Here is a 57,671-nt window from a genome sequence, read left to right as displayed (position 1 = left end):
TAAAGATTGCTGGAAGCAAACGTGGGAAGATTTGGTTCAAGATGTCTTGGAAATCAATCATCTTTTCACCGATTGGCAACTTGTAAGAAATTTCAAAGTTAATCACTGTTGCTACAAGAGCACCCATCATGAAGACACCAAGTACAGATGCAGCGTCAATCAAAGCTGTCAAGGTACTTTGCATGTTGTTGATAAGGTTAACCCCTTCTTTGTAAGCAAATTCCAACTGTTTCCAACGGAAGATGTCATACGCTACTGCAACTGCAATCCAAAGGAAGATCCCCCAAGGTTGGCCAGCGATAGCCATAGTTGCTGCGACTGACCCCATGATAGCAGGTACAAGTGAACCAAAGATTGTATCCCCAAGAGGAGCGAATGGTCCCATCAAACCTGTCTTGATACCGTTAACGGCGTCTTTTGAACCTACACCATCTTTTTCTTCCATGGCAAGGTCAAAACCAGCGATAATAGTATGGAAGAATGGTGAAGTATTGAAGAATTGAGTATGAACTTTCATCATTTCTTTCAATTCAGGAGTTCCATCCCCATACATTTTACGCAACTGAGGCAAGATCATGTAAAGGTAACCAGAAGCTTGCATACGTTCGTAGTTCCAACCTAATTGGAAAGTAAACAAGCTACGTTTGTTGATTTGATTAAAATCTTCTTTTGTTAGTTTGTAATTAGAATTCGTCATCTTCGATTTCCCCACTTTCTGATGGTGTAGAAGGTGCTGCTACAGCTACTTTTTGGCTATTTTTGAAGTGAAGCACTGCAAGGAAAATACCTACGATAGAGATACCAATCATAGACAATCCTTTGAAGTTGTTCACGAAACCAATTTTTTCAGCAACTTCAGCAGGAAGAGTACCTACGATACCAGCAACAGCGCCACCAAGACCTGTTACATATGAGTAAAGAACAGTCAACATAGCTGTCAAACCAAATCCCATAGCAAGGTAATGAAGGTTACGTTTAACTGGAAGGTAACGAAGCAAGATTGCAAATCCAAGACCTGGAAGCATACGTCCTGCGAGTGTCAAACCATCTGCAATCCATTGGTATTTTGTAACGAAGTCTACTACGCCTTGTACAAATTCACCACCAAAAGCAAGGGCAAAGAAGACTGGAAGGGCACGAGATAAAGCCCAAGGAATCGCACCAAGCAAGTAGTTGCGTTCAATACCTTTATAGTCAAAGCGTTCGATGGCAGCATCCACACGGTGAGCGAAGAAGGTAGTAGTCATACGACCAAGAACGTCGAAGTAAGTCAAGAGAGTTGCTACTGGTACAGCGATTGTAGTAATGGCAAGCGGTGCATCAATTCCTTGTGAAACAGAGAAGGCTGTCGCAAGAACCGCACCAGAAGTTGCGTCGATACGAGAAGCACCACCGAAGGTACCAACCCCAAGAACGAACAGTTGCAAGTTACCACCGATAAGCAAACCAGTAGTCACATCTCCCATGATTAAACCAGTAATGAAACCAGCAAATACAGGGGAACCTGCAGATGAAACGATCGTCAACTCATCACAGATTTGATAAGCTGAGTACAAAGTGAGAAGTAAAATTTGCCACCATTGTATCATAACAATGACCTCCTAAAAAATTTTTTCCTATTTTAATAAGCTCAAAAAGTCTGAAATTGGATCATTTGGAACCATCTGAGCAGTAAGTTTAACACCTTTTTCTGCCAGTTTGTGGAAATCTTCCACATCCTTGTCTACTACGTTGATAGAACGTGTGATAGGGCGAGTTTCTGGTGTTTGAGACATATTCCCAACATTAAGGGTTTCAAGTGGTACACCTGCTTCTACCAAACCAAGGAAGCGGTCTGGTTTACGAGCCACGATAAAGAGACGTTGGCTATCGTATTTGCCAGCAAGAATATTGGCTGCAGCTTTCTCAACTGGCAAAATACTCAATTTCACACCTGGTGGTGTCGCAAGTTTCAAACCACTCTTTTCAATATCGTTGTTGACAACTTCGTCGTCTACAACCATAATGCGTGAAACATTTAGTTTTCCAGCCCAAAGATTGGCTACTTGTCCGTGGATCAAACGTCCATCAATACGGCATCCTACAATTGTCATAAGTTTTCCCCCTTTATATGTTTTAGTGTAGGTTTACGAGTTAAATGAATCTCTTCTTTATATTGACCTTCTGTTTCAAAGATAATGATGCGGTTGGCACCTTCCTTGAGATAGCAATGAGGGATATAAAGTGAGAGAGTTGGGCCAACGTTCCAAAAACGTCCTAGATTCTGCCCATTGACAAAGGCAACTCCCTTACCAAACTCAGACAAGTCTAGGTAAGTATCTTTTGGCTCTTCGACTGTAAAGTCATAAGCGTAAAAGGCTGGTTGTCCTTGAGTCCATCCTTTTGAAAAATCAATTTTCTCAGGATTGTCTAGTGGGAGTGGATAGTGTTTCCAGTTTAGTAAGAAATGCAGATCCTTACAGACCCCTGTCCGAATTCCCTTACGTTGCGTATCCGCTAAGAACTTATGCCCATAGTTGACACGCCCCATATTTTCTATCAATATGTCAATCCTAGATAACGCTTTCTTTTCACCTTGATAAAAAATATCTTCCCCAATCTCTGTCTGATATTGGGTTTTAATCCACTGACCATCGACATACAGCTGGGCCCTATCTCGACCGTCAATGATACGAAGTCTTTCTTCTTCTGCATCCCAGTTTGTTTCTGTTCGATAGAGTAAGTAACCATAGCTTTGTCCCAGCTCCTCCATCTTTTTAGGATAGAGGCTTTCTACTGGACTTGACAAGCTATCCAAGGTTTCAAACAAGGAAACTTTTTCTACTATTGGTATAGCATCCAACTCCATACTCTCTTTGTAGAGTGGTTCTAACTGCGGATACTCTGGGAAATGTGTTGCCATCATCTTCTTGACTGCCAAGTATTTGGCAGTTGGATTTCCTTCTTCATCCAGAAGAGCATCGTAATCATAAGATGTAACTTGTGGCAGGTCCAAAGTCCCTCGAGCTGAGCAACCATTCATGAAGCCAAAGTTTGTACCACCGTGGAACATGTAAAGATTGATGGAGCCTTGTTCCAAAACCTCTCGAACTGCATCTGCCAATTCCTTAGGATCCCGTGTGATAATCGGTTCTTTCCAACGATTGAACCAGCCATCCCAGAACTCCATACACATGAGCGGCCATTTCTTGCCATGCTCATCAAAGAATTCCTGCATCTGTGAAAAGTTGTAAGGTGCCTTAGAACCAAAGTTCCCTGTTACAAAGAGGTCATCTTCGATTAAGGTTCCCGCTTTCAGAGTAGCTCTCCAAGGACCATCTGATGTAAAGAGAGGACAGGTTACGCCACGCTCTTCCATCAGCTGTCGAATGGCTCTCAGGTAAGCCTTATCTTCTCCATAAGAACCATACTCATTTTCAACCTGCATCATGAGGATATTGCCACCATTGTCCAACAGATGTGGAACCAGTCGTGGCAAGAGCTGATCATAATAGCGACCGACAGCCTCAATATAGGCAGGATCTGAAGAACGAATCCTCATGTCTTTGGTTAAGAGCCAGGCTGGTAAACCACCGAATTCCCACTCCGCACAGATGAAGGGTGACGGACGAACGATAGCGTAGAGACCCAAGTCTTGCGCTGTCTGTAGAAATCGCTCCAAATCCAGAGCTCCTTCAAAATGAAACTCACCCTCACGAGGCTCGTGTAAATTCCAAGCCACATAAGTCTCTACCGTATTAAAACCAAGAGCCTTCAAGTTATAGAGCGAATGATACCAATCCTCTGGAGGAATCCTAAAATAATGAATGGCGCCGGACAAAATCTTGAACGGTTTCCCATCTAAATAGAAATCGTCTCGTATCTCAAATCGTGTCATAAAACTACCTTTTGATTGCAAAGTTTGCGCTTTCACTCGTTGTTATAGTAATTATAAACCAATCTGTTTGAATTGTCAATAGAAATTGTCGGAATATTTACTGTAATTTTACTATTATACACACGTTCAATTAGTTTCAAACATTTTCAGACCCATTTCAAACGCTCTTTACATTCGGAATAGAGAACCTAAAATAATTTTGTATAAAATACATTTATAAAATATGAGCAATGCCTATGTAACTTAATTTTTTAATCTGTTATCTAATTTTTTATTCAAAAGACTACTATTTTTTTCGCTTTTATGGTAAAATTTTCTATGGAGAAGGAAAATAGAGGTAAAAATATGGCAATTCCCAAATATCAATACATAAAAGACGAATTAAAAAATAAAATCATCTCTGGGCAGTTTAGCAGTGGAGATAAATTTTACACTGAAGCAGAACTCATTTCAATGTACGATGTCAGCTCTATCACAGTTGTTCGCGCCTTAAACGACCTTGCCAAAGATGGCTATATTGTCCGCCAACAAGGAAAAGGAACCTTCGTTTCACGTGCACGCAAACACAAGCTTGTAGAGTTTTCAGATATTGAACTCTTCAATGCTAAAGATGATAAGGTAACTGTTCTTTCAATTGAACGCGGAAACAAGCTTGTTTACTTGGAAAAATTGGGTCTACGCGGCGATCAATTCTACTACAAGATTGAACGTATCCGCGAATCAAACGGTGTCGTTTATATCTACCATACATCCTACATCCCAGAACAATATATCAACGCAAATTATCCAAACCTTGAATACTATAGTTCTATCTATAATCGTTTCAAGTTAGACTACCACATTCACATGAATGATGAACACTTTGAAGAAATCAACGAAATAGTCTTTCCAACTCCAGAACATGCGGCTTCAGTCCTCGGAGTCGATGAACAATTCCCTACTGTCCTACAAACTAAAATCACCAAACTCGAATCAACTGGCCAAGTTTTAGAATACAGTGAAACTTACAAACGATCTGATTACTACAAGATTAAATTCATCTCATGTGACCGTGATCACTAAGAAGAAAGCCTGAGCCTAATCGCTCGGGCTTTTTCTATGCTTATTATACCACACCAAAAAGGTAGCGCTTACCTATTTTTGGAAGATTCTATAATTTGTGGAATATTTTATAGAAATAGAACCAAAAATTATACTAGATATATATACGTATTTTTTCCGACTAATCTGAAATCTTAAGCTTAAATTTTATATTTTTTTATACTTATTATAGTTTTTTGTCATCTCCTCTTGACTCTCGTTAATATAAGAAATAAAATAAAGGCGTTGATTTATATAATCGCTATCAATATAACAATGCAATCAGGAGGTTTTGCAATGAAACATGAAAAACAACAGCGTTTTTCTATTCGTAAATACGCTGTAGGAGCAGCTTCTGTTCTAATTGGATTTGCCTTCCAAGCACAGACTGTTGCAGCCGATGGAGTTACTCCTACTACTACAGAAAACCAACCGACCATCCATACGGTTTCTGATTCCCCTCAATCATCCGAAAATCGGACTGAGGAAACACCTAAAGCAGAGCTTCAACCAGAAGCTCCAAAAACTGTAGAAACAGAAACTCCAGCTACTGATAAGGTAGCTAGTCTTCCAAAAACAGAAGAAAAACCACAAGAGGAAGTTAGTTCAACTCCTAGTGATAAAGCAGAGGTGGTAACTCCAACTTCTGCTGAAAAAGAAACTGCTAATAAAAAGGCAGAAGAAGCTAAAGAGATTGATTCTAAAGAGTCAAATACAGACAAGACTGACAAGGATAAACCAGCTGAAAAAGATGCTAAAAAAAATGAAGCGAAAGCAGAGGCTGACAAACCGGCAACAGAGGCAGGAAAGGAACGTGCTGCAACTGTAAGTGAAAAACTAGCGAAAAAGAAAATTGTTTCTATTGATGCTGGACGTAAATATTTCTCACCAGAACAGCTCAAGGAAATCATCGATAAAGCGAAACATTATGGCTACACTGATTTACACCTATTAGTCGGAAATGATGGACTTCGTTTCATGTTGGACGATATGAGCATCACAGCTAACGGCAAGACCTATGCCAGTGACGATGTCAAACGCGCCATTGAAAAAGGTACAAATGATTATTACAACGATCCAAACGGCAATCACTTAACAGAAAGTCAAATGACAGATCTGATTAACTATGCAAAAGATAAAGGTATCGGTCTCATTCCGACAGTAAATAGTCCTGGTCACATGGATGCGATTCTCAATGCCATGAAAGAATTGGGAATCCAAAACCCTAACTTTAGCTATTTTGGGAAGGAATCAGCCCGTACTGTCGATCTTGACAACGAACAAGCTGTCGCTTTTACAAAAGCCCTTATCGACAAGTATGCTGCTTATTTCGCGAAAAAAACTGAAATCTTCAACATCGGACTTGATGAATATGCCAATGATGCGACAGATGCTAAAGGTTGGAGTGTGCTTCAAGCTGATAAATACTATCCAAACGAAGGCTACCCTGTAAAAGGCTATGAAAAATTTATTGCCTACGCCAATGACCTCGCTCGTATTGTAAAATCGCACGGTCTCAAACCAATGGCCTTTAACGACGGTATCTACTACAATAGCGACACAAGCTTTGGTAGTTTTGACAAAGACATCATCGTTTCTATGTGGACTGGTGGTTGGGGAGGCTACGATGTCGCTTCTTCTAAACTACTAGCTGAAAAAGGTCACCAAATCCTTAATACCAATGATGCTTGGTACTACGTTCTTGGACGAAACGCTGATGACCAAGGTTGGTACAATCTCGATCAGGGGCTCAATGGTATTAAAAACACACCAATCACTTCTGTACCAAAAACAGAAGGAGCTGATGTCCCAATCATCGGTGGTATGGTAGCTGCTTGGGCCGATACCCCATCTGCACGTTATTCTCCATCTCGCCTCTTCAAACTCATGCGTCATTTTGCAAATGCCAACGCTGAATACTTCGCAGCCAACTATCAACCTGCAGAAAAAGCACTAGAAACTATTCCAAAAGACTCTAACCGTTATACTGCTGAAAGTTTTGCTGCTGTCAAAGAAGCTGAAAAAGCCATCCGTTCACTCGATAGCAACCTCAGCCGTGCTCAACAGGATACGATTGATCAAGCAATCGCAAGCCTTCAAGATGCTATTAAAAACTTGGCTTTAACTCCAGAAGCACAAAAAGAAGAGGATGCTAAACGCGAACTTGAAAAACTGAATAAGAATAAAGTCATTTCCATCGATGCAGGTCGCAAATACTTTACTCTGAACCAGCTCAAACGCATCGTAGACAAGGCCAGTGAGCTCGGATATTCTGATGTTCATCTCCTTCTAGGAAATGACGGACTTCGCTTTCTACTCGATGATATGACCATTACTGCCAACGGAAAAACCTATGCTAGTGATGACGTTAAAAAAGCTATTATCGAAGGAACTAAAGCTTACTACGACGATCCAAACGGTACTGCACTAACACAGGCAGAAGTGACAGAGCTAATTGAATACGCTAAATCTAAGGACATCGGTCTCATCCCAGCTATTAACAGTCCAGGTCACATGGATGCTATGCTGGTTGCCATGGAAAAATTAGGTATTAAAAATCCTCAAGCAAACTTTGATAAAGTTTCAAAAACAACCATGGACCTTGAAAATCAAGAAGCCCTTAACTTTACCAAAGCCCTTATCGGTAAGTATATGGATTACTTTGCTGATAAATCAAAGATATTCAACTATGGTACAGATGAATATGCCAATGATGCGACCAACGCCCAAGGTTGGTACTACCTCAAATGGTATGGACTCTATAACAAGTTTGCAGACTATTCTAACAGTCTAGCTGCTATGGCTAAGGAAAGAGGGCTACAACCAATGGCCTTCAACGATGGCTTCTATTACGAAGACAAGGATGATGCTGAATTCGATAAAGATGTCTTGATTTCTTACTGGTCTAAAGGCTGGTGGGGCTACAACCTTGCGTCACCTCAGTATCTGGCAAACAAAGGTTATAAGTTCTTGAATACCAACGGTGACTGGTACTATGTTTTAGGAAATCACAAACAAGATGAAGCTTATCCTCTTTCAAAGGCAATTGAAAATTCTGGAAAAACACCATTCAATCAACTAGCTTCTACCAAATATCCTGAAGTAGATCTTCCAACAGTCGGAAGTATGCTTTCAATCTGGGCAGATAGACCAAGCGCTGAATACAAGGAAGAGGAAATCTTTGAACTCATGACTGCCTTTGCAGACCACAACAAAGACTACTTCCGTGCTAATTATAATGCTCTCCGCGAAGAATTAGCTAAAATTCCTACAAACTTAGAAGGATATAGTAAAGAAAGTCTTGAGGCCCTTGACGCAGCTAAAACAGCTCTAAATTACAACCTCAACCGTAATAAACAAGCTGAGCTTGACACACTTGTAGCCAACCTAAAAGCCGCTCTTCAAGGCCTCAAACCAGCTGCAACTCATTCAGGAAGCCTAGATGAAAATGAAGTGGCTGCCAATGTTGAAACCAGACCAGAACTCATCACAAGAACTGAAGAAATTCCATTTGAAGTTATCAAGAAAGAAAATCCTAACCTCCCAGCTGGTCAGGAAAATATTATCACAGCAGGAGTCAAAGGTGAACGAACTCATTACATCTCTGTACTCACTGAAAATGGAAAAACAACAGAAACAGTCCTTGATAGCCAGGTAACCAAAGAAGTTATAAACCAAGTGGTTGAAGTTGGCGCTCCTGTAACTCACAAGGGTGATGAAAGTGGTCTTGCACCAACTACTGAGGTAAAACCTAGACTGGATATCCAAAAAGAAGAAATTCCATTTACCACAGTGACTCGTGAAAATCCACTCTTACTCAAAGGAAAAACACAAGTCATTACTAAGGGTGTCAATGGACATCGTAGCAACTTCTACTCTGTGAGCACTTCTGCCGATGGTAAGGAAGTGAAAACACTCGTAAATAGTGTCGTAGCACAGGAAGCCGTTACTCAAATAGTCGAAGTCGGAACTATGGTAACACATGTAGGCGATGAAAACGGACAAGCCGCTATTGCTGAAGAAAAACCAAAACTAGAAATCCTAAGCCAATCAGCTCCATCAACTGCTCCTGCTGAGGAAAGCAAAGCTCTTCCTCAAGATCCAGCTCCTGTGGTAACAGAGAAAAAACTTCCTGAAACAGGAACTCACGATTCTGCAGGACTAGTAGTCGCAGGACTCATGTCCACACTAGCAGCCTATGGACTCACTAAAAGAAAAGAAGACTAAGTCTTTTCGATAAAAAATAAACAGCGAGATTGAAGCTCGCTGTTTATTTTTTAATTAATCACCTAGTCCAAGACGTTCAAAGATATCATCCACTCGTTTGGTGTAATAAACTGGGTTGAAGATTTCATCGATTTCTTCTTGAGTGAGACGTGATGTTACTTCTGAATCTGCCTCAAGAAGTGGTTTAAAGTCTACTTGGTTGTCCCAAGAGTAGGCTGTTTTTGGTTGCACCAAGTCATAGGCTTGCTCACGGGTCATGCCTTTTTCAATCAATGTCAACATAGCCCGTTGGCTAAAGATAAGACCAAAAGTCGAGTTCATGTTTCGGATCATATTTTCTGGGAAGACTGTCAAGTTCTTGACGATATTTCCAAAACGGTTGAGCATGTAGTCAATCAAAATGGTCGTATCTGGTGTGATGATACGCTCAGCTGATGAGTGAGAAATATCGCGTTCGTGCCAGAGAGCGACGTTTTCATAAGCCGTAATCATGTGACCACGAATGACACGCGCCAGACCAGTCATATTTTCAGAACCGATTGGGTTGCGTTTGTGAGGCATTGCTGAAGACCCTTTTTGCCCTTTAGCAAAGAACTCTTCTACTTCGCGTTGCTCAGATTTTTGTAGACCACGAATCTCAGTCGCCATACGTTCGATTGAAGTCGCAATGCTGGCAAGAACTGCAAAGTACTCAGCGTGAAGGTCACGAGGAAGGACTTGTGTAGAGATTTCTTGGGCACGGATGCCAAGTTTATCGCAGACATACTCCTCTACAAATGGTGGGATATTGGCAAAGTTCCCAACCGCACCAGAAATCTTACCAGCTTCTACACCAGCAGCTGCATGCTCGAAACGCTCGATATTGCGTTTCATTTCGCTGTACCAAGTTGCCAATTTAAGACCAAAGGTTGTCGGCTCAGCGTGCACACCATGAGTACGCCCCATCATGATGGTGAACTTGTGCTCCTTGGCCTTGTCAGCGATGATATTAGTGAAGTTTTCAAGGTCACGACGGATGATGTCGTTGGCCTGCTTGTAGAGGTAACCATAAGCAGTATCCACCACGTCGGTAGAAGTTAACCCATAGTGAACCCACTTGCGCTCTTCACCAAGAGTCTCAGAAACCGCACGCGTGAAAGCCACCACATCGTGGCGCGTCTCCTGCTCAATTTCCAAAATACGGTCGATGTCAAAGTCCGCCTTCTTGCGAATCAAAGCCACATCTTCCTTAGGGATTTCCCCCAACTCAGCCCATGCCTCGTCAGAGAGGATTTCCACCTCAAGCCAAGCACGGTATTTATTTTCTTCACTCCAAATATTCGCCATCTCAGGGCGAGAGTAACGGTTGATCATGTGTTAATTTTTCCTTTCTTCTTAAGCTGTTGGGAATAAGCTATCTAGGTAAACCAAGATTTCTACTCAAACTCCTCTTTTTCAATAAACACAGACGGGTAATGATCTAGTGTATTCAAATCCGTATCCAGCGGTACATCATAGATAGCTAAATAATTTTCGGGGTATTGTGCAGCTAGTTCTTCATATTTAGCTTGTACCTTATCTTGGTCAGCACTGGCATACAACACTTCAACAACTGCTCCAGTCTTATCCTTTTCAATAAATGTATTAACGATAATTTGTATCATAGACTTGTCCTAAAAATCAATCCCTTCCCCAAGCTCATCCACACTATCCGGTACATCACTAAACAAGGTCACATGTCCCATCTTGCGGTTGTGCTTCGCTTCTATTTTACCATACATGTGGAGGTGGGCGCTTGAATTTTCTGTCACATATTGCTCAGCAGCCTCGACATGCTGACCGAGGACATTAAGCATAACGGCTGGCGCATGGAGTTTGATGACTGGTAATAGTGCTCCGAGAACACCGAGAATATGGGTGTCAAACTGAGAGAAATCACAGGCTTCAATAGAATAGTGCCCAGAGTTATGTGGTCGTGGGGCGATTTCATTGACAATAACGTCATCATCAGTCGCAAACATTTCCACACAGAGAGTTCCAGACAAGTTGAGTTGTTCTGCGATTCGCACTGCCATAGCTTTAGCCTTGTCTACTAGACTTTCAGAAATGCGGGCTGGTACGATGGTCTTAGACAGGATATTGTTGCGGTGGATATTTTCCTGAACTGGGAAAAACGTCACCTCCTTGCCATTTCCTGACACGATGACAGAAATCTCAAGGTCAAAGTTGATAAATTCTTCCAAGACGCAGTCTGCTGAGTCTGCTAGCGCATAGGCTGCTTCCAAGTCTGCTTCTGAACGAATAACCTTTTGTCCATGACCATCGTAGCCACCAGTCGCAGTCTTGAGGACATAGTTTTTCGACAAGTCGATATCTGCCAAGTCTAGGCTAGAAGTCACGACCTTGTAGGGTGCCACAGTGACTTGAGCCTTGTTTGACAAAAAGTCCTTTTCAAAAATACGATTTTGCGAAATGCGGAGCAGATCTGTTCCTTGAGGGAGTTGTCCATCCTTGATAACGGCATCCAAACCGTCAGCGTCGACATTTTCAAACTCGTAAGTGAGGACATCGCAACGGTCTGCCAACTGACGGAGGGCGTCCACATCGTTATAAGGTGCCACAATGATTTCCGCCACGCGAGAGGCCGGGCAATCCGCCGCAGGATCCAGCGCGATAACCTTGTGGCCCATGTAGATAGCAGAAATGGCCATCATCTGACCCAGTTGACCGCCACCGATAATTCCGATTGTTTTAGATGAGCTCATTTGACGACTCCTCTGCGATTTTTCCTTGTTCTTCAGCAAAGTTGGCAAGTGCATCCGCAATGGACTTATCTTCTACAGAGAGGAGACGGAGGGCAAAGAGAGCTGCGTTAGTCGCTCCAGCTTCACCGATAGCCATGGTCGCAACAGGCACCCCACCCGGCATCTGAACGATAGAATAGAGTGAATCCACTCCACTAAGAGCACGAGACTTGACAGGTACACCAATGACTGGAAGGATTGTTTTAGCAGCGACCATACCTGGCAAATGGGCTGCGCCACCAGCACCTGCGATGATGATCTTGATGCCACGGCTACGGGCTTCTTCTGCATGTTTGAACATGAGGTCTGGTGTACGGTGGGCGGAAACAACTTTCTTTTCGTAGGCTACACCGAAGCGGTCTAGGACTTCTGCTGTTTTTTGCATGGTTGCCCAGTCGGATTTTGAGCCCATGATGATGGAAATAATTGGTTTAGTCATAATTTTTCCTTTTTTCTTCTTTTTTGATAATAGTCTTAGGTGGTGGGGACGGAAGCAAACCTTCGGTTTCATTCCTAAACTTTGAGCCTAAGGTCTCAAAGCTTCCCCCGACCAGATCAGAACCCGTTCTGGTCTTTTCACCACGGCGACCATTATCGCATTTGGCGACTACGTCGCTTTTTCTTATATCTTTACTTAATTGCCTTGCTTCCGATATCGGTTCGGTAGAAGAGGCCTTCTGTTTTTTGTTGGGCGAGTTGGCTGTAGATGGTGTTTTGGGCATCCTTTACAGTGTCTGCTGTGGTAACGAGCATATAGACACGTCCGCCGTTTGATAGCAGTGCTCTGCTATTTTCTGCAAACTTAGCCCCTGCATAATAGGTGATAATGTCGCCATCGGTTTTGGCTGGCAACTTGACACCTTTTTCATAGTCTAGCGGGTAGCCGTTTGATGCGACAACCACACCCAGAGTCACACCCTTATCCGTCCAGGTGATGTTTGGCTCCTTGCTATCCAGAATATCTGTAATATTTTGTGCAAAGTCAGATGTCAAACGAGGCAAGATAATCTGTGTTTCAGGATCTCCAAAGCGAGCATTGAACTCGATGACTTTAGGACCTTCTGCTGTCAGGATAAGCCCTGCATAGAGGATGCCAAGATACGGACGGCCTTCTTTGATCATCCCTTCAAGGATTGGCTTGACAATAGTCTCAACCGCTGTATCAACTACACTCTGTGGTAAGTGTGGAACTGGCGCATAGGCCCCCATCCCACCAGTGTTAGGTCCCTTGTCGCCATCGTATGCACGTTTGTGGTCCTGAGCTGTTGGCATGATGTAGAACTTGTCTCTATTGACAAAGGCAAAAAGTGAAAATTCCTCTCCGTCGAGGAATTCCTCAATAACCACACGCGCACCTGAGTCACCAAATTTATTGTCCAAAAGCATCTCGTGAGCTGCTTCGACTGCTTGCTCAACCGTCTCCGCAACGACAACACCCTTCCCAAGCGCCAAGCCATCCGCCTTGACTACGATGGGCGCACCCTGCTTTTCTATATAGGCCTTGGCTTCCTCGAAATCTGAGAATGTGCCATAGGTTGCTGTCGGAACGCCGTATTTGACCATGATTTCCTTAGCAAAATCCTTAGACCACTCAAGTTCAGCCGTAGCCTTAGTCGGACCAAAAGCTTTGAGTCCTGCCGCATTGAAATCATCCACGATACCAGCCGCAAGGGCGTCATCTGGACCGATAAAGGTCCAAGCAATATCGTTGGCTTTTACAAACTCAATCAATTCAGAATGTTCGGAAATAGAGATATTTACTAATTCCAGACCATCCAGAGTCATCCCATCATTCCCAGGAGCCACAAATACTTTTTCAACGTCTTTTGACTCAAGCAACTTCTTAGCAATCGCATGTTCACGACCACCCGAACCGACAACTAACAGCTTCATCCCTCAACCTCTTTTGCGAATTATTTAATAATATTATACCACAAACGTTCGTTTTAATCTTATTTCAATCCGCATTTTTACGCAAAAAAGGAAAGAAACTGTTTTCTTCCCTTTAACGTTCTTAATGTCTAAAATGTCTCACACCTGTAAAGACCATTGTCAAGCCATATTTGTCAGCAGCTTCGATAGACTCTTGGTCACGGACGGATCCACCCGGCTGGATGATAACCCTGATCCCTGCTTTGGCGATTTCTTCCACATTATCCGCAAATGGGAAGAAGGCATCCGAAGCAAGAACAGCGCCGTCAAGACGGTCTTTAGCTTGATCAATAGCGATGCGAACAGAAGCCACACGGTTAGTTTGACCCGGACCGACACCAAGTGTCATGTGGTCATTGGTTACGATGATACCGTTTGATTTGACGTACTTGATAGCTTTCCAAGCAAACTCAAGAGCAGTCGCTTCTGTCTCAGTTGGCTGGCGTTTGGTCACCACTTGCCAGTCAGCTGGGCTTTCTTTGACCACGTCTTGGTTTTGTACCAGAAGTCCACCGACAACACCTGTGTATTCTGCTTCCACTTCGCTAGCCTCTTGAGCATCAAATGGCAAGGCAAGGATACGCAAGTTTTTCTTTTTATTAGTCAAAATAGCTAGCGCTTCATCCGTATAACTTGGTGCGATGATGATTTCAAGGAAAACACCATGCATCTTCTCAGCTGTCGCAACATCCAACTCACGGTTGAGAACGACGATTCCACCGAAAATTGAGACTGGGTCAGACTCATAAGCATAGTCCCAAGCAGTCTCGATGTCGTCAGCTTGACCAATTCCACATGGATTCATATGTTTGAGAGCCACAACGGTTGGACGATCTTTGAAATCACGAATGATACGAATGGCAGCATCCGCATCACGGATATTGTTAAAGGATAATTCCTTACCGTTGAGCTGTTTGGCTGATGCAATTGAGTAGTCTGTTGGCAAAGCTTTTTGGTAGAAATCCGCGTCTTGTTGAGGGTTCTCACCGTAACGCATAGCTTGTTTGAGAACATAGGTCAAAGTCAACTTTTCAGGCTTACTTTCACCCACTTGAGTTGTAAAATACTCTGCAATCAAGGCATCATAAGCTGCTGTGTGACGGAAAACCTTGGCTGCCAAACGTTGACGCGTTTCGTAAGTCGTTTCACCATTGGCTGACAACTCGTCCAAAACCACTGCATAGTCAGAAGGGTCTACCACAACCGTTACGCTAGCGTGGTTTTTAGCCGCTGAACGAAGCATAGAAGGCCCGCCGATATCGATGTTTTCAACTGCATCAGCGTACGTCACGTCTGGTTTGAGAATGGTTTCCTTGAATGGATAGAGATTGACCACCACAAGGTCAATGAGCTCAATCTTGTTGTCCTTAGCCGCTTCCAAGTGGCTATCCAAGTCACGACGAGCGAGAAGCCCTCCGTGGATATTTGGGTGGAGGGTCTTCACACGACCATCCATCATTTCTGGAAAACCAGTCACATCATCGATGGCAATGGTCTTCACCCCAGCATTATCAAGGGCAACCTTGGTCCCACCTGTTGAGATGATGTCCCAACCGAGTTTTTTAAGTTCTTGGGCAAATTCAACAATACCCACTTTGTCTGAGACGCTGATTAAGGCTTTTTTCGTCATTCTATTCCTCTTTCTTTAAGTCCAAGCGCATAGCGACTTCGTTATTTTCTTCTATAAATCCTGTTTCCTGAAAACCCAAACTAGTCAACAGGTGCTTCATTTTTTCATTTCCAACCACATAATCTGCAACAATATGACTGCAGACTCTATCCATCTGAGCCTCTTTGATTAGAACTTCCAAGGCTTTTCTACCATAACCTCTTCCTTGGTACTGCTGACCAATCATTATCCGCCAGATAAAGTATTCCGCTTCATCCTTGTCTATTTCCAGCAGGAGAAAGCCAACCACTTGCTTATCCCAATAGATTGCCCTCGGAAACACATCTTCATTTTCCCGGTAGAGCCATGCGTCAGCTAAAGAGCGTACATTTGGAGCCACAAAACGTGCTCGTTCATCAGCTTCAGATATTTTCAAATCCAGCACTGCCTGAAAACTGCTCTCATCTACTAATTTCAGCTCAATCATTTTTTCTCCTTTTGAATAAATAGGGTTTTGAGGTGATTAAAGACTAATCTAACTCATATAAAAGGTAGTTATCAAAATTTATGATTCCTTTGAGGTAATCTCGGTCTGCTTTAGACAACTCAAATTCTGGAAAAGTCGCAATTAAACTGGACAAATAAAAATAATTCGGGTGCCTACGATAAGAAAAACCTGCTTGACCGAATTTCCCTTGACAAAAATCATAGGCAAGTTTCAATTCTTGACTTGTGACACCGTCTAAAATTTTATCTAACTCTGAAAGCTGACTTTTATCAGTATTTTCTATCATAGCTTTCACTGTATTTACTAAAACAAAAAGAAAATCATTAGTATTATCCAGTAGGATTGGTCTGTTAGATAACTTATTCTTTAACTCCATATAGTATTGGTCCATAATCATTTCTTCCTCTCCACTCCCAAACTATCCAACAATTCTGGATACAGTTTGTACTCTGTTTCGTGTATGCGAGTCTCGAAAGTATCTAGGGTATCCCCTTCAAGCCGTGGCACACGCACTTGTTTGATAATCTTCCCTGTATCTACACCTGAGTCCACCCAGTGAATGGTCACGCCACTCTCAGCAACACCAGCATTCCAAGCGTCCTCAATCCCATGAGCTCCTGGAAATTCTGGCAGGTAGGCTGGATGAATGTTGATGATTCGGCCTTCATAGGCTGCCAATAAGGTTGGCCCAACAATTTTCATGTAGCCTGCTAGACAAACCAAGTCAATCTGGTGCTCTTCCAAGAGTTCGACAAGGGCCGCTTCGTAGTCTGCCTTGTTCTCAAACTCCTTGAGTTCAAAAGCGTAGGATAGGACACCAAGCTTGTCTGCACGTTCGAGCACATAGGCGTCACGATGGTCTGAAAAGACAAACTCTACTGGAAATTGTTCCGCTATCACCTGAAAATTTGAGCCATTACCAGAGGCAAAAACTGCTATTTTTTTCATTTGATGATGACACTTTCGTTTTCTTTCTTGACGATACGACCAATTTCATAGACTGGTTCATTCAACAATTCCTTGATACGAGTTACATTTTCAGGGCTAACTGCCAGTATGAGCCCTACCCCCATATTGAAGATTTCAAACATTTCTTCATGTTTGATTTCACCGTATTTTTCAAGGGCTTTGAAAATTGGAAGCACTGGAACCTTGTCTTCCTCAATCTCAGCTGCTAAATCAGCTGCAAACATACGAGGGACATTCTCAATAAAGCCACCACCTGTGATATGGGCAATGCCGTTGACCAACTCTTCCTTGATGAGTGGCAAAACAGACTTGACATAGATACGAGTCGGCTCAAGCAAAACTTCCTTGAGTTGCTTGCCTTCCAATTCTGGCAAGATTTCCTCACCTGTGTAATCCGCAAAGACACGACGAACAAGAGAGTAACCATTGGAGTGAATCCCACTTGAAGCAAGTCCGAGAAGAATATCTCCTTCTGCCACCTTTGAACCGTCAATGATTTGAGATTTTTCAGCCACACCGACCGCAAAACCAGCCAAGTCATAGTCATCTTCGCCGTACATGCCAGGCATTTCAGCCGTTTCTCCACCAATGAGGGCAGCGCCTGCCTGCACACAGCCCTCTGCCACACCAGCAACAACTTGTTCTAGCTTAGCTGGTTCATTCTTCCCTGTTGCTACATAGTCAAGGAAATAGAGGGGTTCCGCACCCGCAGCGATGATATCATTGACACACATGGCCACACAGTCCTGACCGATAGTATCGTGCTTGTCGTATTTGATAGCCAACATGAGTTTGGTTCCGACACCATCAGTTCCTGAAATCAAGACAGGTTCTTTGACACCTGTTTTTGAAAGGTCAAACATACCACCAAAGCCTCCCAGAGCTCCCATGACACCTGCACGCTCCGTACGAGCCACGTGCTTTTTAATCCGTTCAACAACTTCATAACCCGCTTCAACATCCACACCAGATTGAGCGTACGCATTTTTATTTGCCATTTTATTTTTCCTTTTCTTTTTTTGGGAAAGACTGCGACGTATTTTTAGATAAACAATTATTTTATCTAAAAATACTAGTCAGGTCTCTAGCTTTGGTCCCATAGGAGAAAGCGTCTACTGACAAATGCTTTAACTTTTAGTCAGTAGTGAGACGTGAAGCATAAGCATTCTTATTTGTCATTTTTATATTCCTTTTCTTTAATGGAGAATCTGTCATCTATTTGTAAAAACTGGTCTTTTCTTCCAAACTTCGACGATAGTCTTCTTCATAGTCGTAGAGAGGCGTTGGGTAATCACCGTCAAAGTAAGCGACACAGAGACCGCCATTTGGCGCATCCGTTTCAATACCAATTGAATCAATCAACCCTTCAACAGAAAGATAAGTCAGACTGTCCGCACCAATGATTTGGCGAGTTTCTTCAACAGTATGATTGGCCGCAATTAGCTCCTGACGGGTCTGGATATCAATCCCGTAGAAGCATGGATAAGCAAGCGCTGGACTTCCAATAGCAACGTGAACTTCAGTCGCTCCCGCTTCTTTCAATAGCTGAACGATACGACGAGAGGTCGTCCCACGTACAATAGAGTCATCAATCATAACCACACGCTTGCCTTTTACAACGCCTGAAACAGCAGAGAGTTTCATCCGCACCCCTTGCTCCCGCAATTCTTGAGTCGGTTGGATAAAGGTACGTTGGGTGTATTGGTTCTTGATAAGTCCCATTTCATTTGGCAAGCCTGATTCTTCCGCAAATCCCATAGCCGCGCTGAGGGAAGAATTGGGTACACCGACCACGATATCCGCCTCATGCTTGAATTCACGCGCCAATTGGGCACCCATACGTTTACGTGCCGTATGAACATTGACACCATGAATGTTAGAATCAGGGCGGGCAAAATAGATATACTCCATAGAACAGATTGCTAACTGAGTATCATCTGTATAGCTATCATACTGGATGCCCTTGTCATCAATGATCACAATCTCACCTGGCCTCAAATCACGAATCCATTCAGCACCAATAACCTCAAAAGCACAGGTTTCAGAGGAAACAACCACCGCTCCGTTAGCCATTTTCCCGATAGAAAGCGGACGGAAACCATTGGGGTCAAGAGCCGCAATCAACTTGTCCTCAAACAGCAAGATATAGGCAAAACCACCTTTAACTAGGCTGAGTGCCTCCTTGATTTTGCCCATCAAGTTCGGATTATGGCTGCGACGAATGAGATGAGCCAAGATTTCCGAGTCCGAAGTCGCGCTGAAAATCGCGCCTCTTTGTTCCAATTCTTTCTTGAGAGAGGCCGCATTGGTCAAGTTTCCATTATGAGCCAATCCAAACTGCATATCGTGAAAACGGAAGAGGAAAGGCTGAATATTATCTACAGAAGCTTCGCCAGCAGTCGCATAACGCACATGACCAATCGCACTAGTTCCTGTCAATTTATCCAAATTAACTGGATTTCTGAAGACTTCTGATAAAAGCCCCATGTCACGATGGCGCTTCAATTGTCCCTGATCATTGGAGAGGATTCCTGCCCCCTCCTGACCACGGTGCTGAAGACTGTGGAGACCAAAATAGGTCAATTTAGCAGCATCTGGATGTCCCCAGATACCGAAAACACCACATTCTTCATTAAGAGATTTTACTTCGTATGTCATTTTTATACCTAATTTTCATTTGTGTATCATTCCTTCAGTAGAGCGGAATGATACGGTAGGAGCTCCTTCACTCGCAAAACAAAACATTTGCAATCATCATGACCTAGATCTACATGACTTTTACATTATTGATACTATCTATTAGAAAATCTGCAAGTCTTATTTTCCAGTAAAGTATTTAACCGCTGACGCGAACAGGTGCTGGTCTTTATTTCCTGGGATATTTTGGAAAAGACCTTCCTCATAACGTTCTGAGTGGCCCATCTTACCGATGATTTGGCCGTTCTTGCTGGTAATTCCTTCGATGGCATGGACAGAACCATTCGGATTGTACTTAGAGTCCATACTTGGTTTGCCGTCAAAGTCAACATATTGGCTAAAGATTTGACCATTGTCACGGAGCTCTGCAAATTCCTCAGCTGTCACGACAAACTTCCCTTCACCGTGCGAAACAGGAATGGCATGAATCTCACCAACTTCCACTCCAGCAAGCCATGGTGAGTTAGTATTGGCAATGCGAGTTTCCACCATCTTGGCCACGTGTTGGTTGGCATCATTGTAGAAGAGGGTTGGGCTAGTACTGCTGGCCTCTTCGAAGTTCCCGTATGGAAGAAGACCTGATTTGACCAAGGCCTGGAATCCATTACAGATACCGATAATCAAGCCACCACGGGCAATAAAGCTGTCAATAGCCACACGGACTTTTTCATTGAGCAGGATGTTGACAATAAACTTAGCGGATCCATCTGGCTCGTCCGCAGCTGAGAATCCACCTGCAAAGAAGAGAATGTTTGCCTTGCCGATGTTGTCAACCATAGTTTCAACTGACTTGACAATAGCCTCTTCATTCAAGGTCACAAATGGCAGCAAGTTTACCTCTGCACCTTCTTTCTCAAAGGCCTTGGCTGAGTCATATTCTGAGTTGGTTCCTGGGAAGACTGGGATGTAAACCACAGGTTTTTCAACCTTTTCTTTGGCTTTAATCACAACATCTGATACCACAGCTGGTACTTCAGCTAGTTCTTTAGCTTGGGCAAACTCTGTTGGGTAAACTTCTTCCAATTTGCCTTGGAAAGCACTGTCAAGCTTGTGTCCATCTAGCTTCACACCGTTGACAGTCAGTGTAAAGGCTGCTTTCGTTTGTCCAATCTTCTCTACTCCAGCAATTTCTTCAGGAGAAGTAAAGACAAATCCACCTAATTGTGCTGTCAAAGCCGTTTCTAGTTCAGGCAAGGTTACCTCTGCACCGATATGACTTCCAAAAGTAGCAAGTGCCAAACTTTCAAGCACACCGCCGTATTTAACAGCTGAAGCTGCTGTTACTTTGTGAGCCTTTTGAAGGGCTTCAAACTGAGCAAAGTTAGACTTAATCAAGTCAAAATCAATTTCTGCAGAGAGGGCTTGGCCTGGGATGTAGTAGATGTTTTCACCAGCATTCTTGAACTCTGGCGAAAGCACCTTACGGCTATCTGCCGTCGTCACTCCAAAGGCTACCAAGGTTGGTGGCACTGTCAATTCTTCAAAAGTACCAGACATAGAGTCCTTACCACCGATAGATGGCAAACCAAGCTGAATTTGTGCCTCGATAGATCCTAGGAGAGCTGCTACTGGCTGACCAAAACGCTCTGCTTGTTTATCCATGCGCTCGAAGTACTCTTGGTAAGAGAAACGAGCCTGAGACCAGTTGGCACCAGCAGCCACCAAACGAGCAGTTGCTTCGATCACCGCATAGGCAGCACCGTGATATGGAGACCATTCAGCTACATATGGGTTGAAACCTTGAGCCATGACTGACGCAGTATGAGTTACTCCATGTTGAACTGGCAATTTTTGTACAGAAGCCTCAGTTGGTGTGAGTTGGTAGCGACCACCAAGTGGGTGATTGACCGTTGAACGACCGACAGAACAGTCAAAGATAGTCTGTAATCCTTTTTGACTCGCATGGTTGAGATCAGACAAGACTTCAAGAGTATCCGCTTCAAGGGTTTCAGCAGATGTTTGACGTTCTTCTGGGAGTTTGACATCCTTGTCCACAACCTTAGCATCGACGACCACGCGCACACCATTGGTGTCAAGGAAACGACGTTCCAAGTCCACGATTGTCTCACCATTCCAGTGCATGACTAGATTTGGTTTTTCCGTCACTGTCGCAACCACAACAGCGTCAATATTCTCTTTGTTACATTCTCCAACAAAGGCATCTACGTCCTCAGGACGAACCACGACTGCCATCCGTTCTTGAGATTCAGAGATGGCAATTTCTGTACCATTCAAGCCTTGGTATTTAAGAGGCACCTTGTTAAGGTCGATTTCAAGACCGTCTGCCAATTCACCGATAGCCACACAGACTCCACCAGCACCAAAGTCATTAGATTTCTTGATAAGACGAGTGACATTGCCATTACGGAAAAGGCGTTGAATCTTGCGTTCTTCGATAGCATTCCCTTTTTGAACCTCAGCACCAGCAGTCTCTACAGACTCAACTGTTTGAACTTTAGAAGAACCTGTCGCACCACCGACACCATCACGTCCAGTCTTACCTCCCAGAAGGATAATGACATCACCCGCTTCCGGTTTTTCACGGACAACATTGCCCTTGGGAGCCGCACCAACAACGGCACCAAGCTCCATGCGTTTAGCTACAAAGCCTGGGTGAAAATACTCACGAACATAGGTCGTCGCAAGTCCAATCTGGTTACCATATGAAGAATAACCATGAGCCGCTGTTTTAGAAATAACTTGTTGTGGCAATTTACCAGCACGCGTTCCCGAAATCGGTGCTGTAATATCACCCGCACCTGAGATACGCATAGCTTGGTAGACATATGAACGACCTGACAATGGGTCACGAATGGCTCCACCGATACAAGTAGCAGCCCCACCAAATGGCTCAATCTCAGTTGGGTGATTGTGGGTTTCGTTTTTAAACATGAGGAGCCATGGTTCTTTCACACCATCAACGTCCACTTCGATTTCTACTGAGCAAGCATTGATTTCATCAGACACTTCCATGTCGTCCAAACGTCCATTAGCACGCTCATAACGACCGAAAATAGTCGCCATATCCATCAAGGTTTGTGGTTTTTCCGTACGTCCCAACTCATCACGCATGGCAATATACTTGTCATAAGTTGACTGCAATTGTTTTTGGAATTTAGAAGCTGAGAAATCAATCTGCTTTAACTCAGTCTCAAAAGTCGTGTGACGGCAGTGGTCAGACCAGTAAGTGTCCAAAACCTTGAGTTCCGTCTCAGTTGGCACGCGCCCCATTGACTTGAAATAGTCTTGGATAAAGAGCAAATCATCCACTTCCATGGCCATCCCTTGCTCAGCCTTGTAGCGAGCAAAGTCTTCTGCTGTATAGCTTTCAAAGAAAGTCAATTTCGGAATGGTCTTGTCTGACTCTGAAAATTCCTGCTTGACAATCCCTGTTGTGATGTTCTTGAAACGAGAATCAACTGGGTTGAGCAGATAGTTCTTGACCGCTTCCAACTCAGTCGCATCAATATCTTTATTCACCAAGTAAAGTTGGGCTGTATTAACCGTTACATCACTCGAACTTCCTAGTAAAAGCAAGGCTTCCTGTGAAGATGCTGCACGCTGGTCAAACTGCCCTGGTAGGCTTTCAATCGCAAAGAAAGCATAGTTGGCAAGATCCGCCTGCACAGCCGCTTCGTCCAAAACATGGTCTGTCACCTGCTCAGAGAAAATGTGTTTCTCTGCAGGTGCAAACAGGTCCTCTGACAAATCAAATACATCATACACTTGCACAATACGAATACTTTTCAAGCTTGAAAGTCCCAAGCTATGCTGGAGTTCTCTAACCAAACTCTCTGACTTGACCTGAAAATCAGCCTTTTTTTCAACAAAAATACGTTTATCCATCAATTCTTATTCCTTTATTTAAGCTCTTGCAATGTTCCCAAACAGCCTTGAGGCTGTTATTTCAATTCCTGCAACTTTTCCCAGACAATCTCGTAAACGTCTGTTAGTTCTCCCAATCCCCTACGGAGTGAAAAGGTCTGGGGAACCTTTTCAAACTGAGTCCTTTTAGTTGAGAGACGAAGGTTTTCCGTTGCAAACAGATTATTTCAAACCTTGCAACTTCTCCCAGACCACTTCGTAAACGTCTGTTAGTTCTCCCAATCCTCTACGGAAAACATCCTTATCCATGTGGTTGCCATCCGCATCCCACAAGCGACAGTTATCTGGTGAAAATTCATCTGCCAAGATAATCTTGCCATCCTTGTCAAAACCGAACTCTAGCTTAAAGTCAATCAACTTGAGGCCAATCTCAGCAAACCAGGCTTTCAAAAGTTCATTGATACGGCGAGTTTCTTCCTTCAAGTAGGCAATCTGCTGGTCATCCGCAATCTTTAGAAACTTCACATGCTCATCATTGATAAATGGATCATCCAAATCATCATTTTTGTAGTAAAATTCGACAATCGGAATCTCAAATGCGATACCTTCGTCTACACCAAAACGTTTTGAAAAGGAACCAGCAGTATAGTTGCGGAGCACGACTTCCAAAGGAATAATCTTAACCTTTTTATTGAGTTGTTCCGTGTCTGAAAGCTTCTCCACAAAGTGAGTCGCCACACCAGCCGCATTTAATTTCTCAAAAATAAAAGATGAAATCTGATTATTCAACACTCCCTTGCCCGCAATCTGCTCCTTCTTAACACCATTGAAAGCGGTCGCCTGGTCCTTGTAAGTTGAAATAATAAGATTTTCATCCTCAGTTGTATAGATATCTTTAGCTTTTCCCGAATAGATCAATTGTTTTGACATTTTAAAGTTCGCCTTTCGTATTACTTGAGCACATTCTACCATAAAAAACCTAAAATTACAAGAATTTAACCGAATAAACGGCAGATATTTTTCAAAAATTGTAAAGAAAAAACTGCAAGAAGAATCTTTCTCACAGTTTAAAAATTATTTAACTCTAAAAACACGAACATTACTCTTTGTTCAAAAATTGATCCAAATAATAACGCAGATAACTTTTCTTCCCCGTAATCATCTGTAGACGGCCTTCCACCCCGTACCGAAGTTTTTCAGCCTGCTCAGAAGTTAGATTAGTCTCCGCTTCAATTTTAAAGAAATTCCCTTTTTCAGTCTTGGTAGCTGTAGCATCTATGCTGGTAATAGTAGAATCTAGGAAAAGTTGATTCTTGGCATCATGAGTCGTAGTATAGCGAACAGAATCACCGACCTTGATTCTTGCTACATCTTTTGAACTTAGATAAGCTGTAAGTTTGGCTTTCCCTTCTTTTTCCAAGGATGGATAGAGTTGGGCTAGTAGGGCACCTTCTGCAACCATGCTAGAATCACTAGTCTCAGGATTAAGGTGAAGCACCCCATCCTCACTCGCCGTAATTTTCCCCTTGTCTAGAAGACTTCCCTGAACCTTCTTGCCTGACTCTGCTTCCAAGATTTTCTGGTCTAGAAGGGTCAATTCCTGACCAACCTTTGCCAAGTGTTGGGATTTGAGAGATTCCAATTGACTGCTTAAACCTGACGCATAGGCTTGCTGGGTACCTGAACCTGCATACTGGACACGGTAAGTAGCAAGACTAGATTCTAACTGAGAAAGCTGCGCTTCAACCTGCGCCACTGCCTGGGCCTTAGCTTGCGGATTTTCCTCACCCTGAGACTTGTAGGACTGGTAGAGAGAGTAGGCTAGATTCTGACTGGCCAAGGAAGCACCTGTTTCAATAGCTGACTTAGCTGTCTGGTAATCGCGAATTTTAGCCTCTGTTTGACTGATGAGGTTGCCGATTTCGGCTTGAGTCTGACTAGCTGCTGCATTCTGGGACGCGATGGTCTCATTTTGTTGCGATGTACTAGCCCTAAGACTGCCTGCTTGGCTGAGGTAGTCGCGAAAGGTGGCTTGGTAGCCAAATTTATCCTCCTCTGGAAAGTGGTTCTCCTCTTCTTGCAGGCTCTTTTGCAAATACTCCAATTGCTTTTTTTGATCCTTGAGCATGTCCAACTGACTGGCATAGGCCTCCGCTTGGACACCCTCTGCCCCTTCTTGGTATTGAACCAACAGTTCTCCCTTTTTTACCAGCTTATTTTCTTCCAAATGATTGACAAGAATGCGATTGTTGCTAGTTGACTGGATATTTGCAAGGATACGACTAGGTTCGACAGTAGCTCTAGTAGACAAACTCATCTCCTTCTCTGCAAATGTTGCAAATCCAAGCAAAAATACGAGCAGAAGGGCCATGGGTACAATCACCCGACTGGAAAAATTATGGTAACGACGATTATAAAACTCCGCACTTTCTAAAAATTCTGGTTTCATCCTCTCCTCTTTCTAGCTATTCACCAAATGGGCGTAAAATCCACCCTGTGCAAGCAAATCAGCATGCTTTCCTTCTTCAACAATCTTGCCTTGATCCAAGACAACCACCTTCTCTGTCCGCTCAGCAATGGTCAAGCGGTGGGCGATGAAAATCAAGGTCTTGTCTAAAGCCATGAGATTATCGACAATTCGCTTCTCTGTCAAAATATCCAAACTGCTAGTCGCCTCATCCAAAATCAAGACCGGCGCATCTGTCAAGAGAGCACGCGCCAGAGCAATTCTCTGACGTTGACCACCTGAAATCCCTGCCCCATCCGAAGTCAATTCTGTCTGGTAATTCAGTGGCATGCGCTCGATATCCTCCCGAATCTCTGCCAATTCGACCGCCCGTAAGATATCCTCTTGAGTCGTCCCTTCCTTGGCTCCAAGGAGAAGATTCTCCAAAATCGTTCCGTTAAAGACATAGGGCTGTTGAGGCAGATAGTTAATATACTGGCGCAGAGCCTTTTTATCAATCTGATTGAGATTGACACCACCCAGACTAATCTCTCCCTGACTTGGGTCGTAAAAATTAACCATCATCTTGGCCAAGGTCGTCTTACCTGACCCTGAAATCCCCACAAAAGCCACCTTAGACCCTTGGGGAACGGTCAAATTGATATCCGACAAGACATCTCGACCATAGCCATACTTATAGTAAACCTGCTTGAAAGTCATCTCTCCCTTCATCAAACTCAAATCCTCAACCGTTTTCTTCTCCTCAAACTCCGAGGCTACCAGATAGACCTCATTCAGACGGTTATTGGCAACCTGTGCTGTCTGAAGCTTGGTTTGCAGATTGATGATATTTTCCAAAGGATTGGTAAAGTAAACCAGCAAGGTATTATAGGTAATCAACTGCCCCAAACTCATCTTGCCATCCATGACCAGAACAGCCCCCATCCAGAGAATGCCGACATTGAGCAAGAGATGGCCAACTTTTTTCAGAGCCTTTTGCTGACTCTCTGCCCGACTATAGGTAAAGGATTTCTTCAGATAATCCACAAATTCCTTGTCAATCTTTTGATAACGTGAACTTTCACTAGTCAAGGACTTGATAGTCTCAATACCGTTGATGTCCTCGATGATAGAAGAAGACAGAACCGCATTGGCTTCCATGGTGTCCCGATTCATCTTTTCAAACGGCTTCATAAAGGCAAAGATAATCACTGTGTAGATAGGAAGTGCCAATAAAGTCATGAAAAAGAGATTGGTATTTTGTGAAAATAAAACAAGAGAAATAATGACAACTGTTGACACATCTAGGAAAATCGAAAGAATGGTCGAAGCCAGCGCATCGATGATACTATTAGCATCCGTGAAACGAGACACGATTTCCCCTGTCCGACGTGTCGCAAAAAAGGACATAGGCAGGTGAAAAACATGCTTGATATAGGACAAAATCACATCAATCGACAAGCGTTGCCCCAAAACAAGTAAGAGATACTCCTGAGCGTAAGACAAAATCTGCTGGAGAATATAGACGATAACCAGCCCAATAGAAATAATCCCAAGCGTCGAACGCATCTGATCTGGCACATAGGTATCAATGATAGACTGCATATAATAAGAACCCACAATGTTAATCAAGGTTACCAAGAGTGTTGCCAAAACGATATTGGCAATCAAGCCACGCTGCTTCACTAATATAGGGATAAAAGAGAGCAGACCATTCTTTTGTTCCTTATGAGGCTTGTAGTCTGGACTAAGTGCCATAAAAAGAGTCACTCCTGTCCATTCTTCCGCAAAACGCTCACGTGGCAGTTTGGTCAATTTCACCCCAGGATCTGGATCGGCAATATGAATGCTATCCTTATCCTGCCCAGTCACCACATAGTAGTGGAGCAATTTTCCTTCCTTAAGAACATGGGCAACAAAAGGAAAAGTCAAATCTGGCAAGTCAAAGAGCGTCATATCCGCCTTAATTGCTCGCGTCTCAAAACCAATTTCCTCTGCCACCTTGACCAAGCCCAAAGCCGTCGTCCCATCCATAGTCGTCTTAGCCAATTCTCGCAAGTGAGCCAAAGAATAATAACTACCATAGTAGCCAAAAACCATAGCTAATGAAGCTACACCGCAGTCCATCTGATCCACCTGCGGACGATAGTGACGTTTCCCAAATTTCATCTTCATCTCCTTTTTCCTAATACTCAATGAAAATCNNGTTTTGAGGTTGTAGATAGGACTGACGAAGTCAGTCACATATATACGGCAAGGCGACGTTGACGTGGTTTGAATTTGATTTTCGAAGAGTATAAACTCATCTGATAACAACTATCTTACCCCAATCCTCAAACAAAAACTGGACTTCCTCCCCAAATGCGCCTATCTCCCTCCCAACTGCACTTTTTGGATAAAGAAAATAGGCAGAACAAACGTTCTACCTAGAAAATATAAGAATTCCAAGTTAATAAAACCGAAATGATTTCGTGTCATTATTAAGTAAAGAAAAGAAATTTTAGTATTTCTAAAAACTATTTATAATAGACACTATAGCATTAAATAAAAATGGTACAGAAAATACTACTGTCAATCTTAAATTTTTAAATCTCGCATAATTTGTTATCCCAATTAGTAATACTGTCAATATGCTGAAATAAGCAAACTTTATATCCGATGGATTAAATAAGTAACAAAGTAAAATGCTAAAACTTAAGGTTATATTTTTAGATAAAAGAATATCTCCAAAGTTCCTCTTATCCTTATCAAAAAATAATGTAATCAGAAAGAGAGAAAATCCATATTCAATAAGAGTTGCTATAAATGTGAAAACAACAGAAATCACTGTCAATATTGTTTCTATTTTAATTGTAAAAAGATTAGATAGTTCAGATAATTTATCAATTTGTTCATCTAAAATTCCCGACTTCATCAGTAAATCAATAAACAAATATAAAAGAAAAAGATAAATAATCAGATTCATTAATTTGTATAAACTATTATTTGTTTGAAATTTCATAAACCCGTCCTTCCTCTATTAAAATCCTTTGAGATTTGCTAATCAATTCTTGATTCAATAAATTATGAGATACATATATAATAGTAGAGCTTTCTTTCATGGAAATTAAACGTTTAGCAATCATATCAATACTTCTTGCATCCACTGTTGATAAGGTCTCATCAATAAAAATATAATCCCAATTTTTAGCAAAAATTAAGGATAAGCCTAATTTGAATTTTGTTCCAGTAGATGCTGTCATATAGTTATCTCCGATTTTATTATCAAAAAAAGTATTAATTTGTTCTTTATCCTCAAATGATAGATGGATTTGAAAAGAATCACACAACAACTGCAAATTTTCTTCTATAGTAAATGGAATAACCCCAAGCTGATTGGTATCAAGGTATAGTACATCTTTGGAGACACAATTCTTTAAACCACTATCAAAAGTCTCTAGCCCAGCTAAAAGTTGTAGAAGGGTGCTCTTTCCTGAACCATTCTCTCCTTCAACTCTGTAAATTCCCTTATCAATCTCTAGTGATATATTTTTCAGTATACATTTATCATAACTTTTAGATTCATTTTCAATTTTCATAATTTAATTCCCTCTATCAACGCTGCTAAAATTAATAAAATATAAGAAATGATATACCATTTTAAATTACTTTTTATATAAATAAGTATATTTTCAATTCCCCTATCCTTCAATAATCGGTATAAAAGATACTGACTCATACCTTGATACCAAATAAAATTCGGTATTTCAATAAGACCATGAGGTAATATTCCTTTTATTGTAGCTACTATTCCAATCATCTGACCAGATATACCCAATTGTATTCCTAAAGATAGCAAATCAAAAAGTTGCAATAAGGGCGAAATCGGAAAACAGAATAGATATAGCAAAAAATTTGTAGAATTTGCCTGTAAAACTGTCAATGTAAATTGTAATTCCAGTTTCGGAGGTATAGTAGCAAAAGTCTCACTTTTTAATATAAAGCTTAAAAGTAAACCTAGTGAAAAACAGACCGTACAAAATAACACATAGTAAATCAGAAAACCACTTTTTCTCATCTAATGCCCCCTACTAAAGTTACAAATAATATCAGAAAACAATATAAAACCAGAAAACTCCATCTCAATAAACTAATTGTACCTTTAATTAAAAATAGAGCTTTCTTATAATAGACATAGGCTATAAAATAATTGAATGGAATCAATAACAAATTCAACAAAATACTTTTTATATCATTACTATAACTTGTCACCGGAATCAAACATAACAACAATGAAAATTGTAAGAAAGAGATTAAATGCGTCAACATCATTAGTTGTGCATTCTTAAAAAAGAAATTCATTTTAGAATGATTAAGAGCAGATAATTGAAGTAAAGCTAGATCTACCCCAATTGAGGATTTATGATTCCCTATTATTGCCTCCATTAATGTGATATATATTGAGGTATAAAGAAACAATATTGGTATTTTTGTACCATCAATTGATAACATCGTCATCATATACCAAAATAGATAGGAAAGAAGAATACTAATCAAAATAAAAGAAAAAGTTAACCCTTTATTTAACCAACAAAAACGAAGCAATATAAATAGACTGCTACGAAATCTTTTTTGGCTCATTCGACTGCTTTTAAAATAGAAATTACTCGCATGATTATCTAATATCCCCATGACTAAAATAAAATAATTGAGTAGTATGACATAAATTACAACTTGTCCTTGTTCTATAGACAATAGTCCTATAGATAAAAATAAGAACAATTTACTTATAATTGAAAACAAACTAGGTAGAATTAAAGAAATAATTTGAATAACTATCAAACAAAGAGTAATGTATAAATAAAAATATCCAATAATATCTAGAAAATACAAAATAAATAAATAAATGAATGATTGTAAAATTTGGAAAGAATAATATTTCTTGACAATGGCAAGAAGATAGAGAAAAATATAGTTTTTCCTTATATAGAAAGTATTTATTTTTTTACTTTGGATAGGCAGTTTCATATTATAACGATTCAAAGTAGCGTAATCTACTACCAAAAAAAGTAAAAATAATTTCCCTTGAAAAGGAAGATAGCTTTTAAAATAGATTGACAAACTTATGATAACAAAAAACAAAAGGGTTATCCCAATAAAATTAAGATAACCTAAAATACTTTCACATTCTTTTTTAGAAAGTATTTTCATCTAGTTCTACCATAGAGCTGCTTGAGCAGCACTCTTCTTTTTCAATATATAAAGAACTGTTGCTGCAATACCCGAACCAATAGAACCTACTCCTGTGATTGCACCTACAATTGAAATTACTGCTGTAACTGTACTATAAGCACTAATCAAATTGACTACAGTAGCAGCAGCTTTTGTCGAAATTCCTAATGTCCCAGCCAACATAGGAAAAGAAACAACACCTAAGCTTAACCAACTAATGACTGCTAACATTGCTGAAACAATGAGAAATTTATTATGAAATTCCATTCTTTTAGATTTCATTTTAGTGTACTCCTTTTGTATATTATGTATGTTTTATTGAGAGTTAATTCGCACATGTTGTATTCCTAACTCTCTTCAAATGTTCGTCTATATTTTATACTACTTTTATTAACATATCTATAATAAATAAATTACTACTACATTTTCCTAGATTATCAAATTACTTTTATATCACTAAGACTCAATAAAAGATAATGTCTATTTAACTTTTATACGATTACTACCTCCTTTTTAGTTTACACTTCCTACATCATAAATAAACATACTCAACCCTCACAATCTCCAAATCACTCTTTTATATCATTGAAAATTGAGTTTCATCCTCTATACTAATGTAGGAAACCTATTAAAACATTCCTTTAATCCAATATAAGAATACTTTATTCCATTAATCTCTACCTGATATTATAGATAGAACCAAACTCTTATACTTAAAGGGACAAATAACGTTCCAACCATAATAAACCTCCTTTCTTTTTGAGAGCGTTTTCTTTATAGGTTTAATATAACAAAAACATGAAAAAAACAACATGACTTAGAAGTCAGGTTGTTGAGAAATCTATTTGTTTTTCTTCTAAGATTCTCTGAACTAATATCTGATCATCTAGCAATTCTGCTAGAGAAATTGCCTTTTCATAGAAACTTTCTGCCTCTAAAATATTCTTGTCTACAAATAAAGCATATTTTGCCTTTAGCAAAAATAGATGAGGTCGGTAAAAAACATGTCTTGTTTTAGCAATAATTTTCTCAAATGTTTGAATATATATCAGACTATCTTCTGTCTGAATTTGGATAAATAGGCTCAGAAGAACTTTTTCCATCTGAGCTAGGCTAGCCTTATCTTCATATTCTGAACATAGCAATACTTTTTGAGCTAACTCCTCAAAATGTTCTTTATCTTCTAATCCCATAGCACAACAAAAGAAATACAATTCAATAATCAACAAATCATTTACAGAAAAATATTTCTTTTTTAATAACTGCTGGAAATATTCTTCCACTAACCCTAAACCGTAGGTCACATCTGAACTACCATAAATATCAAAACGAGCTTGTGTCACATCCACAATTAACTGCTCTTCCTCAGGCAAATTCTCATAATAGTTTTCATATATTTCCTCAAGTATAGCTTCTTTTCGTTCGATTCTTCCCTTATCAGCATAGGTTTGAGAATGAATCAGCTCATCTTTGAGTTTTAGGAATCCTTTTGGAATCTCTATAACCTTAACATCCACAATATTCTGTAATGATACTCCAAGTTTATCCGCAATCAATAATAATTTAGGAAGTGTTGCTAAAGCTTGCCCATTTTCAATACGTGCTAGCTGACGAATCGTCAACTCTGATTCATCACCACAAATATCTATCTGAGTTTTTCCACAAGATCGCCTAATAGTTTTGATTTTATAACCAATTTCACGTTTCAACTCATCCATAGTAATACTCCTTAAGTTGATTACAAAGATTTCTTTTTCTTCCTAATTCTTTTGTCAATCATGTACAAAACGATAATCAAAAACAGCGGTGGTACAATATAACTCTTTTCACTCATTCTCAGCTGAAATCCCAGAGTTGCTAGTATCTTAAAGATGAAAATATTCATCAAAAATAGAAAAACAAATACTAAAAAATATCTTAAAACCTTCTTCATTTCTTTTCTTCAACTCTCCTAATTTCTATACCTATTTTATCAAATTTTATCAAAAAATACATGTAAAACTCCAAATAAACAGCTCAAATACACTTTTTTGGCAAAAAATAGGCAGAACAAACGTCCTACCTACTAAAAATATGCTATTGAAAGGAAAATGATTTTTTTCTGATACCCTAGGCAAGCTTGGGACAAATAAATCATTGATAGTAACCTTTACGACATCCTATTTAAAGTTACTTCAATTTTTAATGTCTCTGCTATTTCTAAGCCACCTCTGGTATGATCTATTCATAGTCAGAATAGATAACACAGTTCTAAATTACGATTCATAGTTACTCCTTTTTTTGATTCGTTACTATAAGACACCTATTCCCTATAGAACGTCTACTACCTCAAATTTATCCATTCTTTTTTTCTTTACTTCTGTATAAAAGAATGAAGACCATCATAAATAATGCAATCGTTGGTATATTGAAACTATCAAACCAAGTAGGTAAAGATACTTTATTCATATCAGCTACTAATCTGATGATGATATAAGACATCGAACTAAGTAATACCATAATTTCAGGCCAAACTTTCAGTATTGATTTAACAAATTTCATATTAAACTCCAATGTGATGCATTCTTAGATTCTACCATAACCACTTTCAGCGCAGACTAACAAGTCATTCTTAGCTGATCACTCTACTTGCTTTTTATTGGCCTTATATCCTAGATAAAAGAGTCCAAATAAAATAGGGTAAATTTCTGGATAAAATAGGGTATTGATTGGATTTTTCAACATCAAATACGTTGCGATGTAGATTATGAGTGATACGATAAAATACCCTTCAGCAAAACCTAATAAAAATGTTTTCATAAGAAACTCCTATTTGCCTGACAAGAATGGCGGAAAAACGCTACCATTCATATACATAAAATCCTTTTGATTCATGTTCTTCATTTATAGTTTTGATTATTTTTTGACAAATCTTTGCGAAAAATACCAAAATATGCTGCGAAAAGCAAACCAACCAAAGTCCATTGCCAATTAAAGGATACTAACGAACCTGTACGAATCACATGAAGCGCGACATTAAGAGTTATTCCCAACAAAGGACATATCGTGGCTAGTTTAGGTAACAATGTATTGAGATTAAGGTTGCGACTGTTCATTATCTAACGCCCACGACGAGCAAAATCTGAACCAAATTTGTAACCAGCATTAAAAATTTGTACAGCAGCATTCAGTACTCCTGCAATCCCAACTGCTTCCGCAAGACCAAAACCACCTTTTGTTCCCACTAATTCATCGTCAGATAATTGATAAAATTGTTCTAAGTTCATATTCGTCATTACTCCTTTGTATTATATTTTATTGCTATGTAAATGATTAAAATGAGTATTGGATAAGTAAATACTTCTGAAATATCCATAAAATTTATACTATACTGTCCAGATAATATTTTATAATCAATTAAAATTTGAACGATAGTAAAAATAATACGTAGCGATAACAATACCCCTAATAATATCACTTCTTTTTTTAAAAACATAGAAATGCCTCTCTGACTACAATCAGATTATGGTCTATTCGCATAATACCCCAAAGCTGCTCCTCCAGCAAAAAGCGCTGCTGCTCCACCTGCTACTGCTGCACCTATCTTCCAGATAGACACTCCGGCGATTACAAGAGGCAATGCTCCCCCATCCACATCCATCAACTCTTCTTCTGTAAGAGCTACAAAGTTCTGTTCCATTTTGTCAAAATTTGTCATCTTTTTTCTCCTCTTGTTCTATTTTTTCTAAATCTTATCTTCTAAAAAATGGGGTTCCAATAAATATACCGCGTAACAATAGACCTGTAATTAGACCCCGTTGATAACTTTCCTTGCTACCACCCACCAGCAAAGCTAAGTCGCTCTCCTTTAATACTTCAATAGTATACTTATCATTCATTTCATTCATCTCTTATCCTCCTAAAAACCAAAACCTCTACGAAATCCAATGTACCAATCTGCAAGGGTCTTCACCCAACTTTCTCCACCTTGAATATCGGTCAATTCTTCCGAAGTTAGCTCAACAAATCCGTAATAATGTTCTTTCATTATTTTATTCCTTTCTTTTTCTTCTCACTTATCTATTCGAAAAAAATTTCAAAAATGTACAACTAAATTAAATTTTATTTAAAAAATAATTTAATGAACCATGAATAGAAAATTGGCAGATACATAAAGCAAACTCCTTTCTTTTTCCTCTTACTTATCTATTCGAAAAGGAAGTCAAAAAAATAAGAATATCAGAAAATTTTCCGACATTCTTATTGATAAATTTGTAAGTCTATTAAAACTATTCTACCTTGTAAAAAAATCCCTCGGTACTACCATTGATAAGTTGGTGTCCAAACCATAAGCGGTCTTGTGTAATATCAGACGAGTCAGTATAGCCATTATCTGAAGAAGAGGTGACAGACATGGTTATAGGGATTCCTGCTGGTAAAAAGGCAATAGCTGCACCAGCACCTCCATCTTTAGAAACAGAACTTGCCTTGAGATAGTGGTCAATTTCCTTAGCATGTTCAATTGAAATCTTGGAATGATCACTTACTAAACCATTTTTGTCAAAGGTGAATTCAATACCTGTACGATTCCTCCAAGTGCCTGCGACACTAGAAAAATCTCCATTTTGAATTGCAGTAATATCCATCCCTTTACTTTCTGACGGAAGGCTTGTTTCTCCATTTATGAGACTTGTGACAGATTTCCAAAAGAAAGATCTTATGTCAAGGGAAGGTGGTTTTGTCCCCAGTCCCTCTTCTGTATCTGATTCAATGACTAGTTCTAACAGTGTTCCATCCTGATTCAACTTGTATAGTTTAAGTTGGATTTGATTAGTAGATACTCGGGTAGATAATTGAAAATAACCATTTTCTAAAGGATTAAAATGTACTCGCTCTCCAATAAAGTCCAGATTGTTTTCTGCATTGGTCAGTCGAATAACTTCACCATTTTTAAGAGTTCGAATATCTAATAAATCGTAATAGTTAGAATCCATTTTTAGGGCAATCAAAAGTTCGTCCGTACCGTCTTGGTCTAAATCATACAAGCTATACTGTAATCCAGAATATTCTTTAGGATAAGTGTTTTTTAAGTTTGCTTTTGAATTGATCTCTGTATGTGAAGTTGACGAACCATCTAATACTTTGGCATATTCTTTAAGAACAGGATTATATAGGGTGTAATCAGGTTTCTTCTCTTCCGATGTAGAAAAAGTTGAACTAGTACTTGAAGCAATTGCTTCAGAACTTGTTGCAGAAGTGTTTTCACTCTGATGTTGGCAAGCCGTTAAAATAGAGATAGCTAATATACTAATACTGAATAGAAATAATTTTTTCATATGTTTAATCTTACAATTTGAAATTGTTTTTATACCCACTCACCGTTGTAACTGACACGATAACCGTCAGGTGTAGTTGTATTGATTGCGAGTGCACCAGAGCTATAGGCATAGTACCATTTGCCAGATACTTTCATCCAGCCTGTTTTCATAGCTCCTGAATCTTGAAGGTAGTACCAGCTACCGTTATCTTTGACCCAACCTGTCTTCATCGCACCTGAGCCGTCGAGATAGTACCACGTGCCGTTGTCTTTTACCCAGCCAGTTTGCATCCAACCAGAGTTATCAAAACGATACCAAACACCATTGATTTTTTCCCAGTCATTAGTTGTATAAGTGCCATCTTCGTGTTTATACCACCAGCGACCATTCGAATACATCCAAGTAGATTTAGACTGATGGGTCGTCATGGTTGTATCCGTGTTAGAATAGTTTCCAGATGACGAACTTGTAGAAGTTGACGAGCTAGATGAATTCGAACCTGATTGAGTTGTGGTGTTAGTATTTGAATTTGTTGAAGGATTTCCGATAGTCACCTCTTTTCTAACTTTAAAGACACGTTTTCTATTATCAACTGAGTGATCGTGCGGAGAGCCAGCTTCTCCAGACATCTCCAAGATGTATGTTCCGGCAGGAAACTGTCTGATATCGAAAACATCCCCTTTAAATTTATTACTATAAATTAAAGGCAAAAGAAATTGGTCGTTGACGTCATTAGTTAGACCACTAAAGATGACATCATTATTATGTTGGTACACAATCTTTCCGGTAGCCTTATCAATTAGAGTAACATTTCCTCTAGCTGCATTATCTCCTCCGTGTTGTAGTGGCTCTGAGAGTACACCTTCAAAATTAAATCCAAAATGATGAATTTCAACCTTTGTAATTGTTGCTTCTATTTGTTTTTCAGTACTCGTATTCGAGATAGTATTTGCTTGATTATTTGATAAGACTTCTAGTTTGGTTACATAAGTGTAAAAAGGACCTCCTTTTCCTAGATTTTCTCTGACATCAGCAGTTAACTTATAGAGAGTACCATTTAATTCAAACTTCATGGTATAGATACCATAGTCTGTTGCTTTAAAGACAATTGTTTTACCGTTGAATGTAGCAATGCCGTTGGATTCAAAACTTGCAAATTGCTTAGAGAATTCTTGTCTATAAGCATTATCTACCCAATCAACCGTTGTAAATTCACCATCAGAAAATGCTCCAAGTTGTGCTTTTCTTTTTTCTACAAGCGTCACATCTGTTGCGACTAAATCTGTATCACGATACCCAGGAGCAGGTTCTTCAACATAAGCATTAGCTGCAGGAGACCAGAACTTGACCATCGGGACGCCACTTGCTGCATTGACACTTGAAATTGTAGCTCCTGTTGCTAGGAGTGATAAAACTGCTGTAGTCGTTAAAACGATTTTTTTCATAATTTTTGTATTCCTTTTCTTTTTATCTATTTTTTATAATCTTATCCTATACCCATTCTCCATTGTAATTGACGCGATAGCCGTCTGGTGTAGTCGTATTGATTGCTAGGGCACCAGAGCTATAGGCATAGTACCATTTCCCAGATACCTTCATCCAGCCTGTTTTCATAGCACCTGAGCTATCAAGATAATACCAACTACCGTTATCCTTGAACCAACCAGTCTTCATAGCACCTGAACCGTCGAGATAGTACCACGTGCCGTTGTCTTTTATCCAGCCAGTTTGCATCCAACCTGAACTATCGAAGTGATACCAGATATTATCTAATTTTGCCCACTGATTGTAAGGGTAAGACCCATCAAGTTGCATAAACCACCAACGAGAACCAGATTGTCGCCAAAAACCCATACCCCTACCAATATCTTGCATTTGAAAAAAGAAACCTGGTTTATTAGTCCCGTTAGACTTACCTTGTTTTGTTTTCTTACTGGTATGAGTTCCGATTGCCTTCAAGTCTTTGTCAAAAAGATTCGCCTTAGTCGCAAATGTTTGAATCTGAGAAGAATTTGCTTCTGTATATTGAATGGCCTTTCCATAACCACCAGCTAATTCTTCAGAGCCACCAGATGATGTTCCGAAACTTTGTGCAACGGTAATCCATCCATTTTGAGTGACAGGGTTTTCAAAGGCTGCCAAACCCATATAGGTCAATTCTGAATTGATTAAGGATTCGTAGTGTCCAGTTTGACCAGATACACTTGCCCCACTACGAGATTTGACGTAATCTGCTTTTTCGTCATACCATTGATTAATAGCTGTCATAAATCCATCATAGTTCCAAGCTAAGTTTTCGGCTAGTGAAAAATTCCCTGAAGGCCAGGCACTCCAAATATCTTTATTAGATAAACGTTTATGATGCCTAGTTACAGAAGCTTCTGCTGCCCGAACGAAGGCTGTTTTTTCTAGTTCAGTTGACCATTTGATCGGAACATAGCTAGTAACTAGACCTTCATCTGCTGCCTCTTTTCGAATAGCATTGATACGATCTAAGATAGCCTGTTTATCTGGCGTTAAGAAAGTCCCTTCAATCCCAACTAGAGTAGTACCAGAAGAAGTACTAGTGACCTCAGAGTTTAAGATATTGTAGGATTGACCTTTGATTGCTTGAGTGGAAACCAGCCTATCATTAGCAACTACTGATTGTGATGTAACAATTCCTACCCCAAGAAGTGATAGAGCTGAAATCGTTGCAAGTGTGAACTTTTTAGCTTTGGTGTCCATTTCGTGTCCCCCTATTTTTATTTATTGTAAAATAATCAGTTTGTCCTAAAATCTAGACTTTTTTGGACAAACTTGATAAAATGGAAGTGTAATAATAATTGGTCAAAATGCTGGATTTTAGAACCTTTTTTCTAACGAAAACGCTTCTAAAATAGACTGTATTTTCTGTCCAAAAAATCCTAGGTTTTTTGACAAGAACTATGAATTTTTTATCCAATTGTGAAAGGTGCTTTTTGATACTCCTAAGATGTCTGCACCTTCTCGTAAGGTTATTTCTTTTTTCTTATATTGAGCTATCACATCAGGGAGATTATTCGGAACAACCAATTTTGGTCTGCCGAATTTCTTCCCTTTTTTCTGTGCTTCCCGTATTCCTTCCATTTGTCTTTGTTTGATTTGTTCTCTTTCAAACTGTGCCACATAAGATAGGACTTGTAAAACGATATCGGAGATTAGTTTTCCTGTGATATTATCATTGCTATTCTTTGTATTTAATAAGGGGAAATCTAAAACAGTTATATTTACTTTCTTTTTCTTAGTAATTGCTTGCCATTGTTCTAAAATTTCATCATAGTTTCTTCCCAACCTATCAATTGATTTAATAACCAATTCATCATTTTCTTTCAAGGTAGTTAATAATTTTTGATATTCCATTCTGTCAAAATCTTTTCCTGAAACGTAATCAATAAAAATATTCTCTTTTGATAATTTGTTTTCTACCAATGCTGAAAATTGCCTATCAATATTTTGTTCTTTTGTAGATACTCGAACATAACCGTAACGCATAAAAACTCTCCTTTTTACACTTATTGTAAAATATAAAAGAGGGCAAAATGCCCTCAAGGAGTAGTGTATTCAATTTCTAGCAATTATATATTAGTTCAAACTACTTCATCAAGACTTAAAAGTATGTAAAAAATCACAAACTAAGACCTTCTTCATTCCTTTTCTTCAACTTTCCTAATTTCTATGCCTATTTTTTATCAAAAATACATGTAAAACTCCAAATAAACTCCAAACGATATAAATAAACACCTCAACTGCACTTTTTGGATAAAAAATAGGCAGAACAAACGTCCTACCTACTAAAAATATGCTATTGAAAGGAAAATGATTTTTTTCTGACACCCTAGGCAAGCTTGGGACAAATAAATCATTGATAGTAACCTTTACGACATCCTATTTAAAGTTACTTCAATTTCTAATGTCCCCGCTATTTATAAGCCACCTCTGGTATGATCTATTCATAGTCAGAATAGATAACACCGTTCTAAATTACGATTCATAGTTACTCCTTTTTTGATTCGCTACTGCAAGATTCCTATTTACCTGATAAGAGGAGAGATGGTCCTCTTTACATGTGCAAGATAATTTTGAATCAGATTCATCATTTATCGTTTTGATTATTTTTTGACAAATTTTTCTGTTTTCTTCTCCGAAGACTTTAAAAATTTTTTTCTAATTAGATCATCCATATAGGGACCAAATATACCAACTACTAAACCAATAATAAAACTTTTAAAATCCATAATTACCACCAACATGTCGCTGCATAGGCCACACCTCCAAATATAGCTCCTCCCGCAGCACCAGTTGCTGCACCTTGCCATGTTCCTGTTTTAATTCCTAGCTGAAGACCTCGTGCTGCTCCTCCTCCAACACCTGCTTTGGCAAAATCTCCCCAATTGCATCCGCCACCTTCAAGGCAAGCAAGTATCTCAGTATCCATAATTTCAAATTGTGACATCGTTTTTGTATTCATAACGAATGCCTCCTTTTTTATTTTAATGCTTGTCTTGTTGCAAACTTGACAAGTTTGGTATAGCAGTGTTTATTAAATTGTTTCATCCAAATCTTGAATTACTGAAATAATCATTCCCTGTATTCCTCTTATTTATCTATTCGAAAACGAATTCAAAAATATAATATATGATATTCATTTTAATAAACTATATTAATAAAATGCATTGTAAACATTTCGCCCAAATGATCTACCAGCATTATAGATACCACCGAAAAATCTTCCCGTACTATCAATCACTTTGTGGACATCGATGTTAATATTACCTCTCCATGACACTCGACCACCCTCTACTGTTGCCAAATCTTTTTCTGTAAGACTTGTAAATTTTTCTTCAATTTTTATCATATTCATTATGTCTGTTCCTCTTTATCTATAATTTTTTATTGAAACAAATAATTGTAAATTGTTTCGCCAAACTTCTGCCCCGCCCAATAAACCGGTCCTAAAAGTAATGTCCCTAAAGCATAAATCCCAACTACTCCAACTATGAAAATGAATACTTTCACAGGAATTGACTGCAAACTGTAAAAATTCTCTACCCTAGTAATCCAACTTTCTATTATGCGTTCCATCAGCGCTCTTCCTTCCCTGTTAACGTCCACGACGCTTAGCATGTGCTCCTGAAGCACCATCTACCGCACCCAATAAAAATGTTCCTGCAATTGCGACTCCTCCAACTACTACCAGACCAAATAGCAAGCCTCCTTCTACATCGGCCAATTCCTCATGACTCATTACATGAAAATTATTTTCCATATTTTTAATTTGTTCCATCTTATTCTCCTTTTTTGATTCTTAACAATTGAAAAAGGTAGTTATTTGTATTTCCTTTTTCATATATTCTGTTCATTGTTGTAGGTAAGCTTCACTCTCTAAATATTATCTTAGAATCCAAATAACGCACGACGTAAAATGAACCCCACCATTAAACCATGTTGGTAACTTGCCTCACTACCACCCACCAGCAAGGCTAAGTCGCTTTCCTTTAATACTTCAATAGTATACTTATCATTCATTTCATTCATCTCTTATCCTCCTAAAAACCAAAACCTCTACGAAATCCAATGTACCAATCTACAAGGGTCTTCGTCCAATTTTCTCCACCTTGAATATCGGTCAATTCTTCCGAAGTTAGCTCAACAAATCCGTAATAATGTTCTTTCATTATTTTATTCCTTTCGTTTTCCTCTTACTTATTTATTCGAAAAATAATTCGAAAATGTACAACTAAATTAAATTTTATTTAAAAAATAATTTAATGTACCATGAATAGAAAATCGGTAGATACATAAACCAGGCTCCTTTCTTTTTCCTCTTATTTATCTATTCGAAAAAGAAGTCGAAAGTGTACAACGAAATTAAATTTATTTGAAAAATAATTTAGTAAACCACGGATAAAAAATTGGTAGATACATGAACTAGGCTCCTCTCCTTTTCCTCTTACTTATCTATTCGAAAAACAATTCAAAAATAAACAACTAAATTAAATTTTATTTGAAAAATAATTTAATATACCATGAATAGAAAATCGGTAGATACATGAAGCAAACTCCTTTTCTTTTCCTCTTACTTATCTATTCGAAAAAGAAGTCAAAAAATAAGAATATCAGAAAATTTTCCGATATTCTTATTGATAAACTCATTCAAATCTAACAGATATTAGACATTAAGATATTTTTTAAGGGTTCTTCTGGCTGTTCGTGATACGGGGAAATGCAAGCCTTCTAACAAGGTCACTTCTGTGGCAGTCATCTCTTCAATAGCCTGTAAACTGACTAACGTATTGCGATTGGCATAGACAAAGTAATCTTTTTCAGCCTTGGCAGCGATATCCTTGAGACTGCCATAAATGGTCTTGATAGAATGATTGGCATAATAGACCTTGATACGATGGGATTCCACTGAAGTTTCAAAGGCTAAAATTTCATGGTAGGGCAGAGTGAAGCCCCGTCTTCCCTCAAAACTATAGGTAAAGAGACGCATATTTTCCCTCTTATCTACTGCCAGTACATAGTCCAGACAGCGCTCCAGCTGATGACAGTAGTCCGCCTCTGGCTGATCCTTGGAAATAAAATCCAAGGCAGACAAGTGGTAGCGAAAAGCTAGAGGTAAGGCCTCCGAGTGCGTGGACACAAAGACAATGCTTGTAAAAGGATCCCGCTCCCGAACCTGTTGAGCAACCTGAAAGCCCCGTTCACGCTCTCCATCAATCTCTAAATCTAATAAATAGAGCTGGTAATGGTCAAAATACTGAGAATACTTTTCAACATCCCCATAGTTTTTGGCAATATCAATTTCCAATCTTAAATTGCGAGAGCGACCGATATCTAGTAAAGTCTGCTCTATCCGTCCTTGCTGGACTCTATCGTCTTCCAAAACTAAAATTCTCATTCCTCTCCCCCTCGTTTCTCATCCTTAAATGGCAATTCTAAATCTTGTCTAAAAGTCGTCTCTCCTAGCTGGGTATCTAAGTTTAAATCATAATGAAAAACCATGTCCTCCAAGGTTGCCAAGCCCAGTCCACTGTGGTTATCCTTGGTAGAGTAACCCTTTTGACTGAGAATACTGGGATTCAGTTCTTCTTTCTTACGAGTGTTTTCAATGATAAAACGGACACTCCTATCACCTGCCAATAAAGCAACCCGAATCTGCGGATTTTCAGCCTCACTGGCTGCTTCTAAAGCATTTGTCGTGAGGATAGAGAGGATACGGATAGCCTCCAACATAGGCAATGCCAGCTCTTCGACAACCCCCACCGTCTCCAAACTAAAATGAATTCCCTGCTTATCTGCCACAATCATGGCTTTTGCCAAGGTATTGCGAATAGCTATATCATGGATATTGTGAAGATTAAAGGCCGTGTAATCCGCCTTCCTCAGCTTTTCATTAGTCTTTAGAAAGACATCTTGATAAATGGTAGATACCTCAGCCATGTCTTGATTTGCTATGGCAGGCTCCATGCTGGCGACAATTCCCGCAAAATCATGACGGAAACCTCGAACCTCATCATAGAGATGTCCCAACTTATCCACCATTCCTTGCAAGGAACGATTTTCATCTTCCTGTCTCTGAATGGTCTGCTCATCACGATAAACCTGCTCCAAATGCTTGATGTAAAAGAGCCAAGAGAAAAAGAGAATGAAAATCAGGAGAGAAATGGTCGTATCAAAACGAACGTAGAACGAACTATTTCTATTGGTCATAAACGAAGAGAATATCCTAAATCCAGTCAGAGGTAGGATAATGAAAAAACTCTTATAATAGTGGGTTTTGAAAGCATCTGAAAAGAATAAATCCAAATCCAAAGAACAACGTTTCATAATTGTAGAACATAGAAATATTGATAATAAATCAAATACAGATCTATATAAAGTGGAAAACGAATCTACAAAACAACAAGGCTCACCAGATAATACACGAATCCAAATTGTCAAAAATAAATAACGAATACTTTGAAAGAAGAGAAAAAGATACAGAGAAAGAAAAAAAGCTTCCCCTTTTCCCTTGTGCAATACTAGTAAAAAAATACAGTAAAAGAAGAGAATGATTCCTATATGAAATAATTCTCCAAATGTTTGGCGAGCAGATAAACTAATTAAAAATACAAGGACCCAATAACGTTTTTTATAAAATTCTGGGGAAATTTGAGCACCCAAATAAATAGTAGGAACCATGGTTGAAACGACTACCAACAGTATATATAGCACAGAAACTAAGAATTCTAAAATAATCATAAATAAATCTAATCTCTAACGAATACTGTGAATTTAAGCAAAGTGTCTACCCGTACTAAATAATTTATCGCACCATTTTACGGTATCTTCAAAAATCCCTCCACCATTCACTTCTTCCAAAACCTCTGGAGTTAACTCTTCAAATTGTTCCAATTCTACAAATGTATTTTTCATTTCCATGACAGACTCCTTTTCATTATTTTATAGATAACTCTATCCCCTGCTCCATCTACAAAAGGCTTTAGTTTCCTTTTAAAATACAAGAAATCTAAAGCCTCCTGAAAATGGTATATTGGTTAGAGCGTTAACGATTAGTTGTGAAGATGTTATTTTTATTTAACCACAACCACTTTATAATATTCGTTTGAGTGTGGAGATTCAATTTTAATTTTTTCACCATATAAACCATCGATTTCTTTATCCAGATAATCTGAAACTCCTGATGGCAAGCGTTTCATCTTAAGAATTTCACCAGATTGATCCGCATAGGCTAGGATGTGATAGTGGGTTGTAGCCATACCATCATCAATCAATACAAAGTAACCTGTTTTGAGCTTACCTTGCTCATTTTCTAAATAGTATAGTTTATTGTTATTGATTGTAAAGTGGGTAGCTCCAAGACGAAGTCGTGCACCTGGATTTTCTAAATAGACATCATTGCCAACTTTTTTAATCTCTGAATAGGTTGTCATTGCTGGGATATTAATCACACGATGTCCATTTTCATCAAAGTAGTAGCGATTTGGTAAGTTTTGGAAGTTCTGTAAAACTGCCTTAGGATCAATTTCTTGTCCTTCTTCTTTATTATCCACTAAAGCTAAGGTAGTATTTGCAACCTCATCTCCATATTTATTAGAAAACTTCTTGAACTCTGGTCTGATATACCAAGCATTTTTTTCAATAATAACATCGTCACCTTTAGCATTTAGCAAATATTCTTGCCCATCTCCAAGTTTGACAATATCATGAATACTGTATCCAGCATCTTTTCTATTTGCTAGATAGCCATCCTTACCAATGACATAACTTTCCCCATCACTGGCTAGAACAGCTCTATCTGCAACCATAGCACCTGATTTTTCAAAGTAAGACCATTTACCATCTATGAACTCCCAACCTGTCATCATAGAACCACTAAAATGAAGATAGTACCATGTAGACCCTTCTTTGTACCAACCTGTACGCATGGCGCCACTATCTGCTAGTGAGTACCATGTGCTACCTTCCTTGTACCAGCCAGTACGCATGGCGCCACTATCTGCTAGTGAGTACCATGTGCTACCTTCCTTGTACCAGCCAGTACGCATAGCGCCACTATCTGCGAGCGAATACCAAGTGTTACCGTCTTTGAGCCAACCTGTCTGCATTTTACCAGTGATGTCGAAGTGATACCATGACCCAGCATTTTGTACCCATTTATCCTTAGCTAGACTGCCATCTTGTGAAAGATTCCAGTCAGCACCATTTTTAACCCAAGTATCTGCAGCCTGTGCTTGGTTGATAGACAAAAGTAGACCAGCACCTGCAAGCAAACCAAGTGTAAGTAGTTTAGATTTTTTCATAGCCATTTCCTCCTTTATTGAATAGCTATAAGAGGGCTTCCCCTCTTTATTTAGCTATATTCTAATACTTTTCATTGTCAAAGTCAATAATATTGTGAAAAATTAGACAATATTACCAATATCTACGAATTGTATTTTGAGTAATACCGTATTGATTCATATAAGAAACATATTGACCTGGATATGGAGCATGAACTACCTTTCCACCACCAACATAAATACCTACATGGTCATTTGTCTCTTCACTATTATACAAAATCAAATCTCCAGCTTGTTGAGAACCATTACTTATATAGCTTCCTCCTGTTGCTTGACCATAGGTTACTCTAGGAATACTAATATCAAACTTAGCATGAATAGCCATCGTAAATCCTGAGCAATCTACGCCACTATTCAAATCTGCCCCACCCCAAACATATGGGATTTTTCCTACAAATGTCTCTGCGTATTCACCAAGTGCCTGTCCACGATTTTCTACCCATACACCACTGGCTCTAAAGAAGTATGGTGTACCATTCACACGTTGATAACCAGTGACCATAGCACCACTAGCAGATAAGTAGTAATAATTACCATCAGGTTGAATCCAAGTATTTTCTTTCATCCATCCTTGGTCATCAAAATAGTACCACTTGCCATCTAATTGTTCCCAATTTTTAGCATACCCACCTGAACCGTATTTAAACCACCATTTACCATTGGTTTGCATCCATGTTCCTTTCGGATCACGATATTGATTGAAAGCTTTCTTCTCTTGATTTCCCTCTGCTTGGGTTTCTTTATCTTCAAAACCAATCAATTTTACTTGATCAGCTTCTTCAGCTTTTATCTTGCCTTGATTAACTAATTGAGCAATCGCTTCTTTCTCACTTGCTGATGGGGAATCAGCATAGGCTACCGTAGTATTTGCTAGGAGAACGCCTCCTGCAAGAACTAACAAACTAGAATAAAGATATTTTTTCATCATAAAAATCCTTTCTTTTCTCCTTTTTGGAGATTGATTTTTTCTGACTCCATTATATCCCTTATTTGTCCTCAGATTTCTACTGTCCCTAGAAAGACTAAATCTGTTCCTAAACGGTCACTTATACTCAATGAAAATNNCAAAACACTGTTTTGAGGTGGCAGATAGAGCTGACATGGTTTGAAGAGATTTTCGAAGAGTATTAAGCCAAATAAAAAATTCCAAAGCAAATGCCTTGGAACTCCGATTTCTATTTTGCTTGAATGATTTTAACAACATCTCCTACACTTTGGAGTTGGTCAATTTCTTCGTCGCTGATTTCGATATTAAATTCATCTTCCAGTGTCAAGATAAACTCCATCAAGTCAACTGAGTCAGCATCCAAATCGTCTTTCAGACTCAAGGATTCTGTCACGACAAAGTCCTCTCCCTGTCGCTCTTGGATAATGGTTACAATACGGTCAAAAATTTCTTTTTCTGTCATCTCTTTTATTCTCCTGAAAATTCACGCGCAGTCTGGGCAACTACGTCTGTTTCTAGCATGGTACGAATCTGGCGAATCGTACTATAAACAGCCTTGGCATCGCTTGAGCCATGAGTCTTGACAACAGGTGCCTTGACACCAAACAAGACCGCTCCACCAACATCTGAGTAGTTGAGCTGTTTTTTCAAACCTCTGAGGCTATCCTTGAGAAGGAGTGCGCCTAGTTTCGCTCGAAGACCACCACCTGTAATAGCTGTCTTGAGCAATCCCATGATTCCCATGGCTGTCCCTTCGATGGATTTGAGCACAGCGTTTCCCGTGAAACCATCTGCCACGACAACATCCGCAACGCCATTCATCAAATCACGTGCTTCCACGTTTCCGATAAAGTTCAAACTTTCATCAGCTGCTAGTAATTCGTAAGTTTCCTTACGAAGCGGGTCACCCTTGCTACTCTCTGTTCCATTGTTAAGTAAGCCAACACGTGGTTGCGCAATGCCACGGACATTTTTAGCATAGAAAGAACCTAGAACCGCATATTGATGGAGGTGCTGGGCTGTATTTTCTGCATTGGCACCGAGGTCCAGCATGTCAAACCCCTTCCCATCTACAGTCGGCAAAGTCGACATAAGTCCAGGACGATCGATGTTCTTGATACGACCCACGATGAAGAATCCTGCCGCCAACAAGGCACCTGTATTCCCAGCCGAGAGAACAGCGTCTGCTTCTCCTTCTTTGACAGCCTTGGCCGCCAATACCATACTGGCATTTTTCTTCTTCCGAATAGCTCTCGTAGGTTCATCGTCTGAATCAATCTTTTCATCCGTATGGATAATGCTGACGCGCTCTGTCGCTGTCAGATATTGCTTGATTTTAGCTTCATCTCCGTAGAGTTGAACCTCAATATCTGAAAAGTCAGCTAGGGCTTGATTGACACCCTCAACGATGGCTTGAGGTGCGTAATCGCCCCCCATGGCATCTACTGCGATTTTTTTCATTTCTTTTCCTCTTTTAGTAATTGTCCCCAGTCTGCTAGGGAATCAATAAATTTCTTTGATTTTAGGTGAATCCCAACGTACTCTTCGTAGAGCTGATCCATAAACTGGCGTAAGTCTTGCTTGATATCGGGCTTGAGCGAAATGGTCTCCAAGGTCTCAAAATCAATGGCTTGAAATTGATTGAGCAGATAAGGGATATTGGGATTGAGATGGCAACGTCTCTCATCCTCATGATAATGCTCTGAACAGAGGCAGGCTCCATATTTGAAAGAAAAGTCAAAAGCCTGACCGACCCGATGGCAAAAGACACACTCATTAAAATTAAGGCTGATCCCAAATCGAGTCAAAATTTGAATTTCAAAAATATTGGTCAAAACCTGATAATCCAAGCCTGCTTCCATCAACTCCAAAGTCTTTTGCAAAAAAGCAAACAAGGGAGCATCCTGCTGATTGTCCTGCAAACTAGCATCTGCAAGAGCTGCCACATAGGTCGCATAGGCCATGACAAAGAGGTCACTATTAATCTTGGGAAAAGTCATGACCTCATGATAGTCTTCGATGTAACTGAGTCCGTCATCATTGATTCGCAAGAGAAATCGTGCCAGCACCAAGGGCTGAATAACAGGCGCCAGCTTAGACTGACCAGCGTGTTTGACAAAAAACATGCGTTTGCCAACCTGCTCTGTAAAAATCTTGACGAGCTTGTCATCCTCACGAAAATTGCGATTATAGAGCACCAAGCCTTGACTCGTGATAGACTGAATCATGCTTCTCTCATATACTCCTCAAGTCGTTTCATGGCTTCTTTGATAGTCTCCATGCTGGCTGCATAAGACAGGCGAACATAACCTTCTCCATAACACCCAAAGGCAGCACCAGGGATAAAGGCAACAGCCTTCTTCTGAGCAAAATCCTTTAGAAAGGCAAAGGAGTCTTGGTTGTAACCAGCTGGAATCTTAGCAAAGATATAGAAGGCACCGTCTGGTTTGATAATCTCAAAACCAAGAGCAGTCATTTTCTCGATAATATAATCACGACGCTGGATATATTCCTTCTTCATAGGCTCCGCATCGTTTTTACCAGCCGTCAAGGCCTCCACCGCAGCGTGTTGCGCCATGGTATTTGCGGCAGTCACCAAGTACTGGTGACTCTTGATTAACTGAGCTGTGAAGGCCGCAGGAGCGAAAATTAGTCCCAAACGCCAACCGGTCATAGCATGCGATTTAGATAGACCATTGATAATGATAGCCTGGTCTCTCAACATCGTTCCTAGAGATACATGGGCTTCGCCTGTATAGGTCAATTCTGAGTAAACCTCATCACAGACAACGAAAATTTCGTACTTGCGTAAAACGTCTGCCAAGGCCTCCAACTGCTCCCGACTATAGGTAATTCCTGTCGGATTAGCTGGATAGTTGAGAATAACCGCCTTGAGCTTGTCTCCCTGCTCCAAAATGGCCTTTTCCAACATCTCAGGAGTCAAGACAAAACCATTTGCAGTTGTGTCAATCTCGACAATCTCTGCCCCAACTAGATTGACAATCGGTTCATAACCTGGATAGGCAGGAGCTGGCAAGAGCACCTTGTCTCCCTCTTCCAAAATAGCTGTCAAAGTCGCAGATAAAGCCTCTGTCGCCCCAATTGTAACCAGGATTTCATTTTCAGGAGCATAGTCCAGTTGGTACTTTTCCTTAACAAAGTCACTGGCTGCCTGACGTAGAGTCAGCAGACCACTCATCCCTGTATAGTAGGATTGGTTCTGGTCAATCGCTCGCTTGGCCGCCTCCTTGACATGATCTGGCGTTGTAAAATCAGGTTCCCCCAAGGTCAAACGCAAGACCCCAGGAATCTCCGAAATAGCCTGGTCAAACTGACGAATCAACGAAACTTGAATCTTATCTAACTGTTTATTAAAGCGCTTAGTTAAGTCCATAGATACCTCCTACTGTAAAAACGTATCTCTATTATACTACAAAAGCCCCCCGACCGCAAAAATACATAATAGAATAACTTTCCACTTTCTACTTTACTTTTCCTGTTTTTATGTCTATAATGGTAAAAGATTTTATTTGGAGGTTTTTATGTCATTTCTATCAAAAAATGGAGCAGGTATCTTGGCCTGCCTTCTCATTTCTATCGTATCTTGGTACTTAGGAGGATTCTTCCCTGTGATTGGCGCGCCCGTTTTTGCCATTTTCATAGGCATGCTCCTACATCCCTTTCTCTCGTCCTATAAACAACTGGATGCTGGTTTGACCTTTAGTTCCAAGAAGTTGCTCCAATATGCCGTTGTCTTGCTTGGTTTTGGTCTCAATATCTCGCAGGTCTTCGCAGTTGGCCAATCTTCACTCCCTGTCATCCTGTCCACTATCTCAATAGCTCTGATTATTGCCTACCTCTTCCAGCGTTTCTTTGCACTGGATACAAAACTGGCTACCTTGGTTGGAGTAGGTTCTTCTATCTGTGGGGGTTCTGCCATTGCAGCGACAGCGCCCGTTATTGATGCTAAGGAAAAGGAAGTAGCCCAAGCCATTTCCGTTATCTTTTTCTTCAATGTCTTGGCTGCGCTCATCTTTCCAACCCTCGGCACCTGGCTTCATCTATCCAATGAAGGCTTCGCCCTCTTTGCAGGGACTGCGGTCAACGACACTTCCTCTGTAACGGCTGCCGCCAGCGCTTGGGACAGTCTTTACCAAAGCAATACCCTCGAGTCTGCAACCATTGTTAAACTCACACGTACTTTGGCCATTATCCCTATCACGCTCTTTCTCTCCTACTGGCAAAGTCGCCAACAAGAAAACAAGCAAAGCCTACAACTGAAAAAAGTCTTCCCACTTTTTATCCTTTACTTTATCCTTGCATCGCTCCTAACCACCCTTCTGACCTCTCTCGGTGTGTCTAGTAGTTTCTTTACCCCTCTCAAACAACTTTCCAAATTCCTCATTATCATGGCCATGAGTGCTATCGGTCTCAAAACCAATCTAGTAGCTATGGTCAAATCCAGTGGAAAATCCATTCTTCTTGGAGCCATCTGCTGGATTGCCATCATCCTCACCACTCTTGGTATGCAGACCCTTATCGGCATTTTCTAATACTCTTCGAAAATCTCTTCAAACCACGTCAACGTCGCCTTGCCGTATATATGTGACTGACNNTTGCTCTTTGATTTTCATTGAGTATAACACAAAAGGTAGCCCACCAGCTACCTTTTTCTTATGCTTCCTCAATCAAGCGTGTATGTTCTCTCTTGATGCAACGATTCATCACGATGTCATCACATCCACCAGCACGCAAAATCTCTTCTGCTTCTAGACTTTCAAGTCCTAGCTGTGCCCAAAAAATCTTAGCATCAGCCTTGAAAAAATCACGCGCCACATCTGGCAAAAACTCACTGCGACGGTAAACATTGACAATATCTACAGGAAAAGGAATCTCTGCTAGACTAGCATAAGCCTTTTCACCCAATATTTCGCCACCTGCCGCCTTGGGATTGACTGGAATAATTTTATAACCCCGAGCCTGCATTTCCTTGGTCACTCGATTACTGGTTGTTTCCTCACGATCTGATAACCCCACTACAGCAAGGGTTTTACTCGTTGCGAGATACTGACGAATCACGCCATCACTTGGATTGATAAATTCTTGACTCATAGAAATCCTCCTTTTTCATCAGTATAGCACATTTTGAAAAGGCTTGCATAATTCTACTACAAAAAGGAGGACTAGCCCCCTTTTTATTTAGCCTCGTACCAGGTTGCCCCTTCATTTTCATCTGCGATGAGGGTAACACTGAGTTGAATGGCTTCTTCCATGGTTTGTTTGACCAATTTTTTCATCTCTGCCAATTCAGATTTAGGAACTTCAAGGACGATTTCATCGTGCACTTGCAGAAGCATCTTAGTCTGATAACCACCTGCAACCAAGGCTTTATCTAGCTGAATCATGGCAATCTTGAGAATATCTGCTGCCGAACCCTGAATAGGAGAATTGATGGCTGTCCGCTCCGCAAAACCACGAATATTAAAGTTGCGCGAATTGATATCTGGCAACTCACGACGACGCTTGAAGAGGGTCTCCACATAGCCCTTATCACGCGCCTCACGCACCACTTCATCCATGTAGTTTTTAATACCTGGGAAGCGTTCAAAGTAGGTATCAATGTAGGCTTTGGCCTCCTTACGGCTAATGCCCAGATTATTAGACAAACCAAAGTCTGAAATACCATAAACCACTCCAAAGTTAACCGCCTTGGCATTGCGACGATCGTTTGCAGTCACATCCTCAGGACGCTCAATGCCAAAGACCCGCATGGCTGTCGAGGTATGGATGTCCGCTCCCTCTTGGAAGGCCTTAATCAAGTGCTCATCCTTAGAAATATGCGCCAAAACGCGCAATTCAATCTGTGAATAGTCCGAGCTGAGCAATACACTATCCTCCCACTCAGGCACAAAAGCCTTACGAATGAGACGACCCTGCTCCAAACGGGCAGGAATATTTTGCAGGTTTGGATCCACACTAGACAGACGACCTGTTTGGGTCAAATCCTGCACATAACGAGTATGAATCTTGCCATCATCCAAAATCCAGTCCTGCAAGCCAATTACATAAGTCGATTGAATCTTAGCAATTTGACGGTAGTCTAGGATTTTCTTAACAATCGGAGCAATAGGAGCCAAGCGTTCCAAGACATCCACCGCTGTCGAATAACCTGTCTTGGTTTTTTTAGTGTATTCTAAAGGAAGTCCCAATTTTTCAAAGAGAAGCACGCCCAACTGCTTAGGCGAGTTGATATTAAACTCCTCACCAGCCAACTCGTAAATCTCTTGAGTCAGTTTTTCAATGACAAGCTCATTTTCAGCCTGCATCTCACACAAAGTCTCTTTCTTGACCCTAATTCCAGCTATTTCCATCTTGGCAAGGACAAAAGCCAGAGGTTGCTCTATATCATAAAGAAGCTCTAATTGCCCATTTTCGCTGAGTTTTTCAAGCAAAATAGGCTCTGTTTCAACCAAAACAGCAAGTTTACAAGCTAAGTGTTCCAAGAATTTCTCACGTTCAGGAATGGCCTTTTTAACACCCTTACCGTAGAAAGTTTCATCATCAACCAAGTAAGTCTGACCATAAAGACTAGCGATGGTCGCAATTTCATTGTCCTCCACAGTCGAAAGGAGGTATTTAGCCAAACGGATGTCAAAAGCAGGCGCCTGCAAATCCACACCCAAACGTTGCAAAAGAACTTTAACCTTCTTAAAGTCATAAACTCTCAGAGATGTTTTTTCTAAGAAATCCTTGAAAATCGGGTCTTGCAACAGCTCAAGCTTGTCTGTGGCATAGAGCTTATCCCCACAAGACCAGGCAAATCCAACCAAATTATCCGTATGGTAATTCTCACCAAAAAGCTCAAAGTGGAAGATAGACTCTTCACTCAGCATATCTTGACTGATTTGGTCAACAATAGTAAAATCCAAACTCTCAGACACATCAGCTGACGACACATTTAAAGCCTGCTTGAGCTGTTTGAAGCCCATCTCATCGTAGAATTTTCCAAGATTTTCAACATCTGGACCACTATAGACCAAGTCCTCTAAACCAATCGCAATCGGTGCCTTGGTATCAATGGTCGCTAGTGTTTTAGACAAAAAGGCCTGTTCCTTATCATTAATGAGATTTTCCTTCATCTTAGAAGCCTTCATCCCATCGATATTTTCATAAATCCCCTCAAGCGAACCATACTCCAGCAAGAGTTTGATACCCGTCTTTTCACCAATTTTGGTCACCCCAGGGATATTATCCGACTTATCACCCATGAGCGCCTTGAGATCGATAAACTGAGTCGGTGTGATGCCCATCTTTTCCATGAGATAATCTGGCGTAAAGGCCTCAAACTCAGCCACACCTTTCTTGGAAATTTCAACCACCGTATGCTCATCCGTCAGCTGAATCAAATCCTTGTCCCCACTGACAATGGTAATATCAAAACCATCCTGCTCTGCTAGTTTATCCAGTGTCCCAATGATGTCATCCGCCTCATACTGAGCCAACTCATAGTGACGAATCCCCATATGATCCAGCAACTCACGAATAAAAGGAAATTGCTCACGAAACTCATCCGGAGTCTTAGCCCGACCACCCTTATAGTCCGCATACATCTCTGTACGGAAAGTCGTCTTTCCCGCATCAAAGGCTACTAAAATATGACTAGGCTCAACCCGCTCCAACAAATGGCTCAACATCAACTGGAAACCATAAATCGCATTGGTATGCAAACCAGCCGCATTCTTAAAACGGTCCAACTGCTGATAGAGCGCAAAAAACGCCCGAAAAGCAACAGAAGACCCATCAATCAATAATAATTTTTTCTTATCCATACACCCATTATAAAGGAAAGAATCAAAAAATACCATTGGAAAGAGCCATACCCAATATTTTTCATACTTTTTCCGAATAAATAGATAGAAGCATTGAAACTAGTAAACTTAGATTTAAAAATGTGCTATAATGAAAGACAAACTATAAAAAAAGTCAATAGTTTATCTAAAATATTTCTTATTTCAATTTGATGATTTAGCGATGATTTTAGAGCACGGCAAAAATCCCTTGAAAAAGTCCATTTTTTTCAAAGGTAATCTTGTGTTAATTTCAGAAATTACATCACTTTTTGTTCGTCAAATGGTAGCTCTTTTTTAGGAGATAAAACATGGTTCGGATAAGTTTTTTTGCAAGGTGGATGATGGCTACATTGTAATGTTTTCCTTGTTCTAACTTAGTCTTAAACTAGGCCTTAAAAGCAGGTGAAAAGCGATTGCATGCTTTGCCAGCTGATGAACGACTACAGAAACGTCAAGAAGAGCTCCACCCCCTAATGGAAGATTTCTTTGCTTGGTGTCGGCGTCAGTCAGTTTTACCTGGTTCAAAACTAGGAAGGGCAATTGAATACAGTCTCAAGTATGAAGAAACCTTTAAGGCCATTTTGAAAGACGGGCATCTGGTCCTTTCCAATAATCTAGCTGAACGCGCCATTAAATCATTGGTTATGGGACGGAGTAAAAGAGTCCAGTGGACTCTTTTAGCCTAAGCTAAATTTTAAAAAGCGAGGGTGGTTGTTTTCTCAAAATTTTGAAGGAGCTAAAGCAAGAGCTATTATTATGAGCTTGTTGGAAACAGCTAAACGTCATCAATTAAATAGTGAGAAATAGCTATCCTATCTTCTAGAATGTCTTCCAAACGAGGAAACTCTCGTAAACAAAGAGGTTTTAGAGGCTTATTTACCATGGACTAAAGTTGTACAAGAAAAGTGCAAATAAGAAATCTCCAGATTAGGAACTATCCGTGAGTTCTCTAGTCTGGAGATTTTTCAATATACTTCGTTATTAGGCGGTTACGACTGAAATATCGTCTTGTTCACTTTTTATTTTCTTCTAACCAATAGACGGAGTTGCAAGGAAAATGCCAAAAACTCTACCCCTATAGCTAACAAAGAGCAAAAAAACTAGGAGAGAACTCTCCTAGTTTTAAATTATCTTGGATTATTTAACCCACTCACCGTTGTGGTTTACTTTATAACCATCTACAGTTGTATTAACTGCAAGAGCTCCTGACGCGTATGAGTAGTACCATTTACCACCAACTTGATACCAACCAGTTGCCATTGCACCTGATGATTTCAAGTAGTACCAAGTACCGTTATCTTTAACCCAACCAGTTGCCATTGAACCGTTGTCGTTTAGGTAGTACCAAGTACCATTGTCTTTAACCCAACCAGTTGTCATCCAACCAGCTTGGTCAAAATAGTACCAAGTTCCATTGATTTTTTCCCAACCATTAGTTGTGTAAGAACCATCAGCGTGTTTGTACCACCAGCGAGAACCTGATTTAATCCATTCAGCTTTTTGAGCAGGTGTTTCAGCAGAAGCTACTAATTGAGGAGTTTTCAAAAGAGTTGCTTTACCATTTTGTACTCGAACTGTTAATTTATATGTTCCACGTTTAGTTTTAACTTCAACAGTACTATTAGCTGATTTTTCATACTTAATCTCAACTGCTTTACCATCAAGTTTCAGTTCATTACCTTCTTTATCATAAACCTTAACATATCTATCGGTAACAACTCTTTGTTTATTAGATTGTTGAGATTGTTGAGATGCAAGGTGAGACTTAATATCATCAATAGTCAAATCACCATTTTCAGTAGTATTAACTTTACCACTTGCTTCTTCTCCACGTTTAGCTGCTGCTTCTGCTGCTTCTGCTGCTTCTTTAAAGAGTTTAGAAACTTCTGCACTTGGTTCTGTTCTCTCATCAGCTGCAGGTTTAGCATTTGGCAATGTTTGAACATTAGCCTCACTAAAAGTTGCTGTATCAGCTGAAACAGCTTGTACAGCACCAAATGCTGCAAGAGCGACTGCGCTTGTCAATAAAACTTTTTTCATCGTTTTATCTCCTTTGTTTTTCTTTAAAATATTTTTTCGTAAGACTACCTTACTACCATAGATTATATAAATATTTGCAGGATTTGTCAAGAGTTTTCTTCGAGTTTTTAAACTTTTTACCTATTTTTTCAAAAAAGCCAAATTTCAAGTTCAAGTTAGCCATCAAGAAGTCTTCTCTGGGTGATTTGTAGTGCAAGCATTTTTTAGGATAGTTATTAATCCAATTTTAGATGAATGCGACTTCTTTGGGAGTCGTTTTCTTAGTTCCCTTAGGTAACCATCTCCGAATGAGCCTGTTGTGATTCTCATCAGTTCCCCTTTTCCCAAGAGGCATAGGGGTGCGCATAATAGATATGTTCCTCAGAAAATACATCAGACAAGCGGTTAAATTCTGTACCATTATCTGCCGTGATGGACAGAATCTTGTCTTGTTTTAAGATGAGTTTTAGAGCCTGATTGACCGATTCAGCGCTTTTATTATGCCATATAGCATTGTCCATAACGAGTA

General features: G+C 40.0%; 60 protein-coding genes and 3 pseudogenes (1 of these 63 running past the window's edge). 4 read left to right on the top strand and 59 right to left on the bottom strand.

The genetic code is table 11. The features are described 5' to 3' along the window. The 4 genes in view from HT736_RS03000 to HT736_RS02985 are tightly spaced (at most 27 nt apart) and all read right to left on the bottom strand, a layout consistent with a single transcriptional unit that may run on beyond the window. On the bottom strand, positions 1–697 hold the 5' portion of the coding sequence (locus HT736_RS03000; protein ID WP_000185300.1) for a PTS system mannose/fructose/sorbose family transporter subunit IID. 119 nt of this gene lie to the left of the window's left edge; only the first 697 of its 816 coding nucleotides appear in the window; the start codon lies at positions 695–697; its stop codon lies off the left edge, out of view. After that, on the bottom strand, positions 684–1,589 hold the full coding sequence (locus HT736_RS02995) for a PTS mannose/fructose/sorbose/N-acetylgalactosamine transporter subunit IIC (protein WP_000617007.1): 906 nt from the start codon (positions 1,587–1,589) through the stop codon (positions 684–686). The genes HT736_RS03000 and HT736_RS02995 overlap by 14 nt, the downstream gene beginning before the upstream one ends. Positions 1,590–1,616: 27 nt before the next feature. Next, positions 1,617–2,093, bottom strand: coding sequence for a PTS sugar transporter subunit IIB (locus HT736_RS02990; RefSeq protein ID WP_000156961.1), 477 nt, complete (start codon positions 2,091–2,093; stop codon positions 1,617–1,619). Then, positions 2,090–3,877, bottom strand: coding sequence for a beta-galactosidase (locus HT736_RS02985; protein WP_172930739.1), 1,788 nt, complete (start codon positions 3,875–3,877; stop codon positions 2,090–2,092). The genes HT736_RS02990 and HT736_RS02985 overlap by 4 nt, the downstream gene beginning before the upstream one ends. Positions 3,878–4,222: 345 nt before the next feature. Between HT736_RS02985 and HT736_RS02980 the strand changes: the two genes are divergently transcribed. Continuing rightward, on the top strand, positions 4,223–4,939 hold the full coding sequence (locus tag HT736_RS02980) for a GntR family transcriptional regulator (RefSeq protein WP_001007202.1): 717 nt from the start codon (positions 4,223–4,225) through the stop codon (positions 4,937–4,939). A 315-nt stretch (positions 4,940–5,254) separates the two neighbouring features. After that, the gene (gene strH, locus HT736_RS02975) at positions 5,255–9,184 is read left to right on the top strand and encodes an LPXTG-anchored beta-N-acetylhexosaminidase StrH (protein ID WP_138699939.1); all 3,930 of its coding nucleotides are present in this window, start codon (positions 5,255–5,257) and stop codon (positions 9,182–9,184) included. A 54-nt stretch (positions 9,185–9,238) separates the two neighbouring features. Here strH and purB read toward each other — a convergent pair whose 3' ends face one another. The 51 genes from purB to HT736_RS02735 all read right to left on the bottom strand — a co-directional run bounded on the left by purB (position 9,239) and on the right by HT736_RS02735 (position 50,667). Next, entirely contained in the window at positions 9,239–10,537 is a 1,299-nt protein-coding gene (gene purB, locus HT736_RS02970) for an adenylosuccinate lyase (protein ID WP_000610745.1), read from the bottom strand. 62 nt (positions 10,538–10,599) lie between these two features. Further along, entirely contained in the window at positions 10,600–10,827 is a 228-nt protein-coding gene (locus tag HT736_RS02965; RefSeq protein WP_000614701.1) for a hypothetical protein, read from the bottom strand. A 9-nt stretch (positions 10,828–10,836) separates the two neighbouring features. After that, positions 10,837–11,928 (bottom strand): 5-(carboxyamino)imidazole ribonucleotide synthase, encoded by a 1,092-nt coding sequence (purK, locus tag HT736_RS02960; RefSeq protein WP_138699940.1) that lies wholly within the window; start codon positions 11,926–11,928, stop codon positions 10,837–10,839. After that, positions 11,915–12,406, bottom strand: a complete 492-nt coding sequence (purE, locus tag HT736_RS02955) for a 5-(carboxyamino)imidazole ribonucleotide mutase (protein WP_119946629.1) — start codon at positions 12,404–12,406, stop codon at positions 11,915–11,917. The genes purK and purE overlap by 14 nt, the downstream gene beginning before the upstream one ends. Before the next feature lie 191 nt (positions 12,407–12,597). Continuing rightward, positions 12,598–13,860 carry a phosphoribosylamine--glycine ligase gene (purD, locus tag HT736_RS02950; RefSeq protein WP_119942205.1) on the bottom strand — a complete coding sequence of 421 codons (1,263 nt, stop codon included), beginning with the start codon at positions 13,858–13,860 and terminating at the stop codon, positions 12,598–12,600. A 121-nt stretch (positions 13,861–13,981) separates the two neighbouring features. Then, positions 13,982–15,529: a bifunctional phosphoribosylaminoimidazolecarboxamide formyltransferase/IMP cyclohydrolase gene (purH, locus tag HT736_RS02945; RefSeq protein WP_172930738.1), complete on the bottom strand. Its 1,548-nt coding sequence runs from the start codon at positions 15,527–15,529 to the stop codon at positions 13,982–13,984. Between the two features lies 1 nt (position 15,530). Next, the gene (locus tag HT736_RS02940; protein ID WP_050261349.1) at positions 15,531–15,995 is read right to left on the bottom strand and encodes a GNAT family N-acetyltransferase; all 465 of its coding nucleotides are present in this window, start codon (positions 15,993–15,995) and stop codon (positions 15,531–15,533) included. Positions 15,996–16,038: 43 nt separating this feature from the next. Beyond that, positions 16,039–16,407, bottom strand: a complete 369-nt coding sequence (locus tag HT736_RS02935; protein WP_002224354.1) for a hypothetical protein — start codon at positions 16,405–16,407, stop codon at positions 16,039–16,041. A 2-nt stretch (positions 16,408–16,409) separates the two neighbouring features. Beyond that, positions 16,410–16,964, bottom strand: a complete 555-nt coding sequence (purN, locus tag HT736_RS02930) for a phosphoribosylglycinamide formyltransferase (RefSeq protein WP_172930737.1) — start codon at positions 16,962–16,964, stop codon at positions 16,410–16,412. Then, positions 16,961–17,983, bottom strand: a complete 1,023-nt coding sequence (gene purM, locus HT736_RS02925; protein WP_172930736.1) for a phosphoribosylformylglycinamidine cyclo-ligase — start codon at positions 17,981–17,983, stop codon at positions 16,961–16,963. Before purM ends, purN begins: the two co-directional genes overlap by 4 nt. Positions 17,984–18,200: 217 nt before the next feature. Continuing rightward, the gene (gene purF / locus HT736_RS02920; RefSeq protein ID WP_172930735.1) at positions 18,201–19,643 is read right to left on the bottom strand and encodes an amidophosphoribosyltransferase; all 1,443 of its coding nucleotides are present in this window, start codon (positions 19,641–19,643) and stop codon (positions 18,201–18,203) included. Between the two features lie 159 nt (positions 19,644–19,802). Further along, positions 19,803–23,528: a phosphoribosylformylglycinamidine synthase gene (locus tag HT736_RS02915; protein ID WP_172930734.1), complete on the bottom strand. Its 3,726-nt coding sequence runs from the start codon at positions 23,526–23,528 to the stop codon at positions 19,803–19,805. Between the two features lie 56 nt (positions 23,529–23,584). Beyond that, the gene (locus HT736_RS12055) at positions 23,585–23,728 is read right to left on the bottom strand and encodes a phosphoribosylaminoimidazolesuccinocarboxamide synthase (protein WP_078374291.1); all 144 of its coding nucleotides are present in this window, start codon (positions 23,726–23,728) and stop codon (positions 23,585–23,587) included. Between the two features lies 1 nt (position 23,729). Further along, entirely contained in the window at positions 23,730–24,437 is a 708-nt protein-coding gene (gene purC / locus HT736_RS02905) for a phosphoribosylaminoimidazolesuccinocarboxamide synthase (protein WP_000043293.1), read from the bottom strand. A gap of 169 nt (positions 24,438–24,606) precedes the next feature. Continuing rightward, positions 24,607–25,956: a competence pheromone export protein ComB gene (gene comB, locus HT736_RS02900; RefSeq protein WP_000801586.1), complete on the bottom strand. Its 1,350-nt coding sequence runs from the start codon at positions 25,954–25,956 to the stop codon at positions 24,607–24,609. Positions 25,957–25,968: 12 nt separating this feature from the next. Continuing rightward, positions 25,969–28,122 (bottom strand): peptide cleavage/export ABC transporter ComA, encoded by a 2,154-nt coding sequence (gene comA, locus HT736_RS02895; RefSeq protein ID WP_172930733.1) that lies wholly within the window; start codon positions 28,120–28,122, stop codon positions 25,969–25,971. A 340-nt stretch (positions 28,123–28,462) separates the two neighbouring features. Then, a complete protein-coding gene (locus HT736_RS02890) occupies positions 28,463–28,954 on the bottom strand; it encodes a hypothetical protein (RefSeq protein WP_000671988.1) in 492 nt (163 codons plus the stop codon). Further along, positions 28,935–29,531: an ATP-binding cassette domain-containing protein gene (locus HT736_RS02885; protein ID WP_000687786.1), complete on the bottom strand. Its 597-nt coding sequence runs from the start codon at positions 29,529–29,531 to the stop codon at positions 28,935–28,937. Before HT736_RS02885 ends, HT736_RS02890 begins: the two co-directional genes overlap by 20 nt. Continuing rightward, positions 29,528–30,010, bottom strand: a complete 483-nt coding sequence (locus tag HT736_RS02880; RefSeq protein ID WP_001232096.1) for a stage II sporulation protein M — start codon at positions 30,008–30,010, stop codon at positions 29,528–29,530. Before HT736_RS02880 ends, HT736_RS02885 begins: the two co-directional genes overlap by 4 nt. Then, complete coding sequence (locus tag HT736_RS02875; RefSeq protein WP_000698830.1) at positions 30,007–31,143, bottom strand: hypothetical protein; 1,137 nt, start codon at positions 31,141–31,143, stop codon at positions 30,007–30,009. Before HT736_RS02875 ends, HT736_RS02880 begins: the two co-directional genes overlap by 4 nt. A gap of 6 nt (positions 31,144–31,149) precedes the next feature. Continuing rightward, positions 31,150–31,446 carry an uberolysin/carnocyclin family circular bacteriocin gene (locus HT736_RS02870; protein WP_000837727.1) on the bottom strand — a complete coding sequence of 99 codons (297 nt, stop codon included), beginning with the start codon at positions 31,444–31,446 and terminating at the stop codon, positions 31,150–31,152. A 542-nt stretch (positions 31,447–31,988) separates the two neighbouring features. Then, positions 31,989–32,882: an XRE family transcriptional regulator gene (locus HT736_RS02865; protein WP_172930732.1), complete on the bottom strand. Its 894-nt coding sequence runs from the start codon at positions 32,880–32,882 to the stop codon at positions 31,989–31,991. 20 nt (positions 32,883–32,902) lie between these two features. Next, positions 32,903–33,097, bottom strand: coding sequence for a hypothetical protein (locus HT736_RS11625; protein WP_000757183.1), 195 nt, complete (start codon positions 33,095–33,097; stop codon positions 32,903–32,905). 401 nt (positions 33,098–33,498) lie between these two features. Then, positions 33,499–33,705, bottom strand: coding sequence for a bacteriocin immunity protein (locus HT736_RS02860; protein WP_000673799.1), 207 nt, complete (start codon positions 33,703–33,705; stop codon positions 33,499–33,501). 78 nt (positions 33,706–33,783) lie between these two features. Next, the gene (locus tag HT736_RS02855) at positions 33,784–33,963 is read right to left on the bottom strand and encodes a hypothetical protein (protein WP_000846989.1); all 180 of its coding nucleotides are present in this window, start codon (positions 33,961–33,963) and stop codon (positions 33,784–33,786) included. A gap of 80 nt (positions 33,964–34,043) precedes the next feature. Beyond that, positions 34,044–34,259, bottom strand: a complete 216-nt coding sequence (locus HT736_RS11620) for a bacteriocin immunity protein (RefSeq protein ID WP_078374288.1) — start codon at positions 34,257–34,259, stop codon at positions 34,044–34,046. 3 nt (positions 34,260–34,262) lie between these two features. Next, positions 34,263–34,430, bottom strand: coding sequence for a class IIb bacteriocin, lactobin A/cerein 7B family (locus HT736_RS02850; protein WP_001047582.1), 168 nt, complete (start codon positions 34,428–34,430; stop codon positions 34,263–34,265). A gap of 8 nt (positions 34,431–34,438) precedes the next feature. Further along, positions 34,439–34,639 (bottom strand): hypothetical protein, encoded by a 201-nt coding sequence (locus HT736_RS02845; protein WP_000478865.1) that lies wholly within the window; start codon positions 34,637–34,639, stop codon positions 34,439–34,441. A gap of 27 nt (positions 34,640–34,666) precedes the next feature. Beyond that, a complete protein-coding gene (locus tag HT736_RS02840) occupies positions 34,667–34,861 on the bottom strand; it encodes a class IIb bacteriocin, lactobin A/cerein 7B family (RefSeq protein ID WP_000180815.1) in 195 nt (64 codons plus the stop codon). A 34-nt stretch (positions 34,862–34,895) separates the two neighbouring features. Beyond that, the gene (locus HT736_RS02835; RefSeq protein WP_001004584.1) at positions 34,896–35,051 is read right to left on the bottom strand and encodes a hypothetical protein; all 156 of its coding nucleotides are present in this window, start codon (positions 35,049–35,051) and stop codon (positions 34,896–34,898) included. Positions 35,052–35,062: 11 nt separating this feature from the next. Beyond that, positions 35,063–35,191, bottom strand: coding sequence for a smi_0059.1 family bacteriocin-like peptide (locus tag HT736_RS02830; protein ID WP_000658224.1), 129 nt, complete (start codon positions 35,189–35,191; stop codon positions 35,063–35,065). A gap of 241 nt (positions 35,192–35,432) precedes the next feature. Further along, positions 35,433–36,479: a DUF6287 domain-containing protein gene (locus HT736_RS02825; RefSeq protein ID WP_000732623.1), complete on the bottom strand. Its 1,047-nt coding sequence runs from the start codon at positions 36,477–36,479 to the stop codon at positions 35,433–35,435. A gap of 29 nt (positions 36,480–36,508) precedes the next feature. Continuing rightward, the gene (locus tag HT736_RS02820; protein ID WP_000725077.1) at positions 36,509–37,906 is read right to left on the bottom strand and encodes an N-acetylmuramoyl-L-alanine amidase family protein; all 1,398 of its coding nucleotides are present in this window, start codon (positions 37,904–37,906) and stop codon (positions 36,509–36,511) included. Between the two features lie 46 nt (positions 37,907–37,952). Further along, positions 37,953–39,188 (bottom strand): CAP domain-containing protein, encoded by a 1,236-nt coding sequence (locus tag HT736_RS11940; RefSeq protein ID WP_023935473.1) that lies wholly within the window; start codon positions 39,186–39,188, stop codon positions 37,953–37,955. 198 nt (positions 39,189–39,386) lie between these two features. Next, positions 39,387–39,974 (bottom strand): recombinase family protein, encoded by a 588-nt coding sequence (locus HT736_RS02810; protein WP_023935475.1) that lies wholly within the window; start codon positions 39,972–39,974, stop codon positions 39,387–39,389. A 617-nt stretch (positions 39,975–40,591) separates the two neighbouring features. Further along, positions 40,592–40,717: a PncF family bacteriocin immunity protein gene (locus HT736_RS12050; RefSeq protein WP_007284823.1), complete on the bottom strand. Its 126-nt coding sequence runs from the start codon at positions 40,715–40,717 to the stop codon at positions 40,592–40,594. Between the two features lie 2 nt (positions 40,718–40,719). Continuing rightward, positions 40,720–40,950 (bottom strand): bacteriocin-like peptide BlpU, encoded by a 231-nt coding sequence (gene blpU, locus HT736_RS02805; RefSeq protein WP_001093485.1) that lies wholly within the window; start codon positions 40,948–40,950, stop codon positions 40,720–40,722. A 192-nt stretch (positions 40,951–41,142) separates the two neighbouring features. After that, the gene (locus HT736_RS02800) at positions 41,143–41,343 is read right to left on the bottom strand and encodes an SPPN_00645 family bacteriocin-like peptide (RefSeq protein WP_001055966.1); all 201 of its coding nucleotides are present in this window, start codon (positions 41,341–41,343) and stop codon (positions 41,143–41,145) included. A 29-nt stretch (positions 41,344–41,372) separates the two neighbouring features. After that, positions 41,373–41,564: a hypothetical protein gene (locus HT736_RS02795; protein ID WP_000439598.1), complete on the bottom strand. Its 192-nt coding sequence runs from the start codon at positions 41,562–41,564 to the stop codon at positions 41,373–41,375. Between the two features lie 19 nt (positions 41,565–41,583). Then, positions 41,584–41,766, bottom strand: a complete 183-nt coding sequence (locus tag HT736_RS02790) for a class IIb bacteriocin, lactobin A/cerein 7B family (RefSeq protein WP_000435077.1) — start codon at positions 41,764–41,766, stop codon at positions 41,584–41,586. Positions 41,767–41,876: 110 nt separating this feature from the next. Further along, positions 41,877–42,017 carry a hypothetical protein gene (locus HT736_RS02785; RefSeq protein ID WP_001004581.1) on the bottom strand — a complete coding sequence of 47 codons (141 nt, stop codon included), beginning with the start codon at positions 42,015–42,017 and terminating at the stop codon, positions 41,877–41,879. 11 nt (positions 42,018–42,028) lie between these two features. Beyond that, positions 42,029–42,157 (bottom strand): smi_0059.1 family bacteriocin-like peptide, encoded by a 129-nt coding sequence (locus HT736_RS02780; RefSeq protein WP_000658221.1) that lies wholly within the window; start codon positions 42,155–42,157, stop codon positions 42,029–42,031. A 494-nt stretch (positions 42,158–42,651) separates the two neighbouring features. After that, entirely contained in the window at positions 42,652–43,383 is a 732-nt protein-coding gene (locus HT736_RS02775) for a response regulator transcription factor (protein ID WP_001221866.1), read from the bottom strand. Continuing rightward, on the bottom strand, positions 43,380–44,195 hold the full coding sequence (locus tag HT736_RS11605; protein WP_007285090.1) for a GHKL domain-containing protein: 816 nt from the start codon (positions 44,193–44,195) through the stop codon (positions 43,380–43,382). Before HT736_RS11605 ends, HT736_RS02775 begins: the two co-directional genes overlap by 4 nt. 564 nt (positions 44,196–44,759) lie before the next feature. Beyond that, positions 44,760–44,906: a smi_0057.1 family bacteriocin-like peptide gene (locus tag HT736_RS02765; protein ID WP_000425303.1), complete on the bottom strand. Its 147-nt coding sequence runs from the start codon at positions 44,904–44,906 to the stop codon at positions 44,760–44,762. A gap of 152 nt (positions 44,907–45,058) precedes the next feature. Further along, positions 45,059–46,288 carry an N-acetylmuramoyl-L-alanine amidase family protein gene (locus tag HT736_RS02760; RefSeq protein WP_031243362.1) on the bottom strand — a complete coding sequence of 410 codons (1,230 nt, stop codon included), beginning with the start codon at positions 46,286–46,288 and terminating at the stop codon, positions 45,059–45,061. A 112-nt stretch (positions 46,289–46,400) separates the two neighbouring features. Continuing rightward, positions 46,401–47,255 (bottom strand): C40 family peptidase, encoded by an 855-nt coding sequence (locus HT736_RS02755; RefSeq protein WP_023935480.1) that lies wholly within the window; start codon positions 47,253–47,255, stop codon positions 46,401–46,403. Positions 47,256–47,502: 247 nt separating this feature from the next. Next, positions 47,503–47,736 carry an acyl carrier protein gene (locus HT736_RS02750; RefSeq protein ID WP_000136445.1) on the bottom strand — a complete coding sequence of 78 codons (234 nt, stop codon included), beginning with the start codon at positions 47,734–47,736 and terminating at the stop codon, positions 47,503–47,505. 5 nt (positions 47,737–47,741) lie between these two features. After that, a complete protein-coding gene (gene plsX, locus HT736_RS02745) occupies positions 47,742–48,734 on the bottom strand; it encodes a phosphate acyltransferase PlsX (RefSeq protein ID WP_023932889.1) in 993 nt (330 codons plus the stop codon). After that, positions 48,731–49,501 carry a DNA repair protein RecO gene (gene recO / locus HT736_RS02740; protein WP_023932887.1) on the bottom strand — a complete coding sequence of 257 codons (771 nt, stop codon included), beginning with the start codon at positions 49,499–49,501 and terminating at the stop codon, positions 48,731–48,733. Before recO ends, plsX begins: the two co-directional genes overlap by 4 nt. After that, positions 49,498–50,667, bottom strand: a complete 1,170-nt coding sequence (locus HT736_RS02735) for a pyridoxal phosphate-dependent aminotransferase (RefSeq protein ID WP_119919609.1) — start codon at positions 50,665–50,667, stop codon at positions 49,498–49,500. Before HT736_RS02735 ends, recO begins: the two co-directional genes overlap by 4 nt. Before the next feature lie 148 nt (positions 50,668–50,815). On the opposite strand from HT736_RS02735, the gene HT736_RS02730 reads away from it, so the two are divergent. Further along, complete coding sequence (locus tag HT736_RS02730; RefSeq protein ID WP_023935482.1) at positions 50,816–51,826, top strand: YeiH family protein; 1,011 nt, start codon at positions 50,816–50,818, stop codon at positions 51,824–51,826. Positions 51,827–51,947: 121 nt separating this feature from the next. On the opposite strand, the gene HT736_RS02725 is transcribed toward HT736_RS02730, so the two are convergent. Together HT736_RS02725 and polA are read right to left on the bottom strand one after the other, a co-directional pair. Further along, positions 51,948–52,385, bottom strand: coding sequence for a CoA-binding protein (locus HT736_RS02725; RefSeq protein WP_054388194.1), 438 nt, complete (start codon positions 52,383–52,385; stop codon positions 51,948–51,950). 83 nt (positions 52,386–52,468) lie between these two features. Continuing rightward, positions 52,469–55,102, bottom strand: coding sequence for a DNA polymerase I (polA, locus tag HT736_RS02720; RefSeq protein ID WP_119919608.1), 2,634 nt, complete (start codon positions 55,100–55,102; stop codon positions 52,469–52,471). A gap of 443 nt (positions 55,103–55,545) precedes the next feature. Between polA and HT736_RS11600 the strand changes: the two are divergent. Further along, positions 55,546–56,038: pseudogene (locus HT736_RS11600) on the top strand (IS66 family transposase); the annotation flags it as partial. 222 nt (positions 56,039–56,260) lie between these two features. Here HT736_RS11600 and HT736_RS11595 read toward each other — a convergent pair. Then, positions 56,261–56,593, bottom strand: a pseudogene (locus HT736_RS11595) (N-acetylmuramoyl-L-alanine amidase family protein); the annotation flags it as partial. A 622-nt stretch (positions 56,594–57,215) separates the two neighbouring features. Beyond that, positions 57,216–57,671, bottom strand: a pseudogene (locus HT736_RS11445) (IS30 family transposase); the annotation flags it as partial.

The organism is Streptococcus sp. 339 (genome assembly GCF_013277285.1).
Classification (GTDB): domain Bacteria; phylum Bacillota; class Bacilli; order Lactobacillales; family Streptococcaceae; genus Streptococcus; species Streptococcus pseudopneumoniae.
The sequence above is the reverse complement of the archived record's forward strand: the minus strand, read 5'-3'. Positions and strand labels throughout refer to the sequence as shown.

Excerpts from the sequence above, each read along its gene's own strand:
- HT736_RS02995 (WP_000617007.1), bottom strand. The coding sequence starts at position 1,589 with ATGATACAATGGTGGCAAATTTTACTTCTCACTTTGTACTCAGCTTAT.
- HT736_RS02990 (WP_000156961.1), bottom strand. The coding sequence starts at position 2,093 with ATGACAATTGTAGGATGCCGTATTGATGGACGTTTGATCCACGGACAA.
- HT736_RS02985 (WP_172930739.1), bottom strand. The coding sequence starts at position 3,877 with ATGACACGATTTGAGATACGAGACGATTTCTATTTAGATGGGAAACCG.
- HT736_RS02980 (WP_001007202.1), top strand. The coding sequence starts at position 4,223 with ATGGCAATTCCCAAATATCAATACATAAAAGACGAATTAAAAAATAAA.
- strH (WP_138699939.1), top strand. The coding sequence starts at position 5,255 with ATGAAACATGAAAAACAACAGCGTTTTTCTATTCGTAAATACGCTGTA.
- purB (WP_000610745.1), bottom strand. The coding sequence starts at position 10,537 with ATGATCAACCGTTACTCTCGCCCTGAGATGGCGAATATTTGGAGTGAA.
- HT736_RS02965 (WP_000614701.1), bottom strand. The coding sequence starts at position 10,827 with ATGATACAAATTATCGTTAATACATTTATTGAAAAGGATAAGACTGGA.
- purK (WP_138699940.1), bottom strand. The coding sequence starts at position 11,928 with ATGAGCTCATCTAAAACAATCGGAATTATCGGTGGCGGTCAACTGGGT.
- purE (WP_119946629.1), bottom strand. The coding sequence starts at position 12,406 with ATGACTAAACCAATTATTTCCATCATCATGGGCTCAAAATCCGACTGG.
- purD (WP_119942205.1), bottom strand. The coding sequence starts at position 13,860 with ATGAAGCTGTTAGTTGTCGGTTCGGGTGGTCGTGAACATGCGATTGCT.
- purH (WP_172930738.1), bottom strand. The coding sequence starts at position 15,529 with ATGACGAAAAAAGCCTTAATCAGCGTCTCAGACAAAGTGGGTATTGTT.
- HT736_RS02940 (WP_050261349.1), bottom strand. The coding sequence starts at position 15,995 with ATGATTGAGCTGAAATTAGTAGATGAGAGCAGTTTTCAGGCAGTGCTG.
- HT736_RS02935 (WP_002224354.1), bottom strand. The coding sequence starts at position 16,407 with ATGGACCAATACTATATGGAGTTAAAGAATAAGTTATCTAACAGACCA.
- purN (WP_172930737.1), bottom strand. The coding sequence starts at position 16,964 with ATGAAAAAAATAGCAGTTTTTGCCTCTGGTAATGGCTCAAATTTTCAG.
- purM (WP_172930736.1), bottom strand. The coding sequence starts at position 17,983 with ATGGCAAATAAAAATGCGTACGCTCAATCTGGTGTGGATGTTGAAGCG.
- purF (WP_172930735.1), bottom strand. The coding sequence starts at position 19,643 with ATGACATACGAAGTAAAATCTCTTAATGAAGAATGTGGTGTTTTCGGT.
- HT736_RS02915 (WP_172930734.1), bottom strand. The coding sequence starts at position 23,528 with ATGGATAAACGTATTTTTGTTGAAAAAAAGGCTGATTTTCAGGTCAAG.
- purC (WP_000043293.1), bottom strand. The coding sequence starts at position 24,437 with ATGTCAAAACAATTGATCTATTCGGGAAAAGCTAAAGATATCTATACA.
- comB (WP_000801586.1), bottom strand. The coding sequence starts at position 25,956 with ATGAAACCAGAATTTTTAGAAAGTGCGGAGTTTTATAATCGTCGTTAC.
- comA (WP_172930733.1), bottom strand. The coding sequence starts at position 28,122 with ATGAAATTTGGGAAACGTCACTATCGTCCGCAGGTGGATCAGATGGAC.
- HT736_RS02890 (WP_000671988.1), bottom strand. The coding sequence starts at position 28,954 with ATGAAATTTCAAACAAATAATAGTTTATACAAATTAATGAATCTGATT.
- HT736_RS02885 (WP_000687786.1), bottom strand. The coding sequence starts at position 29,531 with ATGAAAATTGAAAATGAATCTAAAAGTTATGATAAATGTATACTGAAA.
- HT736_RS02880 (WP_001232096.1), bottom strand. The coding sequence starts at position 30,010 with ATGAGAAAAAGTGGTTTTCTGATTTACTATGTGTTATTTTGTACGGTC.
- HT736_RS02875 (WP_000698830.1), bottom strand. The coding sequence starts at position 31,143 with ATGAAAATACTTTCTAAAAAAGAATGTGAAAGTATTTTAGGTTATCTT.
- HT736_RS02870 (WP_000837727.1), bottom strand. The coding sequence starts at position 31,446 with ATGAAATCTAAAAGAATGGAATTTCATAATAAATTTCTCATTGTTTCA.
- HT736_RS02865 (WP_172930732.1), bottom strand. The coding sequence starts at position 32,882 with ATGGATGAGTTGAAACGTGAAATTGGTTATAAAATCAAAACTATTAGG.
- HT736_RS11625 (WP_000757183.1), bottom strand. The coding sequence starts at position 33,097 with ATGAAGAAGGTTTTAAGATATTTTTTAGTATTTGTTTTTCTATTTTTG.
- HT736_RS02860 (WP_000673799.1), bottom strand. The coding sequence starts at position 33,705 with ATGAAATTTGTTAAATCAATACTGAAAGTTTGGCCTGAAATTATGGTA.
- HT736_RS02855 (WP_000846989.1), bottom strand. The coding sequence starts at position 33,963 with ATGAAAACATTTTTATTAGGTTTTGCTGAAGGGTATTTTATCGTATCA.
- HT736_RS11620 (WP_078374288.1), bottom strand. The coding sequence starts at position 34,259 with ATGAACAGTCGCAACCTTAATCTCAATACATTGTTACCTAAACTAGCC.
- HT736_RS02850 (WP_001047582.1), bottom strand. The coding sequence starts at position 34,430 with ATGAACTTAGAACAATTTTATCAATTATCTGACGATGAATTAGTGGGA.
- HT736_RS02845 (WP_000478865.1), bottom strand. The coding sequence starts at position 34,639 with ATGTTTTTAAAAAAAGAAGTGATATTATTAGGGGTATTGTTATCGCTA.
- HT736_RS02840 (WP_000180815.1), bottom strand. The coding sequence starts at position 34,861 with ATGACAAATTTTGACAAAATGGAACAGAACTTTGTAGCTCTTACAGAA.
- HT736_RS02835 (WP_001004584.1), bottom strand. The coding sequence starts at position 35,051 with ATGAATGAAATGAATGATAAGTATACTATTGAAGTATTAAAGGAGAGC.
- HT736_RS02830 (WP_000658224.1), bottom strand. The coding sequence starts at position 35,191 with ATGAAAGAACATTATTACGGATTTGTTGAGCTAACTTCGGAAGAATTG.
- HT736_RS02825 (WP_000732623.1), bottom strand. The coding sequence starts at position 36,479 with ATGAAAAAATTATTTCTATTCAGTATTAGTATATTAGCTATCTCTATT.
- HT736_RS02820 (WP_000725077.1), bottom strand. The coding sequence starts at position 37,906 with ATGAAAAAAATCGTTTTAACGACTACAGCAGTTTTATCACTCCTAGCA.
- HT736_RS11940 (WP_023935473.1), bottom strand. The coding sequence starts at position 39,188 with ATGGACACCAAAGCTAAAAAGTTCACACTTGCAACGATTTCAGCTCTA.
- HT736_RS02810 (WP_023935475.1), bottom strand. The coding sequence starts at position 39,974 with ATGCGTTACGGTTATGTTCGAGTATCTACAAAAGAACAAAATATTGAT.
- HT736_RS12050 (WP_007284823.1), bottom strand. The coding sequence starts at position 40,717 with ATGGATTTTAAAAGTTTTATTATTGGTTTAGTAGTTGGTATATTTGGT.
- blpU (WP_001093485.1), bottom strand. The coding sequence starts at position 40,950 with ATGAATACAAAAACGATGTCACAATTTGAAATTATGGATACTGAGATA.
- HT736_RS02800 (WP_001055966.1), bottom strand. The coding sequence starts at position 41,343 with ATGAATATGATAAAAATTGAAGAAAAATTTACAAGTCTTACAGAAAAA.
- HT736_RS02795 (WP_000439598.1), bottom strand. The coding sequence starts at position 41,564 with ATGGAACGCATAATAGAAAGTTGGATTACTAGGGTAGAGAATTTTTAC.
- HT736_RS02790 (WP_000435077.1), bottom strand. The coding sequence starts at position 41,766 with ATGGAACAAATTAAAAATATGGAAAATAATTTTCATGTAATGAGTCAT.
- HT736_RS02785 (WP_001004581.1), bottom strand. The coding sequence starts at position 42,017 with ATGAATGAAATGAATGATAAGTATACTATTGAAGTATTAAAGGAAAGC.
- HT736_RS02780 (WP_000658221.1), bottom strand. The coding sequence starts at position 42,157 with ATGAAAGAACATTATTACGGATTTGTTGAGCTAACTTCGGAAGAATTG.
- HT736_RS02775 (WP_001221866.1), bottom strand. The coding sequence starts at position 43,383 with ATGAGAATTTTAGTTTTGGAAGACGATAGAGTCCAGCAAGGACGGATA.
- HT736_RS11605 (WP_007285090.1), bottom strand. The coding sequence starts at position 44,195 with ATGACCAATAGAAATAGTTCGTTCTACGTTCGTTTTGATACGACCATT.
- HT736_RS02765 (WP_000425303.1), bottom strand. The coding sequence starts at position 44,906 with ATGGAAATGAAAAATACATTTGTAGAATTGGAACAATTTGAAGAGTTA.
- HT736_RS02760 (WP_031243362.1), bottom strand. The coding sequence starts at position 46,288 with ATGAAAAAATCTAAACTACTTACACTTGGTTTGCTTGCAGGTGCTGGT.
- HT736_RS02755 (WP_023935480.1), bottom strand. The coding sequence starts at position 47,255 with ATGATGAAAAAATATCTTTATTCTAGTTTGTTAGTTCTTGCAGGAGGC.
- HT736_RS02750 (WP_000136445.1), bottom strand. The coding sequence starts at position 47,736 with ATGACAGAAAAAGAAATTTTTGACCGTATTGTAACCATTATCCAAGAG.
- plsX (WP_023932889.1), bottom strand. The coding sequence starts at position 48,734 with ATGAAAAAAATCGCAGTAGATGCCATGGGGGGCGATTACGCACCTCAA.
- recO (WP_023932887.1), bottom strand. The coding sequence starts at position 49,501 with ATGATTCAGTCTATCACGAGTCAAGGCTTGGTGCTCTATAATCGCAAT.
- HT736_RS02735 (WP_119919609.1), bottom strand. The coding sequence starts at position 50,667 with ATGGACTTAACTAAGCGCTTTAATAAACAGTTAGATAAGATTCAAGTT.
- HT736_RS02730 (WP_023935482.1), top strand. The coding sequence starts at position 50,816 with ATGTCATTTCTATCAAAAAATGGAGCAGGTATCTTGGCCTGCCTTCTC.
- HT736_RS02725 (WP_054388194.1), bottom strand. The coding sequence starts at position 52,385 with ATGAGTCAAGAATTTATCAATCCAAGTGATGGCGTGATTCGTCAGTAT.
- polA (WP_119919608.1), bottom strand. The coding sequence starts at position 55,102 with ATGGATAAGAAAAAATTATTATTGATTGATGGGTCTTCTGTTGCTTTT.